The sequence below is a fragment of the Alicyclobacillus sp. TC genome, assembly GCF_016804365.1.
In the GTDB taxonomy this organism is placed as follows: domain Bacteria; phylum Bacillota; class Bacilli; order Alicyclobacillales; family Alicyclobacillaceae; genus Alicyclobacillus_I; species Alicyclobacillus_I tolerans.
Map to the genome: position 1 here is coordinate 230,687 of NZ_CP044434.1, position 57,671 is coordinate 288,357.

The window sequence follows — 57,671 nt, forward strand, 5'->3', positions numbered from 1 at the left end:
TGAGTAATTTCCAAGACAGTCAATGGACGTGTTCGATGAAAAGGCGAACCGAGAAAAGTTCTGTCGTTGACGTGGTAAACGTGATTGGAAGACTGGCTGTAGGGTGCACGCTCCAATAAGCCAAGCTGGTCGAGATAATTGCATAATTGGTTGGTTAGTTCACTCGATTCTTGCAGACAGATGCTGAAAAAATCCCGCACTTCTTGCGTGTAGGAAGAGGAGAGACTGCCTGCATAAGAAACGAGACCGATTCTAGCCATGGAGTACAAATAATAGGCAGGAAATGGATGGAGAAAGACTGGCTGGGCTAGACGGTTGATATCTGAGACCGGAAAACCAATGGGTATAGGATAGTCCGTATTTTGAAAAGATTGACGGATCCATTCCAGATGTCGATTGGCAAAGTTTTGCGCTTTTTGCAGTATAGGCTGAAAATCCTGTGGTAAGGAAGATGCCGCAAAATGAGCCATTAAGCAGAGAGACATGCTGTCGTTCATATAGGTACTCCAAAGGCTGGCCACTTCCGAAGAGACCAAGGTCCCAGCTTTGGCAACTCCAGGTGTAGGTGGAGTTGAATTGTTATTCTTATTTGGGTTGGTAGTCGGTTGAGGAGTGCCATCGGTTTGTTTGGTACTTGCTGAAGTTATTGTTGCTCCACTTGTTTCTGCCACACCATTCACCTCTTTGAATAGACACAAATCGGAAATTCTGCTTTCCACAGAACCCATGGCTAAGGAAGAACGCTATAGAGAGAAAATTTCTAAGTTTCGCTTGTTCTGTCACAAGATATCCAATTTATCTTTTTTTATGTGTGTATGGTTTATGGAGATGAGGAAAAAAAATATACGCCAATGATGAAGAAATTTTACCTTCAGTTTGTTCTTGATTGGGTCTGAATTTTTTGCTTGACGAACAGCGTAAAGGCACGCGCAGTCATGACCATCATAATATAAATAGGAAATGAATATATATATTTCCAATAAAATAGTTTATAAATTCCTATATTAACAAAAAAAGGTTCAAAAACAAAAGAAGACACCAAGGCAGCAAGTGTAGTGGTAAGCAAAAAGGGCCACCAACGTTCACATAATTGGTATATTATAACAAACAGAACAGGTATAGCTGTAATATCCACAGGAACAAGTGGGGGATCGAATGACCAATACAGTTGAATGGGGTAAAACCAAGCACCTTCGTTAATGCCAATCGTATCAAAAAGTAAAGAACATCCATCGAGAAAAGCAGCAAAAGTAAGCAATTCAAACAAGCGTCGTTTATCAGCAACCCACAAGTACCAAAAAATCCAGGGGAGAAAAGCGATTCCCAGAAGAAACCACCACTGCCAAGTTAGAAAGCTGTGCTGGAACCAAAACTGCTTAACGAGATCGGTGGAAATCCTTTTGGCTTGTAAAACGCTTTGAAAAGAGATAGATTTGTTCATCAGTTATCCCTTTCTTTCAGTTGGTTAAGTGCGGTTGTCTATCCGTCTGAACCATCCTGATAACGGGCAAGTCCAATGACATAATTGCTCTGTAAAATCTTCTCCACATGCTCTACTTGGTTGGGTTCGCATTGAATCACCAGAATGCATTCTCCCTGCCGAGCGGCTTGCTGTTTCCGATTATGTTTACGCATAACAAGCAATTTTATACAAAAACCCAGGGAAGCACCCAAAATCATGCCTACAATCCCAATTAAAATAGGTCCGCCTGGCAGGACAAATCCGTATATTGCGCCAAGCAGCATACCGACTGTTGAAAGCACAGCAGCCACATCAAAAACGCTTTGACCATCGGAATGATGAATATTATCTAAAATTTGGAAATTATTGTTTCGTATATCGAGAGGAACGGCTAAAATTTGTTTTTCATCAATTCCTTGTTTCTCAAGATTTTGAATGGCCAGTTCTACATACATGGAATGATCAAAGGTGGCAAATACAATCATTTTGGGAACCTCATTTCACAAATAGGCGGGACATTGAGAACGATATGCGTTGGTAATGCTCTTTAAGGAACCTGGCTTGTTCCAACTCGTAGAGCCGATTTTGCTCGACGGCTGTAAGGTAGGAGTCATAAAGAGAAAAACTGTAAATCGAAGGCATAAACAAATACCACTGAATATTCAGCGCTGCTGCCGAAGCAGACAAGTGTCCTGTGAAAGCAAGTTGAATGGCGGTTAGTAGATTACTTTTATAGGCAACAACAATCCACCAGACAAGAAATAAAATACCATTTGGGATTTTATGTAGATAAAAATGTCCTGCTCCCGGCATAAAGGCAGACCAGACAGGCGCTATCCATGGTGTTTTTTTGTCAAGATAGTTAATTTCCAGTGCATTCATTTTCATGGGCTGTAACGCTTTGGGACGGTGAATGGCAAGCATGTAGAGTTTATTCAAGTTAACCGCACCCTGATAAGAATCCCAAATACAATAAATATACGTACCTACGTAAAGTAACAGCCAACGTGTGTTCAGCACATTTGTCGCATCATTGAAATGACCAATGAGCGTTTCAAAAATAGCTAGATTGATATGAGATTGGGTGTTAACTATTAATTCCCACATAATAAAAAAATATCCAGTTAAATTACGATTTCGAGCTAGATGTCCAAGTCCTGGAAATGCGAAGGACCAAAAGGCACACATCCATGGTTTGCGTAAATGTAACTGAACGGTATCGATGGAACTGAGGGCGGCGCGAGTGTAACGAATATTTGGATCAATCATGCGGTTCCTCCCTGTGCAGACAATTCACGCCTATCCAGTCGCTTTTCTGATTGCGGCCATGTATTGGCTAGTGTGTTCAAAAAATAGCCAAACATGTTTACCCAAAGAGGTATTTGTACTTTTTAGCGCTGAGGTCGATCGCCTTCAAAATTAAAGGAGGGTGGTGGTTCTGTTTTTATGCGGCGAATCATGGCAATCAGCAAGGTGGTGAAAGGAATGATGAGAAGTAAAACAACACTGGCTGGAACCATAATCATGTTAATGATGTCAAAAATCATTTGTTCATTGGGAATCAAGCTGGCGATGATTACGCCTGAAGCACTCACTGGAATGACCCAGTATTTATAATGTTTTTCTGAGTTAGTAAAAATTTGACAAGCCAATGAGGAGATTCCCCAAATATGGATGGCTAAAAACAATATAGAGAAGGCTGTCGATACGACAATAATCAGAATGCCGAGTCGCTCTACAAAAAAACCTTGAATACGAATGAGCTGGAGGACAAACGGGATACTGAAGGAAAGCGTGCGAGTCCCTTCCCACCCTAAATTGAGAATAACCGCAAAAAATGCGACTAAAATAACAAAACCAGAGATAAAAACAGAAATCAATGGATACCATTTGGCGATGCGCTTGTTATGATTATAATAGGGCCCAATCAACAGAAAAAAACTAAAGCCAAGATATATGGGCAAAATATGTAGAGCCCCTTTTAATGTCAAAGGCAGAGAAACGATTTCGTGCGGCAACCAGAAGTGATTACTTTGCGTCATAATAAAGATAAAAATAAAAGTGACGGCAGCTAACGTCAGCGGGTGGACGATGGACGAAATGCGACCAAGCGTTTCCACTCCAATCCAGGCTCCCCGAGTCGCCACCAGAAAAATGACAATTTCTAAAACAACGCGCGGCGTGGACGGGAAGTAGGGTTTGATGGCCGTGATGAAAAGATATACGCAGATAGAAGTAAATGCAAGATAAACTGGCAAATAGCAAAAAGAGAAAAATTTACCTAACCATTTTCCATAAACTAAGTTGGTGTATTCGCAAGCGGTCAAAGTGGGAAAACGTTGATTGATGAGTGTGTGAATCCAGGCCATAAAGACACTTGTCAGAATAGCTACCAATACAGACCACTGAGCATCGCGATCGGCCTGTTCAATCGCTATACGCGGGAAAATCCAGAAAGTGAGCGGTAAGTAACTGGCGGAAATGAGTTCTGTCACTTGAAAACCGGACAAAAACCACTTTTGCTGGTGCACCGACTCCACCCTTTCTGTTCTACATGAGACTACCTTTGTAGTTGATAAGCATCCGCACTTTCACATCAATTTGAGCTTGTTTATAAGCTCGTCCCCAATCGTGCTCGATATATGATTTGAGTCGAGGATGCAAGACACTCACCTGTTGACCAAAGCCCAGAATATCTAAATCCTTGTTTTTCAATTTTTCAATGGTGGCGCGGATTTCTTCATCCATTTGTTGCGAAGCCCGCCATTCATCCTGGTACAATTCTTTTTGGGAAACATTTTCTAATCCCCAACTAGGATCTTGGGCTAATTGCGCGTGTACGGTGGCGCGAATGTGCAGAACAGGATGGCTGGAAGGGACGTTGGTGACAAAAAATCGCCCCGAGCCGCGCATAAAACTCAGTTCAAACGGCTGTCCACCATAATTCACCCAAAGTGATGCGTTTTTAATTTGGTTGTTGATAAGGTTGAACATCATAGTTTCCTCTGGTGTCAAATTCACGCTCTGTTTACCGCGGTTTACAGCATAAAGGCCGCTGAACATCAAGTTTCCGTCGGTGTCCACTTTGACAGTCGGCGCATGTGGATCAACACCAATGGAGACAAAATCTCGCCAGTATTCCCAGAGTCGTGTACGGGCTACATAGGCGATTTGTTTCAAATTTCCTGCCAGTGTGCGTTCCATCACATCAGCGGGAGGGGAAGATGCCTCTACTGCCAAAATGTCTTTTGCCGGTTCTCTACTGAATGCTACAAAGGCCATTTTGTCGATGTTGCCTGAGCGCATCAGCGCTGCCAATACTTTCTCAATGGTAGATGTTTTCAGTTTTTCAGATAAAATGACAGATTCCAAATTATTGAAATAAAAATTGCGGTCATAATGCATCTGGGCATGGGTAATCGCTTGCATGAGCGTGGGTGCAACTTCAGTAAAATTGCGAAACTTGTCGCTCGATGCGTTTGTTGCGCTTGGTTGCTTGCCGCCCTCGCCTGCTCGAATGCCCCCCACTTTGCCACGGCTTTCCGGGTCGGAGAAAAGCGGAACTTGAAAGGTGTATTGAATCAGCTGCGGCTGTTTGGGAACAGCGTCTACGGCAATGCCAATCACCTGCGCTCGGTCATTGATGCGGTGGTAATCCCAACATCCTGGAAGAAAAAGGGGTATGACTGTAGTGAAACTCAGAGTGAGGATTTTTTGCCAGCGTCTGTTCATGGTTGTCGCCTTCTTCGTTTCCAGTCATTGAATTGCCGATTGCTTTTCTCAACTTGTGGGTGCAGATTGGGCAACTCCTTCACGTCCACAGCACCTGTGCCATCTTGGGGATGAAGATGGGATGTGCGTTGGCGCATCAAGTGTACAGGCAAACGAATGATGAAGGAGTCAATAAAAACGTCCATGATGTGTTCACCGCCAAACGGATCGACATAAGAGACGCCAAACGATTTCATACCTCCTAACTCTATAATGCCCCACATAGCAGCAAGTACCACGCCATATAGGCCAAACAGGGTAGCGGCAATAATCATGATCCAACTCCCCAAGCGCAGAACGACACTAAATTCATAACTGGGCGTAACAAAGACAGACATGGCACACAGTGCGACCACAATAATCAAGATGTTTGAAACCAGTCCTGCCTGCACAGCCGCTTCACCAAGCACCAAACCGCCGACAATACCAATGGTTTGTCCCATCTGTTTGGGCATGCGCAAAGTAGCTTCGCGCAAAATTTCAATGACCACCTGCATCATCATGACTTCAATGGTAGCTGGGAAGGGCACACCTTCGCGTGATTTGGCTATAGCAATACCAAGGACTTTGGGCAACAGTTCTGGATTGAAATCGACAAATGAAATATAAAGCGCAGGCAGAAAGAGCGCGAAGAAGAATGAGATGACACGAAGATAGCGAATAAACATAGCTTCATAAAAAATGTGTCCGTAATCTTCCTCAGTTTGAAAAAAGTCCTGAAATGTGGCTGGCACCAACAGGGCGTTTGGGTCACCGTCAACTATAATCAGCACTTTACCTTGGTTCAATTCTTTGATGGTTGAATCGATACGCTGCGTGACGCGTGTCATGGGCAATAGCGACCAAGAGTGGTCGCTGATGCGCTGTTCAATCTCGGCGCTTTGTGTAACCACATCCACGTGTATCGATTCAATTCGTTTCAGAATGGTATCTACCACGACAGGATTCGCCACATCGTATAAATATAAAACTGCAACTTCCCGGCGGCTGCGGTAGCCAACTTTAAATTTTTTGATGGTCAAGGACTCTGTTGCCATCCAAACGCGTATGGCACCAATGTTAATGTCGATATTTTCCACAAAAGAAACCTGCGCACCGCGCACCGTGGATTCAATGTAGGGTTGGTCTGGCGTACGGTGTTCAATAAACTTGACGGTAATGACCAGTGCACTTTTTTCACCGTCAATCAAAAGGACGGCTGAGCCGTTGTTGATGTCTTCAGAAAGCTCAAAAAGATTGTCTTTATAGAGGATAGTACTATTCGAGATGACAGAATCTGTTAGGTAATGCAAAAGATTACGCGGTCGTTTGGATGGAAAGCGGTGTTGTAGAATGGAACGGAGCAACACCTCCAACTGTTGGTTATCTGTGATGGTACTTAAAAAAAGCAGTGCAGAAGAACGACCCATAATTTTGAAAGGACGCACAAAAAAATCGTCTGAATGACCGAGTCGTTTGTGGAAATATTCCAATGCTTGATTCAATTGTCCGTGATAGTGTGGAGCTTCAGCAGGGTGGGGCACCACAGCATCAAACGGATTTTGGTGTTTTTTTCGCAAAGGTTCCGATCCGACATTAATCTGATGGGAAAAAAATTTCTGCTTGCGTGAAGCGGTGTGCGGACGTTTACCAGGAAACCACACTGACGTTCACCATCCGATCTGTTTGGCTTGGACGAAGTCCGAACCAAGCCAAAGATTCGCTGTTAGCGTGTCACGGACGATTTCGTTTTATGCATGGTTTACCAGTTGTGGTTAAGACGCTCCAACTCCTCCAAATGTATCTGTGCGTGCTCCCAATCTTTCATGAGTTCTGCAAGATGAGTACGAATCTCATTTTCTTGACGCTGCCAATGTTCGAGTTCCGTCCATTGCTGTTCCAGCGTGACAGTCGTTTGTTGCTGCAAACAGCTTTCCAATTGAGTTTCAGCTTCTGCAATCAAGTTTTCCAATTTTTCCACACGCTCTCTGGCACGTCTGAGATCGGCGGAACGTACGCGCGTTTTTGGAATTTCTTTTAGCGAATTTTTCTCTGCGTTCTTTTGGCGCTCGTTGAACGCTATTTGTTGATTTTCTCTAGCACGTTCTTCGGCAGCTTCTTGAATCGCCTTTTCGCGCGCAAGCCAATCCGTATAATTCCCTTCGTGTAAGACGAGTCCATCTTTTGTAAGAACACCCACATGAGTAGCCATAGCATCAATAAAGTATCGATCGTGGGAGACAAACAGAATCGTGCCGGTAAAGTCCTCCATCGCTTCTTCCAACGCTTCTTTGGCTAACAAATCAAGGTGATTGGTGGGTTCGTCGAGTAAAAGCGTGTTACCTTGCAGGAGCATCAAGCGGCACAAATTGATTCGGCTCTTTTCTCCACCAGATAGACCCGCTATGAGTTTCTCTACCTCTTCACCACGAAAGAGAAAGCGCCCCAGCGCAGTTCGCACTGTGGTTTGGTCGAGATGGGGAAATTCATCCCATACTGCCGCCAGGACGGTCTGTTGGGGATTCAGATTTTCTTGTTCCTGGCTGTAGTAACCGAGATCGACATGAGTTCCATATTGAATTTGCCCCGCCAAAGGCAGCAGCTCGCCAGCCAATGTGCGCAACAATGTAGTTTTGCCCACACCATTCTCGCCAAGCAGAGCAACACGCTGCCCACGTCGAATGCTGAAATGGATAGGTGCTGTCAAAGGTGTTTGATTGTGGCCAATCTGTAAATCATGGACTTCCAACACATCTTTGCCAGATGGGCGGCGTTCTGAAAATTGCAGGGCGAGCTTTGGCGATTGGCTGTCAGGAGGTTGCAGCACCCCCATCCGTTCCAACAATTTGCGTCGACTTTGAGCCCGTTTGGTGGTCGATGCGCGGGCGATATTTTTCTGTACAAACGATTCAAGCCGCTGTCGTTCACTCAGTGCCGCTTCATATGCGTTTTTCTGCTGCTCCAGTTCCAAAGCCCGGGTTTCCACAAAATAATTGTAATTGCCAGGATAGCGTTTACCAGTGCCATGCTCTATATGGAAAATGGCGGTTGCCACCTCATCGAGAAAATAGCGATCGTGCGAAACGACAATGACGCTTCCTTCGTACTGCTGAAGATAGGTTTCAAGAAAACGGAGTGTGGTTGTATCCAGGTAGTTGCTGGGCTCGTCCAGCAGAAGCAGACTGGGTTGAGCGGCAAGCAGCCGGGCTAGAGCAAGGCGCGTCTTTTGGCCGCCGCTCAGACTGCTTACGGATAGCGTATGCGTTTCTGGTGGGAAGTTCATGCCGTGCAGAATTCGGCGAATTTGGGCGTCTATGCTGAAGCCACCAGCATCTGCAAATGATTTTTGTAGGTTAGCATAGCGTTCCATAAGCATGTTGTAGCTGTGAAGGTTCTCTTGCAGGGCAGGATCGGCCATCTGCGCTTCCATTTGGCGCAATTTCTGTTCCATCTGGCGGATCTCGCTGAAAGCTTTTTCCACAAACGAATATACGCTGTCCGACGCTTCGGCCTTGCCGGCGTATTGGGAAACGTAGCCGACGCTGGCTCCGTTGGCAATGGCGACAGAACCGCTATCGGGAGTAATTTCGCCCGCCAGAATGCGCAACAGCGTGGTTTTTCCCGCACCGTTGGCGCCAACAATGGCAAGACGTTCTTTTTCTTGCACCGTCAAAGAAATATTGCGCAAGATATCTATACCAGAGAAAGATTTAGCAATTCGGTTTGTTTGCAAAACTATCATGAACTGGCCTCCATGATGCATAGAATTCTCTTGTCCCATCCAGTGTGCTGTCCCGTTTGTGCGCTTTCTAGTGTACGCCTCCAGAAGCGCCTGGAAAAGTTGTTTCACATTGAATGTCCATCAATCGTTGTTTGACAAGGGGCGAGGAGAGGGTATTCTCATGGTGCAAACCAATTTTCCGCTGCCATACGGATTTGCCTGGCAGTATCGATGGATAGTAGCCATTCAATCGCACGCTTCGCCGCATCTTGATAGCCTGGCGCGCATGCTTTCTTGGCTTGGTCTAGAACCGTTTTACCTGCTTTTGTTGCCTGTTTTATATTGGTCTGTGAATCGCAAGTTTGGAATGCGAATGGCGTACGTGTTTGTTTTGGGCATGGCCGTCAACAGTTGGTTAAAAACGAGCTTCGGTTGGGTGCGTCCCATTGGCGTGCCCGGTATTCGCTCAGGGTATACAAGCTCCATAGGCGATGCCATCTATTCTATGCCAAGCGGGCATGCACAGGGTACGATGATGTTCTGGACGCTGCTTGGACGTTGGTTCAAACGCAAGGTACTCTGGGCAATAGGTATACTCTTGGTGGCACTGATTGGTTGGTCGCGCGTGTATTTAGGTTTGCACTGGCCCTTAGATGTAATCGTAGGCTGGGCGCTTGGATTTTTTCTTGCCTATGTGGGCTGGAGTATAGGAACGTGGTGGAGTTACCGTGAAGTGCCTTTTTCCTGGAAGTGGACGGCAGCAGTAGTTTTGCCACTGGTCTTGCTCAGTTTTCAACAGACAGCAAGTGGTCAACAGTATTGTGGTTTTCTACTCGGCATGGGCGTTGGGGCAGTCTTGGAAGAACGTTTTGTAGGCAGCGTCAGCGGAAAAAGTATCTGGCAGCGAGTAGCGGCCAGCATCATCGGCATGGCAGGATTAATTGGGGTACAATGGGGAATGAAAAGTGTAATTGCTCATGTCGCGTGGTCAACAGGCGTTGGACTGGTGGCACAAACGACTGCAATGGGACTGTTTGCCACATTTGTTGCACCACTACTCTTTCAGTTGGCTGGAATCTATGCTTCAAGAAATCAAACGACAGCATGAAAATATGTTTTTTGAGCTTGCTCAAAGGAGATTAAAGTGGCAGTGAATCCGAGGGAAGACAAACAGCGTTGGCGTAGTCAGATGCTTCGCCTTCGGCAGACACTCACTGTACCGGAAAGGCAGTACAAAGACGAGCAAATATGCGGGATATTAGAGTCTTTCTTGCTTTCCCGCTCTTGGCCTGTGCCGCATTCTATAGGATTATATCGGTCCATGCGCGGAGAAGTGAATCTATTTTCTCTGTTAGAACGTCCATCCCTTGCAAAATGGATTTTTGCCTTTCCGGCAGTGGAATCTGAAGAAAATCGGCAGATGCGTTTTTATCGTGCTGCAAAGGAAGAAGATTTTCAAACAGGACACTATGGGATTCGCGAGCCTTTGCGGAATGAACAGAACGCTGTAGAACCGCAAAATTTTGCTCTGCTTCTGGTGCCAGGCCTCGCTTTTACGGAAAGCGGAGTTCGTCTGGGTTATGGTGGCGGTTATTACGATCGCGTTTTGGCTGTTTTGCCGCCTAGCGTATTGAAAATAGGTGTACTCTATGCAGTGCAACGAGTAGCAGATTTGCCAGCAGAAGCGCATGATGTACGCATGGATATGCTGCTTGACGAAAACGGAGTGGTATCATGTTGCATGCCTTGATTCTGGCTGGTGGACAAAGCCTGCGCATGGGTGTGGACAAGCTGTCCCTGTTGCGTATTCCAGGCCAGGCAGATACGGTTTTAAGTCATGTCGTTCAAGAAGCGTATGCTGTGGCTCAGAGAGTTACAATCATTGGTGGAACCAGGGAAATGAAGCAGACGTGGCCTGCGGACATTGTCTACCAGCGCGATCGGGAAGCCTATCAGGGTCCATTACAGGCGCTAGCGAATGCTTGGCCGGAAAAGGATTTGCCTCATGTCAAAGGCTATTTAGTGCTTGCGGGGGATTTGCCGGGTTTGCAAGCGCTATACCTGAAGCAAATGTGGACCCTCTTTCAAAGCCTTCCATCCCATATAGAGGGTCTGATGGCAGTCTATGAAGGGCGTTGGCAACCGCTTGTAGCTATTTATCGGCCACATGTAGGAATGCTCTTACGCCAGGCGGCAGAACGCGGTGAGAAGCGGATTTTGCCAGTTCTGCAACAGATTCATGTACAGGAATGGCAGGATTGTGTCGATGACTGGGGATTGCGTCCTATTCATACACCAGAAGATTATCAAGCTTGGCTGCAGCATATCCAACTTCAAAGTATGGCGAGAAAGATTGAGTAGGTTCTCCGGGTCTATATGAACGGCTGGTATCGTTTGGCTTCTGAAAGCGAGGGAGAAGATTGAAGTTGCGGGAAGTCCCGGTTGAACAGGCGGTTGGCCTGGTTTTGGCTCATGATATGACGCAAATTGTACCTGGAAAATTTAAGGGAGCTGCTTTTCGCAAAGGGCATGTGATTCAAGAAGAAGATATATCCCGCCTTTATGATATGGGTAAGCGACATATTTATGTCATGGAGATAGATGCAGGAGAACTGCATGAAGACGAGGCGGCAGTTCGCATGGCTACTGCTTTGGCGGGCCAGGGAGTTCTTCTTGCACCTGTACATGAGGGAAAGGTCGTTTTAAAGGCAGCCACTTCCGGTATGCTTTGGGTGGATAAGCGTCGAGTCACGGAAATGAACGAGATCGACGAAATCTCTATTGCGACGAAGAAACCATATTCGCATGTGGATGCGGGAGAATCGGTTGCCGGACTCAGGCCAATCCCGCTCGTCATTGCTGAAGAGAAGATTGCCCATGTGGAACGTACGGCAAGAGAAGCGGTAGGCGGTATGGCGATGATAGATGTGCTTCCGTATAAGCCGCAATGTATTCATTTAGTCACCACAGGCAGTGAAATTGCCAGCGGACGTGTGCAGGATCAATCAGGTCCGATTCTCCGCGAAAAAATGGCCCGCTATGGTCTGGGTATAGCACAGCAGGTATTTGTGGGCGACGACACGTCAGATATTGAACAAGCGATTCGCAGTGCGCATGCTGCAGGAGCCACTCTGATTTGTGTGACAGGTGGCATGTCGGTTGATCCGGATGACAGAACACCTTTGGCCATTCGAAATAGTGCAAGTCAAGTGGTGAGCTATGGTACGCCTGTTTTGCCCGGATCTATGCTGATGCTCGCCTATCTGCGTGAAACGGTTATCTTTGGTCTGCCGGGTGCCGTGATTTTTGACAGTAAAACTTCGTTTGATTTGCTTCTGCCGCGCGTTTTGGCGGGTATTGCCATCACAAAGAAAGACATTGCGCAGTTGGGAGTAGGTGGCTGGCTGAATGCCTGATGAAATGCGTGTAGCGGGTATCGTTGGCTTTTCAGGGTATGGGAAAACTACTTTGATTTGCCGGCTTGTCCAATATCTTGCCAGTCAAGGTCAGCGAGTGGCTGTTTTCAAGCATGATGGACATTTAGAGCAGTCCTATTCAGAAGAAGTATGGCCAGACTGGCAGAAGCCGGGCAGTGATACGGATGTCTACGCGCGTGCAGGAGCGGCTTCCACTGTCCTCTTTGCTGCAGGTCACAGCCTTTACTATCAGCGCCTGGCGCAGCATGCTTCTTCCTCACCAGTATCGTCGGTTGAACAGGCTAACTATTGGCTGGAACGGCTTGCGATGCAGTGTCAACGGCCGCAATTTGTATTGGTCGAAGGCGTCAAAGATGCGCCTTGGCCAAAATTAGCTATAGCGCCTGATGAGCGACGTCTGCTGGAATTATTGCGTATTCCCATGAGCAATCTGCGCGCAGTTGTTTTATGGAATCACTCTGAAAGCCAGTTGGACAAGGAGTGTAGTTTTGGAGATATGAACCTGATATCCAGCCAAACGATTGCTGGTGGTGCTGCTTTTTTGGGCCTGCCTGTTCTGCCGGCAGACCAGCCACGACAATTGCTTGAGGCGCTGGGTTGGGAGTCAATGTGAGATGAGTATGGAATAGTAGAATTCTATGATTTTCAAAAAACCTAATTTTTTTTGTTGAGTGCCTTGCAAAGATGGGCTTAAGTCGCTATCATATTCACTGGTGTTAGCACTCAGGTTGATTGAGTGCTAACAAATGAAATGATGTTGACAATCAAGGAGGGTGTTCACATGCTGAAGCCACTCGCAGATCGCGTCGTGGTGCGTCCTGTAGAACGCGAGGAGAAAACCGCCAGCGGAATTTTCCTGCCGGACAATGCCAAGGAAAAGCCGCAAGAGGGTGAAATTATTTCTGTGGGTCCGGGCCGTTATGAAGACGGCAAACGCATTGCGCTTGACGTCAAAGTTGGGGACCGCGTCATTTACTCCAAGTACGCTGGGACAGAAGTGAAAGTGAACAACGAGGAAGTGCTGATTTTGCGCGAGAGCGACATTCTCGCGATTGTAGAAAAGTAATCTGCAACGAGACAGGGAGGGACTTTTGAATGGCAAAGGAAATCAAGTTTAGCGAAGAAGCTCGCCGCGCCATGCTCCGCGGTGTCGATGCTTTGGCTGACGCTGTAAAAGTTACGCTTGGACCTAAAGGCCGCAACGTGGTGCTTGAGAAGAAGTTTGGTTCGCCGCTCATCACCAATGACGGTGTCACCATTGCAAAAGAAATTGAACTGGAAGACGCTTTTGAAAATATGGGCGCACAGTTGGTCAAAGAAGTCGCTACCAAGACGAACGATGTAGCGGGTGACGGAACCACTACAGCGACTGTACTTGCTCAGGCCATGATTCGTGAAGGCTTGAAGAATGTAGCTGCTGGCGCAAACCCCATGGTGCTTCGCCGTGGTATTGAAAAAGCTGTAGCTGCTGCTGTAGAAGAAATCAAGCGCATTTCCAAACCTGTCGAAGGCCGCAAGAACATTGCCGAAGTGGCTGCAATTTCTGCCGGATCGGAAGAAGTTGGCGTATTGATTGCAGACGCTATGGAGAAAGTTGGCAAAGACGGCGTTATTACAGTGGAAGAGTCCAAAGGCTTTACCACGGAGCTTGAAGTCGTTGAAGGTATGCAGTTTGATCGCGGCTACATTTCTCCTTACATGGTTACTGACACGGACAAAATGGAAGCGGTTCTGGAAGAACCCTACATTCTGGTCACTGATAAGAAAATCGGCAATATCCAAGAAATCCTGCCCGTTTTGGAGCGCGTGGTTCAGTCTGGACGTCCGCTGCTCTTGATTGCGGAAGACGTAGAAGGCGAAGCACTGGCAACTTTGGTTGTCAACAAGCTGCGTGGAACCTTTACAGCTGTGGCTGTCAAAGCGCCTGGCTTTGGTGATCGCCGTAAGGCGATGTTGCAAGACATCGCTATCCTCTCCGGTGGCCAAGTTATCTCTGAAGAACTGGGTCTTGAACTGAAGAATACCACGATGGATATGCTGGGTCGCGCTCGTCAGGTGCGTGTTTCCAAAGAGAACACCATCATTGTGGACGGCAATGGCGACAAGACTGAAATTGAAGCTCGCATTAAGCAGATTAAAGCTCAGATTGAAGAAACCACCTCTGATTTCGATCGCGAGAAACTTCAAGAGCGTTTGGCTAAATTGGCCGGCGGCGTTGCAGTCATCAAGGTTGGTGCTGCTACAGAGACCGAGTTGAAAGAGAAAAAGTTGCGTATTGAAGATGCGCTCAACGCAACTCGCGCTGCTGTCGAAGAAGGTATTGTAGCGGGTGGCGGTACTGCGTTGGTCAATGCGATTGCTGCTTTGGACAAAGTGCAGGCTACTGGCGACGAACTGACGGGTCTCAACCTGGTTCGCAAAGCTCTGGAAGCTCCAGTTCGCCAGATTGCTGACAATGCTGGAGTCGAAGGTTCCATCATTGTTGACCGCCTCAAGAAAGAGGAAGTTGGCTTTGGTTACAATGCAGCTACAGGCGAATGGGTTGACATGATTAAGTCAGGTATTGTCGATCCGGCTAAAGTAACGCGTTCTGCTCTCCAAAACGCTGCTTCCGTGGCTGCAATGTTCCTTACCACCGAAGCTGTTGTGGCCGACAAGCCGGAGAAAGAAAAAGCTGCTGGCGGCGGCATGGGCGGCATGGGCGGTATGGACGGCATGATGTAATTTTGTGCAGACTGGTTTGGTTGTCTGCCAAAAAATCGGTGTCCCTGATGGGCGCCGATTTTTTTATGGAAAGAGTATCTGTGCTTGTTACCGCCAAATCGAATCTACTAGTCTGCGAAATCTTTCAGTCGGCAGGGATGTGAATTTGTGATAGATTGGAAGTGAATGATGAGGAAGGGGACGCGGCTGTGAAAGAAAAACGGATCGAAACAGAAGAGTGGAATCCACTGCTGCTTCCGCTTAAAGACGGATTGGCGAGTGTGGTTGTGGGCAAGGAAAAGGTTTTGAAATTGCTTTTAACGGCACTTTTGGCCAGCGGCCATTGCTTGATTGAGGATGTTCCTGGTGTGGGCAAGACGATGCTGGTCAAGTCATTGGCTAAATTGCTGGGTTGTGATTTTAAAAGAATTCAGTTTACACCAGATCTTTTACCTTCGGATGTCACGGGCGTATCTATTTATAATCAACGAACGCAAACTTTTGAATTTCGTATGGGGCCCATCTTTGGCCAGTTGGTTCTGGCAGATGAAATCAACCGTACATCCCCCAAAACGCAGTCCGCCCTGCTTGAAGCGCTTGAGGAAGAAGCGGTTACGGTGGACGGAGAAACGTATACGTTGCCTTCCCCTTTTTTGCTGCTAGCTACAGAAAATCCAATTGAATTTGAAGGGACGTTCCCGCTTCCCGAAGCGCAATTAGACCGTTTTATGATGAAAATTCACATGGGGTATCCATCGCCTGAAGAAGAACTCGTTATTTTACAGAAGCATGGTGCTGGTTCGCCATTAAAAAATCTTTCACCTGTGGCGAGTCCCACAGATGTACTCAACTGGCGGAATGAAGCCACGGCTGTGCATATGGAAAAAGAATTGCAGCAATACATTGTCACTCTTGTGCAAAATACGCGAAGGTTGGACAAATTGTTGCTTGGCGCTTCACCACGTGCGGCGATTGCACTGCAAAAAGCTGCCAAGGCACTGGCGTTTGTTTCAGGAAGAACGTATGTAGTGCCAGACGATATTCGCTATTTAGCTCCTTACGTGTTGAGTCACCGTCTCATTCTTGCTCCAGAAGCACGTTTGAATGGTGAAACAACGGAAGTGTTGATTGAGGAGGTGCTGGCCCGGGTTGCGATTCCTTTTCTACAGGGGGCCAGGGTTTAATGCGTCAAATCGTGGCTGTGGGTCTCAATTTGATTTTGCTGGCCGCACTTTATGTCTTTAGCCGCGTTCAGGGAGGATTTTTTTCTTGGTTTCTTTTTTATAGCGCTTCTTTTCTCTCGTTATACGAATGGGGAACAAGTGCATTCTCTTTGAATGGGGTAAACGTGGACTGTCGCATTTCAACGCACCGTTTGACTGCTGGACAATCGCTCCAACTGGAGTGTCAAATTGAACGCAAAAGTTTCTGGCCACTCCTCTGGGTGCGCCTCTCCGTAGAGACACAAAGCACGGTGGCTAACCTTCCATCGAAATGGATAGCGATACGGTTGCCACTTTTGTCTCGCCAATTTTCCTGTCGATTTACTCTTGACAATGCAGCCCGAGGCATTTACACATTTTCTGCAGTTTCCATAGAAACGAAGGATGTTTTTGGCTGGCAGAGCTTACGGTTTGAACAACCGTACATGGAGCGTGTGCTGGTGGTGCCGAAATCTATCACAGTGCGTGATTGGAAACCGCTTGCTACGGAACTGGGTGGTGCTGAACAGACTATCCGACAGCGGACCGAGGAAGCCAGTAGTGTGGTGGGGGTTCGCAGCTATCAGCCAGGTGACAGGCTCAGCCGAATTCACTGGCCCGCTACTGCCCGGCGTCATATGCTGCAAGCGAAAGAATTTGAAAGGCAGTTAACCATTCATCTCACATTTGTCATTGATGCCGCTGTTTTGTCGTACGCAACATTACCCGGGCAGACGTTTGAGCGAGCTTTGGAAATTTGCGCAAGTTTGATGCGCTATGCAAAGGAGCGGCAACAGCGTTTCACGCTGCTGTATCACTTGGGAGCACCTTGTTTATTACCAACCGGATCGAGCGACATTTTATTGATTCGGGCGATGGACAAGCTCGCAGAACTTCAACCGCGAGAATCAACGCCATTTGCTGTGTCGTTGCGCCGACTGGATAGTTTAGCTGCTGCTGGTAGCACGCTGGTGATTATTTCACCAGCGTTGACAGAAGAAGTCATGCAAGTGCTGACGTCCGTACGGCGACATCATCCTATAGAATGGATAATACCGATGGGTTATGCGGATGTAAGCCCAGCCACACAGCGCTGTGTTCAACAAGCAGCAAAACTTGGCGTACGTGTACGCCAGGTGCCAGCCACAACCATGCTCTCGCAGTCTATTCAAGCAGGAAGGGAGGGGCTAGGACGTGAGCGATACTAAAGTGGCTCATGTATCGCGGGGTGTCCGTTTGGCCATGGGTTGCCTGGCGGCTATTTGGCTCTATCTCTTTTTGCCGCCTATGGCTGCGCTTCAACTCTTACGCACTCCCGCTTCTTTCTGGATATTGTTGTTGCCCCTTGCCATCGTCACCCTCTTTCCGTCTCGACTTTTGCGTGCAGTTATCAGCCTGCTCGCTTCCTATGCCTACACTTTCTCTTACTATACCAACCATGCCGGGTTTACAGCGTTGCGCGAGCTTCTGAAACGTGAGCGAAAAGAAATGTTGTGGCTCCTTCAGCAGCATCATTTGGTCGATCCGCTTGCCACTCAGTTGTTTCTGTTTTTGCTGGCTGTTCTCTTTTGGTTAATTGTGTATGCCAGTCAGCATCGCCGTTTGTGGATTCTCTATAATTTGCTGGGTGTAATGGTGCTTGGAGTGATAGATGGCAATACCAAAGTCCATCCCAATATAGAACTTGTATGGATGCTCTTGCTTTTTGCAATCGTTCTCAGTTTGCATGGGCTGCGTCCAATATTCGCTGAAGGAAAGATGTTTGGATTGTGGGGACTGCGGTTGTTTACCCCCATGATTCTGCTCTTTGTTTGTTGTGCGGGTGTTGCTTTTGCCTTACCCAAACCGAAGGCGGCCTGGCCTAATCCATTGCAACATTGGATAACTTCCACACCGTCTGGGGTTGGACGCAGTCAGCAGACACCGGAACATTTTGTCGGTTATCAGTTAAACGACAGCCGGCTTGGAGGTCCTTTTGTCGAAAATGATACGCCTGTGCTTGACATTACGGAGTCCTTTCCGACTTATATCGAAGGTCAGGTTCTATCGACGTATACTGGACACGGTTGGATCAGTGCAGGCATCAATGGCAATGAGGCCAGCAACGTCAAGTTAAACCAGGTTGTCTACGGCGGGACATCTGATGCCTTGCAGCAGTTTCAGACACGCGAGAATATCCAAAATATACAATTGGTTGAATCTCTGCCTACCCATGTGCTGCCAGCTGGATATTTATTAAAAAAGGTCATACAGTTCCCTATGCAGGTCCCCGCTTTTGTTTTCGATCATTTACAAGGAAATCTTTATGCGCCACAACTTCCGGTAGATAGTAGCTATACTGTAGTCAGTGAGCAATTGGTTCATCCTTATCAAACTCTGGCTCAACATCCAATTTCATTAAATGGATTGAATATAGAACTTCCCGATTCGGTGGCAGAGCATGATTTGCAACTGCCTGCTGAATTGCCGCGTTCGGTATATCAATTAACCCAAAAAATTATTGCCGGATCGGCCAATGAATACAGTGCTGTGATGGATGTTATGCATTATTTGCAAACGCATTATAGCTACCATACGCAAAATATTCCCATACCGGGTCCGCATCAAGATTATGTAGCTCAATTTTTGTTTCAATCGCGGCGGGGGTATTGTAATAATTTTTCATCGTCCATGGCCGTCATGTTACGTACAGTAGGAATTCCAACGCGCTGGGTTACTGGATTTACAGCGGGTCAGGAAATTTCCTCTGGAGACAATGGTTCTATGCCCACCTATCAAATTAGTGAGAGCGATGCCCATTCTTGGGTCCAGGTTTATTTTCCAGGCTATGGATGGGTTCCCTTTGATCCTACGCCTTCCTACCATATGCCGTTTGCCCCGAATGTAACGGCGGGTTTGACTGGATTAGGATCGAGCTATGCGAAAACGCCTGCGAGTAGTCCTGCCATGAAACAACAGAATCCAACATCCACAAGAAGACGGGCTATTCCTATTCCTGGCGCACGCTTCCCATCAGTCAAGGCGTCTGTCTCATCTCAAGGCACTACTTTTCCCTGGTTGGCATTACTGATCTCGCTGGTAGGATTGGCAGCGCTCATGGTGGTTATCATCTTCTGGGGATTGCGCCGTCGTCGCCCGGAACGCACCTTGCGTGACTGGCAGACGTCTGATGGCAAACTATCTGCTCGGCCCATGGTCGTTTTAATTCGGCATTTGCAAAGAGTTGGGTGGTTGCCGAATCATCGCCAGTCTACTTTGCGCGATCTCGTTCAATTAGGAGAGCGTACACGCGCGGGTCGGGAAGGTATGCTGGAATTGGTGCGGACATTGGAGCTTCACTGGTACGGCAAACAACCGCTCGGACGTCGCAAGAGAGAGCGTCTGTTGGAATTGTGGCAGCTTTTTTATGCTGGCGTTGACAGGCGTACGAAAAAAGGTCGCCGCCGCAATGCGCGCACGCGTTGACCATTAGGCTTGCACTCTGTAGAATGAGGGGCGAATCAGCGCTTGTCCATACACAGTGGACATCGTGACACCAGGGGAGTGGAAATCACAAGTGTCCCAGCATGAAACGGTAGTGGTGATTGATTTTGGCGGTCAGTACAATCAATTGATTGCTCGCCGCATTCGCGATATGCAAGTGTACTCTGAACTTTTGACACCTACAGTCAGTGTGGAAGAGTTGCGAGCGCGCAACTTGAAGGGCATTGTCTTTAGTGGTGGTCCTAATAGTGTTTTTGCACCAGGTGCACCAACGGTAACACCGGAAGTTTATCAACTTGGCGTCCCCATTTTGGGTATTTGTTATGGTATGCAATTATTGGCTAAACATTTTGAAGCGCAGGTTCATCGTGGACTGGTTCGCGAATATGGACGCTCACAATTGCGACTAGAGCCAGAGCCGTCTGTACTTTTTAATGGATTGCCTCAACAACAGTCAGTCTGGATGAGCCATACGGATGCCGTTCAGGCTGTACCGCCGGGCTTCCAATGTGACGCTCGCACAGATAATGGAACGATTGCTGCCATGAGTCATAGAGAGCGGCAATTTTATGCTGTTCAGTACCATCCGGAAGTGCGCCATAGTGAATACGGCCTCGATTTGTTGCGAAATTTCCTCTTTGAAATCTGTGGTTGCAGCGGCGATTGGACAATGGACAATTTGATTTCCGAAAGTGTGTCTGCGATTCGTCAGCGTGTAGGTGGTGAACGAGCGCTCTGCGCCATCTCTGGAGGCGTGGATTCGGCAGTTGCGGCAGCGTTGGTACATCGCGCCATTGGTGAGCAACTGACGGCTGTTTTTGTCGATCACGGTCTTTTGCGAAAAGGCGAATCTCAACAGGTGATGGAATCACTTGCTGGCGATTTGGGAGTGCATGTGGAACGCATTGATGCTCGCCAGAGGTTCCTTGGTCAATTGACAGGAGTTAGCGATCCGGAGCAGAAACGAAAGTTGATTGGCACCGAGTTTATTCGTGTCTTTGAGGAAGCTTCAGAGCGCCTCGGACCATTTTCTTTTCTGGTTCAAGGAACCCTTTATACGGATATTGTGGAGTCAGGTACAGCGACTGCGGCTACGATTAAGTCGCATCACAATGTGGGTGGATTGCCGGAAGATATACGTTTTGAATTGGTTGAACCGTTGAAAGAATTGTTTAAAGATGAAGTGCGGGCGTTAGGAGAAAAACTTGGATTACCCGCAGCGCTTGTGCATCGTCAACCCTTTCCGGGTCCCGGTCTTGCTATTCGAATTATTGGCGACGTGGATGAAGAAAAGTTGTCTCTTGTTCGTGAATCAGATGCCATTCTTCGCGACGAGATTGCTAAAGCTGGACTGGATCGAGAGATTTGGCAGTACTTTACTGTTTTAACCGGAAATCGTTCTGTGGGTGTTATGGGTGATGAACGGACGTACGGATTTACAGTAGCTGTGCGTGGTGTAGTCTCGCAAGATGGAATGACGGCGGATTGGGCGCGTATTCCATATGACGTGCTAGAACGTATTTCAACTCGCATCGTTAACGAGGTACCGGGAATTAACCGTGTGGTTTATGATATCACTTCCAAACCTCCAGCAACGATTGAATGGGAGTAAAGTCAAGGAGAGGAGATTCTCGCATGATTCAACACATGGTGATGTTTCAATTTAGAGAAACGCTGAATGATGAAACATGGAGCATGGTCGAGCAAGGCGCAAGCAAACTCTCCAAAGAGATTCCCGGTATTCTTGGCATGCAGATGGGGAGAGACTTCAGTGGTCGTGGACGAGGTTTTAATGTTGGATTGACGGTACAATTTGTGAATCGAGAAGCGTTGGCTGCTTACGGTCCACATCCTGCACATCAAAGTTATGTGGAACATCTTCGTCAACTAGGAATGGAAGATTTAATAGTCATCGATTTTGAAACGGAAGGGAACGTCTGATACAGGCGCTCCCTTTCTTCATCATGATATTAAGACAATATAGTGGACACTCCAGAACGGAGAAATTAAGCCATGTCGAGCACAATTGGACAGTGATCGCTTCCGTATACATGAGCATCGATTTGAACGTCCATTATCCGATCTCGCAAGCGGTTGGATAGCAAAAAATAATCAATTCGCCAACCGATATTACGTTCGCGTACTTTAGGCATATACGACCACCATGTATAGGCTTCCGTCCGATCCGGATAGAGATAGCGAAAAGTATCGGTAAAGCCCGAGTCTAGTAGCAGAGTCATTTTGTTCCGTTCTTCGTCAGTAAAACCCGAGTTCCCCCGATTCGATTTGGCATTCTTAATATCTTTTTCCTCGTGTGCTACGTTCAAGTCACCACACGCAATGACGGGCTTGATGGCATCCAGATTCAGTAAATACGCACGAAACCTGTCCTCCCATTCCAATCGATAGGCCAAACGAGACAAATCGCGTTTGGCGTTAGGGGTGTAAACGTTGACAACATAACAAGATGGAAACTCCAATGTTATGATGCGCCCTTCAGGTTCTAGGTTTTGTTCAATTCCGTAGTAGACAGACAGAGGGGGGGTTTTTGTAAATATGGCGGTTCCAGAGTAGCCCTTTTTTTCAGCATAGTTCCAATATGTCTGATATGTATCGCCTATATCTAATATAATTTGTCCCTGCTGCAACTTCGTTTCCTGTATACAAAAGACATCAGCTTGGATGTGATGAAAGTAATCCAGAAAACCTTTATTTACGCATGCGCGCAAACCATTGACATTCCATGATACCAGTTTCAACCATGCCAGCCTCCTTGTGCGTCAAAAGCATCATACACCGATTTGTACGATCTCGGCTGCTTCTAAAAAAAGAAGATTTGGCTGATTGGTTGTAATTTTCTACCACAAACTACTTTCGTCGTGATTTTTTGGCCAATCGGTAAGCGCGACTGCGCCGTTGAATCAGTCTATACATAGAGAGGTCACTATGAAGGCGTGCGAACAGCGCATGACTAGGACCTGTGTTCTCCTCTATAATCCAAATTCGCCCTGATGAGTCTAAGGCTATATCCAATCCGAGTTCTCGGTAAGTTTGATAATTATCCAGATGCTTTGCAGCGAGTAGTGTAATTTGAATCATTTCTTTCTTGACGTTAGCAATCTTTTGGCTGTCCCAGTGAAAGCTGTGACGTAAAGCGGCATCGACTGTTATCACATAGCCGTGGCTGCGAGCAACGTTGGTGACGACGCTGTGTTTACCAGCCACTTTTGCCAGCATCCCAGAGAACAACCAGCGACCACCCGGCTTTGCTTTTTGTGCCATCGAACGAATATCAAAAGGAGAACCCAAATATTCGGCCAAATCTATAGCTTGTTGGATAATATAACGTTCCCGACGAAGGGCTGTTTTTTGCAAGTGAAGGTGAAGTTTTTCTATAGAAGTAAAAGCCATTGCCGGATGAGTCGTTTCTTTTAACCAAAACCTTCGCTTGGCTTGCCAAACTTTATAAATATCACGTCCGCGTGAGCCTGCTGATGGCTTGATATACACTGCCTGATAGCGGTTGAGAAAATGCTTTAGTGCGCCGAATGAATAGCGGCGTGTTTCTGGCAAATAAGATCGCAAAAATGGGTGTCGACGAAAGTATTGCCACAAAAGATACTTTCCCATCTCAGGTTTTCGGTTGTTATGCATCGGTCAGTTCCCCCAGACAATGGTCATCGTATGTTGCATTAGCGCATGAGGGAACGGCAAAAAGGCAAAATTGTGTAGACAAACCTATAGAGCCATGAATGGCGAACATTCTGTATCAATTTATAAAAAATGTTCGGGTTTAAGTTTTTTCGTGGTAACATAGAGAGGAACAGGGCCAACTGTAAAATGGCCATTATGAGGGGGAACAAGAGTGATCGATCGCTACTCGCAGCCGGAAATGGCAAACTTGTGGACGCTTCAAGCGCGTATGGAATGGTGGCTGGAGGTTGAGAAACTGGCAGTGGAAGCGTGGGCACGCCTTGGAGTGGTGCCTCGTGAAGATGCTCAGAAAATTCGTGACAACGCGCGTTTTGATGTCCATCGAGTGTTGGAGATTGAACAGGAAACACGACACGATGTGGTGGCATTTACACGTGCTGTTTCAGAATCACTGGGGCCTGAGCGAAAATGGGTGCATTATGGACTGACATCCACGGATGTGGTGGATACTGCTCTCTCAGCTCAATTACAAGGCGCCGTCAAGTTGATAACTCAAGATATAGAAACCCTGTTAGTCACTCTTCGCCAACTTGCGGACAAGCACCGCCATACCATCATGATGGGACGTACACATGGTGTTCACGCTGAACCTACCACATTTGGACTCAAAGTTGGTCTTTGGTACGCAGAGATGCTGCGCAATATGGAGCGTTTTCAAGCTGCTGCTGAACGGATGCGTTACGGAAAGATTTCAGGCGCAGTGGGGACTTACGCTAATGTCGATCCGTTTGTAGAGCAGTTTGTTTGTGAGCAGTTGGGTCTTAAACCTGCTCCAATCTCTACACAGACGTTGCAGCGCGATCGACATGCAGAATTTCTCTTTACCCTTTCTCTCATAGGAACTACGTTGGACAAAATAGCAACAGAAATTCGGGCTCTTCAAAAATCGGAAATTCGCGAGTTAGAAGAGCCATTTTATAAAGGTCAGAAAGGTTCTTCCGCCATGCCACATAAACGAAATCCTGTCTCTTGCGAACAGATTTCGGGATTGGCTCGGGTTTTGCGCGGCTATGTGGTACCGGCGCTGGAAGACGTTGTTTTGTGGCATGAACGAGATATCAGTCATTCCTCCGTTGAACGAATTGTTTTTCCGGACGCTACCATTTTGCTGGATTATATGTTGAACAGAATGAACCGGATTTTAGGAGATCTTACAGTTTTCCCAGAAAACATGCTGCGCAATATGGAACGTACGCATGGCTTGACGTTTTCGCAACGTGTTTTAACGATGCTGATTGATAAGGGGATGGCGCGCGAAGAGGCTTACGACATTGTCCAACCTCGCGCCATGCAAGCATGGGAAGAAGGGCGTTCTTTTAAAGACATCATTTCTTCAGTTCCCCAGGTTCGCGAGTTGTTGACGCCGGAAGAACTGGACGAGTGTTTCAACCCGGCTTGGCATACCAAACATGTGGATATGATTTTAGAGCGTCTAGGCATTTAAGATGTTGCCCACCACAGGGTTTTCACCAATTTGCGAAGGAGGTTTGCGCGTATATGGAAGTACTGGAGCAGATCTATGAGGGCAAGGCAAAAAAAGTATTTGCAACCGATCACCCAGACTACTATCTGGTTCGCTATAAAGACGACGCTACCGCTTTTAACGGAGAGAAGCGCGGAACAATTAAAGGAAAAGGCGAGATTAACAACCGTATGAGCAACTTGCTTTTTCAATATCTCGCAAAGAACGGGGTTCCCAATCATTTTGTCGAGGAAGTGTCGGCATGCGAAACCCTGGTGCGTCGAGTCGAGATTATTCCACTCGAAGTGGTGGTGCGCAACTTGGCTGCAGGTAGTATGGCCAAGCGACTGGGATTGGTTGAAGGAACACATTTGGATGAACCTATTGTGGAATTTTATTACAAAGATGATGCTTTGGGAGATCCGCTAGTGACAGAAGACCACATACGAGTTTTGCATATAGCAACACCGCAAGATGTGGAAGAACTTCGCAATCGGGCTCTGGAGGTAAACCGCTTGCTGCTTGCTCAATTTCTGCAATTGGGTGTACAGTTGGTGGATTTTAAGTTGGAATTTGGTTTTGCAGAGGATGGACAAATTCTTCTGGCAGATGAGATTTCTCCAGACACTTGCCGCTTTTGGGATATAGAGACAGGTGAAAAATTGGACAAGGATCGTTTTCGGCGCGATCTTGGCGGTGTGGAAGAAGCGTATCAAGAAATGTTGCGTCGATTGTTAACAGGAGGTGCTCAATCATGACAACGTATCGAGCGCAAGTGCGCGTTTGGTTGAAACCGAGCGTATTTGATCCGCAGGGTAATGCGGTGGAGAAGGCGCTTTTGACACTTGGATTTGCGGGTATTGAAGAAGTGCGTATAGGCAAATCCATGGAATTTTTAGTGACAGCAGACAATCAGGAATCGGCGGAAGCTATGGTTGATCGAGCTTGCCGCGATGTGCTCTGCAATCCTGTTATGGAGATGTACACGTTCACTTTGGAAGCGAGGCAGGAAGCATGAAATGGGCGGTTATTGTCTTCCCTGGTTCCAACTGTGATGAGGATGCGCAACAAGCCATTATTCGTGTAACAGGGGATGAAGCTACGCTGGTCTGGCATCAAGAGACGTCATTAGCAGATTACGATGCGATTGTTTTGCCAGGAGGGTTTTCTTACGGAGATTATTTGCGAAGTGGAGCTATTGCGCGTTTTGCGCCGATTATGAAAGCGGTGCGCGACAAGGCGGTACAAGGAACTCCGATTATTGGTATATGTAACGGATTTCAGGTGTTAACTGAAGCTCATCTGTTACCGGGAGCACTGCTGCGAAATCGCGACTTGCATTTTCATTGCAAAATGGTGGAACTTCGTGTGGAAACCAATCGTTCACCGTTTACGGCAGCTTATCAGCCAGGAGATATATTACGTATCCCCATTGCGCATGGCGAAGGGCGATATTTTGCTGACTCGGCTATTCTTCATGAACTGCAGGAAGACCATCGAGTCGCGTTTCGTTATGTCGACAATCCAAACGGATCGTCCGAAAGTATTGCGGGGATTCTTAGCAAAGAACGCAATGTGCTAGGTCTCATGCCGCATCCAGAGCGGGCGGTAGCCGATTTTATGCGTTCTACCGATGGAGCGGGCGTATTTCGCTCCATTCATCAATACGTGACAGAACGGGAGGGCGCACATGCACACTGAACCTACAGCAGAGCAGATAGAACGTGAAGGAATTTATCGTTCGCTTGGACTGACTGATGCGGAGTATGCGCAAGTTGTGGAAAAACTTGGACGCCTACCGAATTATCTCGAAACAGGATTGTTTGGTGTCCTTTGGTCGGAACATTGTTCATACAAAAGCTCGCGGATTCATCTCAAAAAATTTCCTACCGACGGACCGCAGGTTTTACAAGGACCGGGTGAAAATGCGGGTGTTGTGGATATTGGCGACGGTATTGGCATTGCCTTCAAAATGGAAAGCCACAATCATCCCTCGGCCGTAGAACCCTATCAAGGCGCCGCTACAGGTGTGGGTGGCATTTTGCGAGATATTTTTACTATGGGAGCGCGACCCATTGCTTTCTTGAATTCGCTGCGCTTTGGGCCGCTTGATGATGCACATACGCGCTACTTATTCGGGAATGTGGTTGCTGGAATTGGTGGATACGGCAATTGCGTCGGGATTCCAACCATTGGCGGGGAAGCCGTATTCGACCCGTCTTATCGACACAATCCACTCGTCAATGCCATGTGTGTGGGCCAGTTACCAGCAGACAGAATTGTCAAAGGCGCGGCGAGCGGGGTAGGAAATCCAGTTTTTGTTGTTGGTAGTCGTACGGGTCGAGATGGCATTCACGGTGCGACATTCGCATCTGCGGAAGATCCGCACGCCAAAGAGCGTTCCGCTGTGCAGGTGGGCGATCCTTTTTTGGGCAAGTTGCTCATGGAGGCTTGTCTGGAGCTAATGGCGACAGGCGCAGTAGTTGGTATTCAGGATATGGGGGCTGCTGGATTGACATCGTCTTCTGCTGAAATGGCGAGTCGAGCTGGCGGTGGTATAGAGATGATGCTCGATCGCGTTCCTTGTCGGGAAGCAGGGATGACACCTTATGAAATGATGCTTTCCGAGTCACAAGAGCGCATGTTGGTGGTCATGGAGAAAGGGAAAGAAGAACTGGCTTTCCAGATTCTTCGCAAGTGGGATTTGCAAGTGGCAGAAGTGGGCAGAGTCACAGATGACGGACGTCTTCGTCTGTATTTTCACGACGAAGTTGTGGCTGATGTGCCTGTGCGTTTGTTGGTGGATGAAGCGCCCGTTTATGACCGTGAAATTGCGGCTGTTTACGAGCCGCCAGGTGCTCATGTCGCTTTACCACCGGATCCGGTCAATTATCAGTTGGAACTGGAGAAGTTGCTCGCACATCCGTCAATCGCCAAGAAACAGTGGATTTATCATCAATACGACACAAGTGTGCGGGCTTCTACCGTCTTTGGACCTGGCTATGACGCAGCCCTGGTACTCGTGCCGGACAGCGAGAAACTTGTCGCTATGGCGTCTGATGGTAATGGCCGCTATGTATATTTGAATCCTCGCGTTGGTGGAGCCATTGCGGTAGCTGAAGCCTGCCGGAATGTCGTTGCAGCAGGCGGTGTGCCACTGGCTATCACCAATTGTCTCAACTTCGGCAATCCCGAGAAGCCTGAAGTGATGTACCAGTTTTCCCAGGCTATTGAAGGCATGAGTGAGGCTTGCCGAGCGCTTTCTGCACCCGTAGTTTCCGGCAATGTTTCTTTTTATAACGAAACTGGTGGAGAAGATATCTATCCCACTCCGGTCGTCGGCGTTGTTGGTGTGGTGGAGAACAGTCAGTTGGCGACACCTTCCGAATTTTCGGAAGCGGGTTTGGCCGTTTATCTGGTGGGGAATTTGTCGGATGGTTTGGATGGCTCTCTGTACTGGCAAATGAAAGCTCAGCAAGCCGCAGGAGATGCTCCCTCATTTGACTTGGCAACGGAAGTCAAGGTGCAGCGTTTTGTTCAACGTGCCATTCGCGAAGTAGGAATTACAGCGGCTCACGATATCAGTGAGGGTGGTTTAGCAGTAGCGCTTGTTGAAATGGTGGAAGAAACAGCTCCGATTGGTATGACAGTCAGCTTGCCAGCAGGATTTCAATTGCCCGGAGTACTGTTTGGAGAAGCTCAGAGTCGTTTCTTGATAGCTGTTCAGGCTTCCAAAGAAAACATGCTCCAAGATTTAGCTTTCACTCTCCACACGCCGCTTTTGCGTTTGGGAGAAACAAATAGCAGTGGTGAATTGGTCATTTCTATAGACGGTGAATCATCGCCAGCTATTCAGGCTAATTTGCATGAGTTAAAGAAAATTTACACATCAGCGCTGGAAAATAACATGAACCAATCTTGGAGGTGAGGCGCGGATGCTATCAAAAGATTGTCCAACAGCATGGGAGACATCTAGCAATCTAGAAGAAAAAGCGGATCGGCCTGTTGAAGAGTGTGGCGTGTTTGGTATTTTTCAGCATGAGAAAGCTCCAGAACTCACTTATTTTGCGCTGATTGCGCTTCAGCATCGTGGGCAGGAGGCGGCTGGCATGGCTGTCATGTCAGTCGACGGTATGCACAGTCACAAAGGCTTGGGACTGGTGTCAGATGTGTTTGCCAATGGGAAATTGTTAGAGTTGTCTGGTGTAAACGCCATTGGTCACGTACGGTACTCTACTGCGGGCGAAAATACGATACAAAACGCTCAGCCCATTACTGTTGCTACGCATCGTCATCATCTTGCTATTGCCCACAACGGGAATCTGGTCAACGCTCGTCAATTGCGAATTGGGTTGGAATTGGAGGGCAGTTTATTCCAATCCACCAGTGATACAGAAGTTATTGCGCACCTCATCGCCAGATCGGGAGAAGAAGAGATGGTTTCGGCTGTAGAGTCAGCGCTGCAAGACATATCAGGCGGTTTTGCGCTGGTCATGCTGACAGATGACCAATTGATTGCTGCGCGCGATCCGTTTGGCCTGCGCCCGCTGGTGCTTGGTGAGCTGGATGGAAGTTACTGTCTAGCGTCTGAAACCTGTGCTTTGGAGACGATTGGAGCCCGTTATTTGCGCGATATTGAACCAGGAGAATTGATTACCATTCAATCCGATGGGATCATCAGCAGACGTTTTGCCGAACCGCGGCAACGACGCATGTGTACGTTTGAATATATTTATTTTGCGCGTCCGGACAGCGATATAGACGGATACAATGTGCATGCAGTGCGAAAAAAACTTGGGAAAATTTTGGCAGAACGCCATCCTGCGGATGGTGACATTGTGATTGGTGTACCTGATTCTAGTATTTCTGCTGCTTCGGGATTTGCGGAAGCGAGCAAGATTCCTTTTGAAATGGGATTAATTAAAAACAAATATATTGCGCGTACATTTATTCAACCTTCTCAGGAATTGCGGGATATGGGTGTGCGCATGAAGCTGAACGCGGTGCGAGGCATCGTGGATGGCAAACGTGTTGTGTTAATTGACGACTCGATTGTACGTGGTACAACCATTCGCCGCATTGTACAACTTTTGCGAAACGCTGGTGCGACTGAAGTGCATCTGCGTATCTCTTCTCCACCATATAAGAATCCTTGCCATTATGGGATTGATACAGCCACTCGCCGGCAACTGATTGCCGCGACTCACAGTGTGGAGGAGATTTGTCGGGAAGTGGGAGCAGATTCGCTGGAATATATGACTGTTGAAGAGTTGATGGAGGCGTTTCAATTTTCTGGCCCTCACGAACATGCGCCTTTTTGTAATGCTTGCTTTACAGGACGTTATCCCACTGATTTGCCAGATCAAGAAAAGGACAAGGCTGGAACTGGCGAAACAGGTTCGTTCGTTGCTACAGCAACGAGGCCATCCTATATAGAGAAAGGCGGTCGGGGTGCGTGAGTGAAGATGTATACAAAGCGGCAGGTGTAGATATAGACGCTGGCAATGAAGCGGCCAAACGATATGCTCGTTTAGCTCGGACTACCCAGACTTCTGGAGTGCTGGGGCGAATTGGCGGTTTTGCAGGCGGGTTTCAACTCGATTTGCAGGCTTTTCCTAAACCTGTTCTTTTTTCAGGCACCGATGGTGTTGGAACAAAATTGAAAATCGCTTTTGAACTAAATCGACACCATACGATTGGAATTGACTGTGTTGCCATGTGTGTCAACGATATTCTCACTGCTGGCGCTACGCCGCTTTTCTTTTTGGACTACCTGGCGGTAGAACGCTTGTCTGTGGATGTGGCAGAAGCGGTTGTAGGAGGCGTGGCAGAGGGATGTCGGTTGGCTGGCTGTGCTCTGGTTGGCGGTGAGACGGCAGAAATGCCAGGTATGTATCATTCTGGTGAATACGACGTGGCTGGATTTGCGGTAGGGGTTGCCAACCGTGATCGGATTGTGGATGGAAGCCTTGTTCAGGAAGGCCATGTACTGCTTGGCTTAGCTAGTAGCGGTATGCATAGCAATGGTTATTCGCTCGTTCGTAAAATCGTTGCCGATCAGCGACTTTCTTATACGCAGACGTTCCCTGGCAGCATGATGAGTCTTGGCGAAGCCTTGCTGCAACCTACACGAATTTATGTCAAACCTGTGCTCGAAGCTCTCTCTTTGGGTCTGCCCATTCACGCCATGGCTCACATCACAGGAGGCGGGTTGATTGAAAATGTACCGCGTTGCTTGCCGGAAGGATTAACCGTCCAATTCGACTCCAGCGCATGGTCTTTGCCGCCTCTGATGACGTTCTTGCTGGAACAGTCCGGTCTATCTTTACGTGCTGTGCAGCGCGTCTGGAATCTTGGCATTGGTTATGTGCTGGTTGTTCCCAAAGAATCCGCAACTTCTTGTCTTGAATGGTTCAGGGCGGCGGGGGAAACGGCCTATCCCATCGGTCAAGTGATTGCTGGAGAGGAACCTGTCTGGAACTAAATTTGTTCGGGAGCATCTGTTGATTTTCAAAGCAGAAAGGTGATGTGTCATGGCGCGTTATGCACTTGTCAGCGTTTTTGATAAAACAGGTGTGGTGGAGCTTTGTCAGCGTTTGGTTGAACTGGGTTACGGCATTTTGTCTACGGGTGGGACAGCCACTCACTTACGCAATGCTGGTCTAGCTGTGAAGGATGTGGAAGAGCATACAGGTTTTCCGGAAATGCTGGATGGCCGCGTCAAAACCTTACATCCGCGTATTCATGCAGGGTTGCTTGCTTTGCGCAATCATCCGCAACATCAAGAAAGTCTGCGTCAACATCAAATCGATCCAATTGATTTGGTGGTTGTCAATCTATATCCCTTCACAGATACAGTATCCCGTCAGGACGCTACGTTTGAAGAATGTATTGAAATGATTGACATTGGTGGACCTTCCATGCTGCGGGCAGCAGCAAAAAATTTTCATGGTTGTATACCTTTGGTCGATCCGGCGGATTACAAATGGGTTTTGGACAAGCTGGCGGAGGACAGTTTAACCGCAACGGATCGACAAAAATTAGCTGCTAAAGTGTTTGCCGTGACAGCCGCTTATGATGGTTTTGTAGCAGATTATTTGCTGCGTGCAGAACATACAGCCGTAGTTTCAGATGATAAGTCAATTTCATCCGAGTTTCCGATGCAGTTTCATTATGTTGCTATCAGCAAACAGTCGTTAAGATATGGTGAAAATCCTCATCAGGCTGCACATTTTTATCGCGATCTGCAAGCTTCCCCGGCAAGTATCGCTGCTGCTCAGCAATTACAAGGCAAAGAATTGTCGTACAACAATATCCAGGACGCTGATGCAGCGATTCAAATTCTGCGCGGACTCGATGATTTGCAAACAGCAGCGGTTGTTGCTGTCAAGCATATGAATCCTTGCGGTATTGGCCTTGGTGAAACACTGGAAGAAGCTTATGCACGCGCGTATGAGGCCGATCCAGTATCTATTTTTGGCGGCATAGTTGCTTTGAATCGCGTGGTTAATCGCAGTGTGGCTGAAAAAATGGCAGAACTTTTTTTGGAAATTATTATTGCTCCTGACTTTACCAGTGAAGCGTTAGCCGTTTTGGCACGTAAGAAAAATGTTCGTTTATTGACCGTGGATATGCTCAAGCCTCTTCATCAGCCGGGTGATGTAACCTTTCGGCGTGTTAGCGGCGGCCTTTTGGTGCAAGAAGTAGATACGTTTGTCAGTTCCCCGAAAACATGGAGAGTCGTAACTCATCGTGCGCCTAGTGAGGAAGAATGGCGGGCATTGCAGTTTGCCTGGAGAACAGTGCGTTATGTGAAATCAAATGCCATCGTAGTGGCTAATGCTTTTCAGACTCTTGGCATTGGGCCTGGTCAAACCAATCGCGTAGGAGCAGCAGAGATTGCGTTACGCCAAGCTGGTAGCAGGGCGGTTGGCGCTGTACTGGCCTCTGACGCATTCTTCCCTATGCGAGATACGGTGGATGCCGCTGCCTCTGCAGGTATTGCGGCCATTGTTCAACCTGGCGGTTCCATTCGCGATGCGGAAAGTGTGGAGGCTGCCAACGAGAAGCAAATTGCCATGGTGTTTACAGGAGAACGGCATTTTCTTCACTAAACCATCCAAATTGCACTGCGATTTTTAAGGTGGAATGCTGCGAGAAGTGATACCATCAACCATTTTGCGTCAAGGACGGGTTAGGAGAAGGGAGACGCTTGGCATTGACTGAAACTTTGCGGGTGCTTGTTATTGGATCGGGCGCCAGAGAACACGCTTTAATCTGGAAGCTGGCGCAAAGCAATCTACAGCCGGAGCTATATGTAGCCCCGGGCAACCCGGGGATGGAAAAGTTAGCCACGCGAGTTCCTCTCCATGAGGAAGATGTGGCAGGTATCGTTCGTTTTGCCCAGGAGAAGTCTATCCGCTTGGTGGTGATTGGCCCGGAAGCTCCTCTCGCCCTCGGATTAGCGGATGAATTAGAAGCTGCGGGAATATTGGCGTTTGGTCCCAAAAGGGCGGCAGCTCGTCTGGAGTGGTCGAAGGCGTATGCCAAAGAAATGATGCAGCGAGCTCATGTACCCACAGCGGCATCAGCCACTTTTTCTGATTTGCAGTCCGCTCTTGATTATCTGGACAAGGCTGGAAAAGCTATGGTGGTAAAAGCGGATGGGCTGGCCAAAGGGAAAGGCGTCATTGTGGCCGAAAGCCTGGCGGAGACACGTGCGGCTGTTGAGCAAATCATGAATAGTGAAGCGGGAGCCCGTGTGGTATTAGAAGAGAGAATGACAGGTCGAGAAGTTTCGCTGATGTATTTTGTCGATGAACATTTCGTGCAGCCCATGTTACCTGCGCGTGATCATAAGCGTATTGGAGAAGGGGACACAGGCCCTAATACGGGAGGCATGGGTGTTTTTGCGCCTGTACCTAGTTTTACACCGACTGATGTGGAAGAAGTCACGAGGCGCATTGTTCAACCTATTTTGTCTGAATTGAAAAAAGACGGAATCGTATACTGCGGTGTATTGTATGTTGGTTTAATGGTCACAGCGAATGGGCCGAAGGTTGTAGAATTCAACGCGAGATTTGGTGATCCTGAAACGGAGGCAATTCTGCCCCTGCTAGAGACAGATCTTTTAGAAGTTTGTCTAGCCACAGCAAGACATCGTCTATCGGATGTGCAAGTGAGTTGGCGCTCTGAAGCTGCGGTAACTGTCATTCTGGCGGCAGAAGGTTATCCGGGTACGCCGCGCAAAGGGGATACCATTGTCCTGCCGCCTATAGAGGATTGGCCCAAACAAACTGTGATTTTTCAAGCCGGCACAGATCTTTCATCTACTGGAGAGCTTGTGAGTGCGGGTGGGCGAGTGTTGGCAGTTACCGCGACAGGAGCAGATGCACAAGCGGCAGCAGAACGAGCCTATGCATTGGCGAATGCGGTAGAAATGAAGGGAAAATATTTGCGTCGTGATTTGTTGCACGATCTCGATGCATAAGCCATTTGCATCTATTTTGAATAGAACGCGACATGTCGATGAGTAGATTCATTGGCATGTCGTTTTTTATTTTTTTGCAGATGGAGGAATCTTACTAAATTTCATTTATTTTAAGGCATGAATGTGTGGGGAGAGTACAAGATAGGTCAAAATAACGATGGCAAGGTGATCTGAATGCAAATTTTCGTTCCCGACAGAGCTTATGTTGAACCCGGAGCGCTTCAATATCCAATGGGCAAAGAAATATTAGAAAAGCTTCATGCCATGGGTGTGGAAATACTAGAAACAACCTCACATAACCAAATCCGAGGTTTGCCAGGCGATACAGAGTTACAAAAATACAGAAACGCCAAACGAACATTGGTCGTTGGGGTACGGAAAACATTAAAATTTGATACATCCAAACCTTCTGCAGAGTATGCAATTCCCATCGCAACAGGGTGCATAGGACACTGCCATTACTGTTATTTGCAGACGACGTTAGGCGCCAAGCCCTATATTCGCGTTTATGTGAATATAGAAGAAATTCTTCAACAGGCACAAATGTATATCCATCAACGCCAGCCTGAGATTACCCGTTTTGAAGCTGCGTGTACGTCCGATCCGCTGAGTATTGAACATTTGACAGGCAGTTTGCGACGGTTAATTGAATTTATGGGTAATCAGCCGTATGGGAGATTGCGATTTGTGACGAAATATCATTGGGTCGATAGTTTACTTGATGCGAAGCATGGAGGTCATACGCGTTTTCGATTTTCCGTCAATGCGCCCTACATGGTAAAACAATTTGAGGCGAACACGTCTCCGCTTTCAAAACGCATTGAAGCGGCATGTAAAGTGGTACGGGCGGGGTACCCATTAGGATTTATTATTGCCCCTGTCTATCTGTTTGACGGTTGGCAGGACGAATACACAGCGCTATTGGAGGAGCTTTCTAGAGCTATACCCAGCTCTTATCACGCGCAAATCACTTTTGAAATCATTCAGCATCGATTCACAAAACCGGCAAAACGAGTGATTGAAAAACATTATCCAAAGACTAAACTCCATATGGAGGAAACGGATCGGCAATATAAATGGGGGAGATACGGTATAGGGAAATATGTGTATCGTGATGAACAACAACAGCAAATCCGTGCGCTCTTTGAAGAAAAAATTGCCAATCTTTTTTCCGGATCGAACATTGAATACTTCACTTAAACGCAAGCGTTGTTGACTGCCAAAAAAATAGACACTTAAGAAAGTGTCCTCAAGGGATGATACTGGTTACAGGATTCCTTCCAATTGGGATGGTCTTAGATTATCATACAATTGAAGAAATGAACCTTACAGTTTGTTAAGGTTATCCCCTAATAAATTCAATTTAACCTTGAAATTATCTTCCGTCACGATTCATGTTTGGGATATAGTTGGGCGGTTCGGTACGTAAAAGATAGCCGTAGCCCCGTACCGTTAAAAGGTGGTCTGGTCGTGTTGGGTCAATCTCTAAAATTCGCTTAATACGGCTGATATAGACGTACAATTCGTCACGACTCACCCAAGTTTGGCCCCATACATATTCAATCAACGATTCGGTTGAGACGGGAGTATTGAGGTGCTGAGCTAAGAAGTGAAGCAGACGAAACTGCAGACGCGATAGATTGCGGACCATTCCATCACGTACCACAGCTTCCTGGCGCAAGTCCAAATAGACATTGGGGCCTAAATGAATTTTCCAGGGCTGCTCCACGATTGAATTGACACCCCTTTGCACCCACATCATCAAGCTTTCTCTATATCACATAGACTAGCATGACCTTGCGTCAGTTGTAATGGAATTTTGTGAAACAATAGGGTTATTTTGTGACGCAGTTTCATGTATCTTTAGAGTTAAATAATCAGGAGGGTGGTTTTTACATGCTCGACTTTCTTAAACAGCCATCGCTTAATCCGTTTGATGGTTACGCATATATGCGTGAACACCATCCAATTTATGAAGACGAACAGGGAGTTTGGCATGTGTTTTGCTACGAAGATGTAAAAGAAGTACTTTCTAATTACGCAATCTTTTCTTCAAAACGATCAGGAGATATAGAAGCATACGATCCGATTTCGGCCAGTTTAATCAGTCAAGATCCTCCTCGTCATCGATTACTTCGCTCACTTGTATCTCAAGCCTTTACGCCGAAAGCTATTGCAGCCCTTCAGCCTCGCATTCAAGAAATTACAAAAGAATTATTTCATCATCTTCATGAATCAGCTAGCCCCGACTTTGTAAAACAATTCAGCTATCCTCTTCCTGTGATTGTCATTGCCGAATTACTCGGTGTCCCATCTTCCGATCAAGAGCGTTTTAAAGAGTGGTCGGACGCCATTGTTACTGGCTCGCATGCTTTGGAAAACGGAGAAGAGATAACTTATGACAATGCTCAGCAGGAAATGATTGAGTATTTTTCGCAAATTATATCGAGCCGAAAAAAATCACCCAAGGACGATTTAATCAGCAGACTGCTGGAAGCACAGATAGATGGCGAAGCACTGTCGCATATGGACATATTAGGATTTTGTATTCTGCTTCTAGTGGCGGGTAATGAGACAACCACCAATCTATTGTCCAATGCCATTTATACATTTCACAATTACCCTGATGTCTGGCATCAACTGAAAGCGAATCCGGAGTTAATGGATCAGGCTGTTGAGGAAACTTTACGTTACCGTTCACCGGTGCAAAATATGTCTCGATTGACCATCAGTGAAACGGTATTATCGGGAAGAATATTGCCGCCAGGAAAATTCGTGGTAGCCTGGATAGGATCCGCGAATCGGGACGATCGCGTTTTTCCTCAAGCCAATGAATTTATTCTTACAAGAACTAATTTGCGCCATGTAGCTTTTGGACATGGAATCCATTTTTGCCTGGGTGCACCTTTGGCCCGATTGGAAGCTAGTATTGCGCTGCGCTATATGTTAGACGTGGATTTTCAGTTTGTGGTCGACGAAAAGCGTTCTGAACTGATTAACTCTAACTTTGTTTATGGTTTTTCCCGCATGCCATTGGAGCAATGCACAAGTTCTTTGTAAACCGATATATTAGATGGAAAAAAATACATGATTATTTTTTTGAAAAAGGGGTTGCAAAAAAGTTCGGAGGGAGGTAAGATAGTCGCTGTCGCTGCAAGAGGGGACGCGAAAGAGAGCCTTGGCAGTGAGAGAACCTTGAAAACTAAACACGCACAAGAATCACCAAACGCCAGAGAAGAAGTGCCCGAGCTCGAGAGAGCGAGGGAGAAGGAATAAGACATTGAGAGTTTGATCCTGGCTCAGGACGAACGCTGGCGGCGTGCCTAATACATGCAAGTCGAGCGGGTATCGAAAGATACCAGCGGCGGACGGGTGAGGAACACGTGGGGAATCTGCCTAACAGACCGGAATAACGCCTGGAAACGGGTGCTAAGGCCGGATAGGCGCATGGGGCGCATGCCTGATGCGGGAAAGGATGCTACGGCATCGCTGAGAGAGGACCCCGCGGCGCATTAGCTAGTTGGTAGGGTAAAGGCCTACCAAGGCGACGATGCGTAGCCGACCTGAGAGGGTGACCGGCCACACTGGGACTGAGACACGGCCCAGACTCCTACGGGAGGCAGCAGTAGGGAATCTTCCGCAATGGGCGCAAGCCTGACGGAGCAACGCCGCGTGAGCGAGGAAGGCCTTCGGGTTGTAAAGCTCAGTCAAGGGGGAAGAGCGGCAAGGAGAGGGAATGCTCTTTGCGAGACGGTACCCCGAGAGGAAGCCCCGGCAAACTACGTGCCAGCAGCCGCGGTAATACGTAGGGGGCAAGCGTTGTCCGGAATCACTGGGCGTAAAGGGTGCGTAGGCGGTTCTGCAAGTCTGGGGTGAAAGGCCAGGGCTCAACCTTGGGAATGCCTTGGAAACTGTAGGACTTGAGTACTGGAGAGGCAAGGGGAATTCCACGTGTAGCGGTGAAATGCGTAGAGATGTGGAGGAATACCAGTGGCGAAGGCGCCTTGCTGGACAGTGACTGACGCTGAGGCACGAAAGCGTGGGGAGCAAACAGGATTAGATACCCTGGTAGTCCACGCCGTAAACGATGAGTGCTAGGTGTTGGGGGTACCACCCTCAGTGCCGAAGGAAACCCAATAAGCACTCCGCCTGGGGAGTACGGTCGCAAGACTGAAACTCAAAGGAATTGACGGGGGCCCGCACAAGCAGTGGAGCATGTGGTTTAATTCGAAGCAACGCGAAGAACCTTACCAGGGCTTGACATCCCTCTGACGATACCAGAGATGGTAGGTCCCTTCGGGGCAGAGGAGACAGGTGGTGCATGGTTGTCGTCAGCTCGTGTCGTGAGATGTTGGGTTAAGTCCCGCAACGAGCGCAACCCTTGACCTGTGTTACCAGCACGTAGAGGTGGGGACTCACAGGTGACTGCCGGCGCAAGTCGGAGGAAGGCGGGGATGACGTCAAATCATCATGCCCCTGATGTCCTGGGCGACACACGTGCTACAATGGGCGGCACAACGGGAAGCGAGAGAGCGATCTGGAGCGAACCCCTGAAAACCGCTCGTAGTTCGGATTGCAGGCTGCAACTCGCCTGCATGAAGCCGGAATTGCTAGTAATCGCGGATCAGCATGCCGCGGTGAATCCGTTCCCGGGCCTTGTACACACCGCCCGTCACACCACGAGAGTTGGCAACACCCGAAGTCGGTGGGGTAACCCGAAAGGGAGCCAGCCGCCGAAGGTGGGGTCGATGATTGGGGTGAAGTCGTAACAAGGTAGCCGTATCGGAAGGTGCGGCTGGATCACCTCCTTTCTAGGGAAGAGAGAGGGGTTTGGTGGAGAGGCGTGCGTGTTTAGTTTTGAGGGTTCTCGGGAGAGAACTTAGCGAAAGCTACTTATGCCTTGAGAGAGGGATAAGCTCGAAGGACCTTGAGAACTGAATCAGCAAGAGGGAAGAAAGGTGAAGGTAGAAAGGGCGCACGGAGGATGCCTAGGTGCCAGGAGCCGAAGAAGGACGGGGCGAACACCGAAATGCCTTGGGGAGCTGTACGCGAGCGAAGATCCAGGGATGTCCGAATGGGGGAACCCACCGGTCGTGATGGGCCGGTACCGCTATCTGAATGTATAGGATAGACGGAGGGAACCTGGGGAACTGAAACATCTCAGTACCTGGAGGAGAAGAAAACAAGAGTGATTCCGCAAGTAGTGGCGAGCGAACGCGGAAGAGCCTAAACCATGATGGTGGAGAAGGGGACCCCGTTGCCATCATGGGGTAGAGGGGATGCGCAGCCAGGCAGGGTCTTGCCTGGGCCGAAGGAGACAAGGGAGCCAAACGACATGGGAAGGTCGGCCAGAGCGGGTGAGAGCCCCGTAGGCGAAGCTTGTCGAGGGAGGTAGCGCAGGCCCCAAGTACCGCGGGACACGAGGAACCCCGTGGGAATCAGGGAGGACCACCTCCTAAGGCTAAATACTCCCTGGCAACCGATAGCGGAGAGTACCGTGAGGGAAAGGTGAAAAGAACCGCGGGAGCGGAGTGAAAGAGAACCTGAAACCGTGTGCTTACAAGCAGTCGGAGTCCGAAAGGATGACGGCGTGCCTTTTGTAGAATGAACCGGCGAGTGATGGTGATGAGCGAGGTTAAGGCAGGGAAGCCGGAGCCGAAGCGAAAGCGAGTCTGAAGAGGGCGAGAAGTTGATTGCCATCGACCCGAAACCGGGTGAGCTACCCCTGGTCAGGGTGAAGTGCGGGTAACACCGCATGGAGGCCCGAACCCACCGGCGTTGAAAAGCCGGGGGATGAACTGGGGGTAGGGGAGAAATTCCAATCGAACCCGGAGATAGCTGGTTCTCCCCGAAATAGCTTTAGGGCTAGCGTCACGGATGAGGGACGGAGGTAGAGCACCGATGGGGTGCGGGGCCCGACCAGGGTTACCAAGCTCCGTCGAACTCCGAATGCCGTTTCATTGAACCGTGGCAGTCAGACTGCGAGTGCTAAGATCCGTAGTCAAGAGGGAAACAGCCCAGACCAACAGCTAAGGTCCCCAAGGGTGGTTAAGTGGGAAACGATGTGGCGGTGCATAGACAACCAGGATGTTGGCTTAGAAGCAGCCATCATTGAAAGAGTGCGTAATAGCTCACTGGTCGAGTGACGCTGCGCGGAAAATGTAACGGGGCTAAACCACACACCGAAGCTATGGCTGTGGGAAGACCACAGGGTAGGGGAGCGTTCCATAAGCGGAGAAGCCTTCTTGAGAGGGAAGGTGGAGGTTATGGAAGTGAGAATGCCGGTATGAGTAGCGAAAAGAGGGGTGAGAATCCCCTCCGCCGAAAGCCCAAGGTTTCCTGGGGAAGGATCGTCCACCCAGGGTTAGTCGGGACCTAAGGCGAGGCCGAGAGGCGTAGTCGAAGGAGAACGGGTTGAGAATCCCGTACCAGATGGATTTGCATGACTGAAGGGGTGACGCAGGAGGCTAGAGCGAGCGGCCGGATGGAAGAGGCCGTCCAATCCGCAAGGGGGTCGCGCAGGGAAAACCGCGCGGCGAGAACTCTGAGCGGTGATGGGGAGGGAAGAAGAGTACCGAAGCGCTCGAGGTCACACTGCCAAGAAAAGCCTCTAGGGAGAATGCATCTGCCCGTACCGGAAACCGACACAGGTGGGCGCGTGGAGAACACGGAGGCGCGCGGGAGCACTCTCGTTAAGGAACTCGGCAAAATGGCCCCGTAACTTCGGGAGAAGGGGCGCTCTGAAGAAGAGCCGCAGTGAAAAGGCCCAAGCGACTGTTTAGCAAAAACACAGGTCTCTGCGAAGCCGAAAGGCGAAGTATAGGGGCTGACGCCTGCCCGGTGCTGGAAGGTTAAGAGGAGGGGTGAGGGCGAGAGCCCGAAGCTCTGAATTGAAGCCCCAGTAAACGGCGGCCGTAACTATAACGGTCCTAAGGTAGCGAAATTCCTTGTCAGGTAAGTTCTGACCCGCACGAAAGGCGTAACGACTTGGGCGCTGTCTCAACGAGAGACCCGGTGAAATTGTAATACCTGTGAAGATGCAGGTTACCCGCGGCTAGACGGAAAGACCCCGTGGAGCTTGACTGTAGCTTGATATGGGAGACGGGCATGTCATGTACAGGATAGGTGGGAGACACAGAAGCATGGGCGCCAGCCTGTGTGGAGTCGATGTTGGGATACCACCCTTGAGATGCTAGTCTTCTAACCTGGCACCCTGAATCGGGTGTGGGGACAGTGTCAGGCGGACAGTTTGACTGGGCGGTCGCCTCCTAAAAGGTAACGGAGGCGCCCAAAGGTTCCCTCAGCGCGGATGGAAACCGCGCGGGGCGTGTAAAGGCACAAGGGAGCTTGACTGCGAGACGGACAGGTCGAGCAGGGACGAAAGTCGGGCTTAGTGACCCGGTGGCACTGCGTGGAAGGGCCATCGCTCAACGGATAAAAGCTACCCCGGGGATAACAGGCTGATCTCCCCCAAGAGTCCACATCGACGGGGAGGTTTGGCACCTCGATGTCGGCTCATCGCATCCTGGGGCTGAAGTCGGTCCCAAGGGTTGGGCTGTTCGCCCATGAAAGCGGTACGCGAGCTGGGTTCAGAACGTCGTGAGACAGTTCGGTCCCTATCTGCCGTGGGCGGAGGATACGTGAGAGGGTTCGTCCTTAGTACGAGAGGACCGGGATGAACCGACCGCTGGTGGACCAGTTGTTCTGCCAAGGGCACAGCTGGGTAGCCAAGTCGGGGAGGGATAAGCGCTGAAAGCATCTAAGCGCGAAGCCTGCCTCAAGATAACGTATCCCATTCCGTCAAGGAAGGAAGACCCCTTATAGACGATAAGGTAGATCGGTCCGGCGTGGAAGCGTCGTGAGGCGTGGAGCGGACGGATACGAATCGGTCGAGGCCTTCACCAAGGAAAATCCCTCTTGCTGAGACAGTTGGAAAGGAAAGAAGAGTCTGGTGACCATAGCGGAGGGGATACACGCGTACCCATCCCGAACACGACCGTGAAGACCTCCAGCGCCGAGCATACTTGGGGTGAAGACCCCTGGGAACCTAGGTCGTTGCCAGGCAACAGGAGTACAGGTGGCTGTCAAGTGTGGAGTTTCCCTCCTTGGGGACTCTGCCTTACAGCCACTTTTTCTTTGCTTGGATGTAAGAACTAAATGTAAACAATAAAAAACCTCCTATTTTAGGATTGCCGTAATGGGGCATCTCGGTAGGAGGTTTTTTATATCACGATATTTAAATTTAGTCGCTGAGCAGTCCATTTAAAAAGAGATCAGCAAAAATCTGCGAAATTTGTTGAACCGTAAGAGAACCATCAGTTTGATACCAACGATATAGCCAATTGCAGGCTCCCAGTATGGCAAGTGCAGAAATTTTAGGGTGTTTCACAGAAAACTCGCCTTTTTGTTGCCCTTCTTGGAGTATGGACGTAACGAGATCAGTATATTTATCGGTTAATTCAATGATTGTACGGTGTTGAGTTTCTTCTAGCGCAAACGCGTCTCGCAAGAGTACAGTAATGGCTTCTCGGTTGACGGCGGAAATAGTGAGGTGATTTTCAATCATCTTTGCTAATTTTTTTTGAGGAGAAATATTTTCGTGGTTAATTTTTTCTAATGTTCGGTTGAACTCGCTGATGGCCTGATGAGCAATCTGCATCAATAGGTCTTCTTTGCTGTGAATATAGTGATATAAGCTGCCTTTTTGCAATCCTACGGCATCGGCAATATCTTGGACGGATGTAGCTCTGTAACCCTTTTGTTCAAACAACCTGACGGCTGCTTGGGCAATTTCAGTATGTTTGCTGGAGGACATCGACGAATTCAACCTTTCCTTATTCATTGAATACACCTAATCATGGAGTGTTCAATGTTCGAACTTTCTTTTCGACAAAGTTTGCATGTATCGAAAAGTTTACTGCCAATATGATTAACTTGCAATGATCTGCAATTCCTTCCACAGCTAAACATGTATGCGATTCAGTATAGCAAAAAACGGTATGGGGAATTCTAAAAGGTATTGGATTATATCTTTTTTAACCACCCTTGCATATCAAACTCGACGTGATATAATAAAGTCAAGGAAAGTCAAAGTCAAAAAGAGTTCCCATTACACGTTTACCAAACAGCATACGCGTTTCTTATTCAATGGCTTGTTCCCTTCTGATGTTGTTTGATGAACCGTTGCTAAGCAAACATCTTGCAACAGTGGGCAGGGAGGTCTGCATGGCTAGAAATATTACAGATATCATTGAAAGTCACTTAAAATCCATTATGAATCAAAGTTGCAATGGCGTTATTGAATTGCAACGCAGCGAGTTGGCCGATCTCTTTAAATGTGTTCCGTCGCAAATCAATTATGTCATCAGTACCCGATTTACACTTGAGAAAGGGTACATTGTGGAATCCAAGCGAGGTGGAGGAGGATATATTCGAATTCGCCAAATTGAATCTCTTGACGATCCGCTTATGCAGGTTTTACAAGATTGGCCGAGCGAGATAAGTCAAAGAGAAGCAGAAGATATGATTGAGCGCTTGGAAAGGGAACAAGTCATGACGGAGAGAGAGGCAAACTTGCTGCGTATGATGGTGAAAAGGGAAGTTCTGGCTGTCGATCTTCCCATACGCGACAGGCTTCGATCCAGATTGCTGAAATTTGTCTTGCAGGTTTTTTTGATGGAAAACGGCAATGAGGAAGAAAAGCGTCAAACGGATTAATGCTCTCAGTCTCACTCCGTTTAGGAGGGATATTCGTGCTATGTCAAAAATGTCATGAACGACAAGCGAATGTTCATGTCAATCAAATTATCAACGGAAAATTAAGTGCCCTACATCTTTGTGAACAATGCGCAAAAGAGAGTGGCGATTTTTTGACCCAGTTTACAGGGGGACAAAATCCATTTGATTTTCATCAGTTGCTCAGTGGACTGCTGAATATGGAGTCACCGACAGGGGTGAGTTCACCAAGTGTTTCCACACAAGTGCAATGCCAAAACTGCGGTATGACATACGCCCAGTTTAGCAAAGTAGGACGATTTGGTTGTCCGGAATGCTATGACAACTTTGAACAGCGTCTGGAGCCGTTGCTCCGACGTATCCAAAGTAACACCATGCATACAGGAAAAGTTCCCAATAAATCGGGAGAGCGTGTGAAAATGCGCAAGACGCTGGAAACTTTGCGCAGAGAACTACAACAAGCAGTAGCTGCAGAACAGTTTGAACAAGCTGCGCAGTTGCGTGACAAAATTCGCGCTCTCGAATCGCAGATGGGAGAATGAACGCGGTCAATGCTCTTATGAAAGGCTGAAAAGACTGCGAAGCAAGGAGATGAAGCAGCATGTCACTCGGTGATTTTTTGCAAAGAGCAACCAGCCGCTGGATGAAAGAAGGCGGTCCGGAAGACGATATTATTTTAACGAGTCGTATCCGTGTGGCACGCAATTTGCAAGGGATGCCTTTTCCTATACTCCAGACAGACTCTCATGCGCATCAGGTGTTGGAGTCTATTCATACTGCTGTACAGCATCCTAGTATGCAAAAACTGGGTAACTTTGAGTGGATTAACTGCAAGGATCTAAGTGCCATTGATCGCCAAGTATTTGTAGAAAAACACCTCATCAGTCCAGATTTAGCTGAGTCGTACAAGCATGGAGCCGTCGTTCTACGTGAAGATGAAGTCATCTCCATAATGATTAATGAGGAAGATCATCTGCGGATTCAGGTAATTATGCCGGGATTCCGATTGCAAGACGCCTGGCAATTAGCAAGTTCCGTAGACGATGCGCTTGAACAAAATGTAATGTACGCGTTTCATGATCGATTTGGCTATTTAACCGCTTGTCCAACCAATGTAGGAACAGGCATACGGGCTTCGGTCATGATGCACTTGCCAGGTTTGGTTTTATCAGGGAATATTCAGCGATTGTTAAATGCCGTCTCGCATGTCGGGCTCGCGGTCAGAGGAATTTATGGCGAAGGAACCGAGTCCTACGGCAATCTATTTCAAGTTTCCAATCAAATTACATTAGGCGAGACGGAAGAAGAAATCATTGGAAACTTGTCAAGTGTTGTACAACAACTGATTGATCATGAGCGTGCAGCTCGCAAAATGCTGCTTCAGCAAAACCGGGAAGCTCTTGAAGATCGTATTTGTCGGTCTTTTGGAATTCTCGCCTATGCGCGCAGAATGGATTCCAAAGAGACGCTGGAACGTCTGTCGGACGTTCGGTTAGGTATCGATCTCGGTATTTTGAAAGGAGTGTCGGCGGGCATTTTAAAGGAATTGATGGTGATGACCCAGCCAGCCTTTTTACAAAAATATTTTCATGAAGATTTATCTCCCGGAGAACGGGATGTACGTCGCGCGGCGCTTATCCGCGAACGTTTGAGACTTGATGATTCGGAGGTGCGTTAACTATGTATGCACGATTTACTGAACGAGCTCAAAAAGTATTGGCACTTGCTCAAGAAGAGGCAACCCGTCTTCACCATCCTGGTGTAGGGACGGAACATATTTTGCTAGGATTGGTGCGCGAAGGTGAAGGTATAGCAGCCAAAGCTTTAGCTGCGCTTGGAGTCAGTACGGAGAAAGTGCAGACAGAAGTTGAAAAAATGATTGGCCAAGGTCAAGGGGCAATTTCTGGACTTACCTATACACCGCGAGCCAAAAAAGTCATTGAACTCTCTATTGATGAAGCTCGCAAATTGAATCATAGCTTTGTTGGGACAGAGCATCTTTTACTCGGACTGATCCGAGAAGGAGAAGGTGTGGCTGCTAGAGTTTTAAACAATATGGGTGTTGGCCTGAACAAGGCTCGCCAACAGGTACTGCAATTGCTCGGTGGGGATGCAGCAGATTTGAGTTCGGAAAAAGAAAATTCTGCTGGAACTCCGACCCTGGACAATTTAGCACGCGATTTGACGCAAATGGCAAGAGATGGGAAACTCGATCCGGTGATTGGCAGGGCTGAAGAAATTGAACGTGTGATTCAAGTTTTGTCGCGTCGAACCAAGAATAATCCAGTCCTCATTGGCGAACCAGGTGTGGGTAAAACTGCTATTGCAGAAGGCTTGGCACAGCGCATAGTGTTGGGGGATATTCCAGAGACACTGCGTAACAAGCGTGTCATGGTACTCGATATGGGGACTGTCGTAGCAGGAACCAAGTATCGCGGTGAGTTTGAAGATCGTTTGAAAAAGATTATGGAAGAGATTCGTCAGGCGGGTAATGTCATCCTTTTCATTGATGAATTGCATACATTGATTGGTGCAGGTGGCGCAGAAGGTGCGATTGACGCTTCCAATATTCTTAAACCGGCGTTAGCTCGCGGTGAATTGCAGTGCATTGGCGCGACAACATTGGATGAGTACCGGAAGCATATTGAAAAAGACGCAGCACTGGAACGCCGCTTTCAGCCCATCACTGTGGATCAGCCTACACCTGAGGAAGCCATTCAAATTTTACACGGACTACGTGACCGATACGAAGCCCATCATCGTGTGAAAATTACAGATGAGGCGTTAGAAGCAGCTGTACGACTGTCAGATCGATATATTACAGATAGATTCCTTCCAGATAAGGCGATTGACTTGATTGATGAAGCAGGTTCGCGTGTGCGCTTGCGTACGCATACGGCCCCACCGAATCTTAAGGAATTAGAGAAAAAATTAGAAAAAATACGCGGTGAAAAAGATGCTGCAGTGCAGGCTCAAGAGTTTGAAAAAGCTGCTGCATTGCGCGATCAGGAACAAAAGCTGAAACAAGAATTGGAGTCTCTGAAGAATGAATGGCAGAAAAACCAAGATCATCATGATGTCAAAGTGACGGCTGACGATATTGCGCACATTGTTGCTTCGTGGACGGGAATCCCGGTGAAACAGTTGGCACAAGAAGAATCGGATCGGCTGATGAATATGGAGAATGTTTTGCATAACCGTGTTGTTGGTCAAGAAGAAGCGGTGACAGCGGTTGCTCGTGCAATTCGTCGTGCGCGGGCTGGATTAAAAGATCCGAAGCGGCCGATTGGTTCATTTATCTTTCTTGGGCCGACCGGGGTTGGTAAGACAGAACTTGCACGGGCGCTTGCCGAGTCCATGTTTGGCGATGAGGACGCCATGATTCGAATTGACATGTCGGAATTCATGGAACGTCACTCGACGGCGCGTCTTGTCGGTGCACCTCCAGGTTATGTCGGATTTGACGAGGGTGGTCAACTGACGGAAAAAGTTCGGCGTAAACCTTATTCTGTGGTTTTACTTGACGAAATTGAAAAAGCACATCCTGAAGTTTTCAATATTTTGCTCCAAGTACTGGATGATGGTCGCTTGACTGACGGTAAAGGAAGGACAGTAGATTTTCGGAACACGGTGATCATCATGACTTCAAACGTTGGAGCCGAGTCAGTACGCAAAGGTGGCACACTTGGATTCAAGCCAGATCGAAGCAGTGAATATGAAGGTATGAAAAATAAAGTAATGGATGATTTGAAAAGGTCGTTCCGTCCAGAGTTTCTTAACCGGATCGACGAAATCATTGTCTTTCATCCACTTGATGAGAACCAGATTGGCCATATTGTGGATCTGATGGTTATTGACCTGCAGAAACGTCTACGCGAGCAAGATATAGAATTTACGCTAACAGACGAAGCTAAGGCGTTCCTGGCAAAAGAGGGATTTGATCCACAATACGGAGCTCGACCGTTAAAACGCGCTATCCAACGCCATATTGAAGATAAATTGTCTGAGGCGCTTTTGTCAGGCATGCTCAAGAAGGGACAACGCGTAAAAATTGGTGTGGGCCCGGATGGTTTGCAATTACAGCCAGCTGACGAAACCAGTTTAGTATAAGTTGAGTTCCATATGAAAAGTCCGGCAGGAAAACCTGTCGGATTATTTTGTGCGCCCGGCATGGGCGTTGTCTCTACGGTGAGAGTCCGGAATGGTGAAGGTAGCAGTAGCCATTAGCTTAAGCCAAGGGTGTCCACCGTGAGGTGGAATCTGAAGGAAGGCGGCGGCAAACCTCCGACCCGAGGTTCACGAACTCCAATCGAGGCTAGCGACAGTTGGGTGAGTCTGCAAAACAAGACAAAGCCCTTGCTACCGAAGGCTGTCGAGAGTAAATGGAGCGGGTAGATGGAGGGAAAGACAACGTTCTTACCCGGGGAGGTCTGTCCGGCACGCCAGCGATGCTGGTAAGCGTTTCTGAAAGGAAACGTTGAACGGACAGAAGTCAGCAGAGGTCATACTACCTGCAAGGGGACGCCCAAGCAGGGAAGGACTGAACATGATTGTGAGGGTTGTTCATGGCAAGTTCGAGAGAGAAGCAAAGACAGCCGAATATCCCACGAGGGAGCTATCCTCAGGAGGAAGTGGTGAATCCACGGGGGACTGAGGAAGCGCCGAGTTTCTCTCCGGCACGACCCAATGAACCAGTCCGCGAGGAAAGTTGTATTGACCTGATGGAACAGGTAGTAGAGCGGGAAAACCTACTCTCAGCGCTACGCCGTGTGGAGAAGAATAAGGGAGCTGCCGGTGTCGATGGAATGGAGATAAAATCCCTTCGTCCATTCCTGATGGAAAACTGGGGGCGTATCCGAAGCGAACTCCTTCATGGAACCTACCAACCATTGCCCGTACGTCGAGTCGAAATCCCGAAGCCAGACGGTGGCGGCAAAAGGATGTTGGGAATACCAGCGGTGCTAGATCGCCTGATCCAACAGGCACTTCTGCAAGTATTGACACCCATCTTTGACCCAGAATTCTCATGGTACAGTTATGGTTTCCGCCAGGGGCGCAATGCCCACCAAGCGGTCAATCAGGCACAGATGTACATTGCCCAAGGCTACCGCTATGTTGTGGACATGGACTTAGCTCAGTTCTTTGACCGGGTGAACCACGACATGCTTATGGCACGAGTGGCTCGCAAGGCAAGAGACAAGCGAGTTCTGAAACTGATTCGTGGATACCTAAACGCAGGTGTCATGGAACACGGCGTATGTGTCTCTACCGAAGAGGGCGTTCCACAAGGCGGTCCACTCAGTCCATTACTCGCCAACATTATGTTGGATGACTTGGACAAAGAACTGACGCGACGCGGACACCGCTTCGTCAGATATGCCGATGACTGCAACGTGTACGTGAAGAGTCGCCATGCAGGAGAAAGGGTCATGGAAAGTGTGCGCAGATTTGTGGAAGAGCGACTCAAGCTTAAAGTCAATGTGGATAAGAGTGCAGTAGACCGACCGTGGAAACGCAAGTTTCTTGGGTTCTCATTCACACCTAACAAAGTGCCGCGAATTCGAATAGCACCAAAGTCACTGAAGCGATTCAAGGACAAGGTCAGACAACTTACCTCGCGAAGTCGGGGACAGTGCATGGAACAAAGACTCGATTGGCTCAACGCATATCTAAGAGGGTGGGCAGGCTACTACCGCCACGCTCAGACCCGTAGTGTGTTCGAGGACTTAGACAAGTGGATACGTCACCGATTGAGAATGTGCTTCCTTAAGCAATGGAAGAAACCTAAGACAAAGCGACGAAACCTCGTCGTCCTTGGGATTCCCGAGGAATGGGCAGTCCTGATAAGCGGTTCACGCAAGGGCTACTGGAGACTCTCAAATACCCCACAAATGAATAAAGCCCTCGGTCTTGCCTATTGGCGTGACCGAGGACTGGTTAGCTTAGTTGAGCGATACGATGTGATTCGTTCCACAACATGAACCGCCGTATACCGAACGGTACGTACGGTGGTGTGAGAGGACGGGGGTTAGTCACCCCCTCCTACTCGATTTGAGACATACTTTGACAACCTTTTATCGACAATTTGTCTAGATACGTTATGATGAAGGATAGCAATAGGTAGGGTAACGGTTGGAGTGAGGTTGGTTGGTCAAAGTCAAAACAAAGTTTGTCTGTCGCGAATGTGGCACCGAGTCGGTCAAGTGGTTGGGGCGATGTCCGGGTTGCGGTGAATGGAACACATTCGATGAAGAGCGAATGTCGCTTCCAGATAAGCGTCGGCCGCAATTTGCAGCGGCAAACATTGGTGTTGTCCGGACATCGATTGTGGATATTGAAGGTCATACGGAAGAACGCTCATCCTGCGGACTGCGCGAATTGGATTTTGTACTCGGTGGAGGTATCGTACCAGGTTCGTTGCTGCTCTTCGGAGGAGATCCTGGTATAGGTAAATCAACGCTTCTTTTACAAATTGCCTATCATATCTCACAGCAGGGGAAGCGAGTGCTTTATGTATCTGGGGAAGAATCTGCGGCACAAATTAAGATGCGGGCTGAGCGGCTGGGAGCGTTGGCTCAAAGTCTCTATGTATTGGCTGAAACCGATCTCGATATCATTTTGCAGCAGGTAGAGGAGATGCGACCAGAGTTCATGATTGTGGACTCTATTCAGACAGTCTATCTACCTTCTCTATCATCAGCAGCTGGGAGCGTTTCACAAGTCAGGGAGTGTACAGGACTGCTCATGCGAGTAGCCAAACAAAATCGAATAGCAACTTGTATTGTTGGTCATGTCACTAAGGATGGAATGTTGGCAGGTCCGCGCGTGCTTGAACATATGGTTGACACGGTACTATACTTTGAGGGTGATCGGCATCATGATCAACGTGTCGTGCGTGCTGTCAAGAATCGTTTTGGTTCCACGAATGAACTGGCAGTATTTGAGATGCGGGAAAATGGTTTGCAAGAAGTCGTCAATCCGTCTGAGCTTTTTCTAGCAGAAAGGCCAACCAAGACGCCAGGCTCTGCCGTGGTTGTTGCATTGGAAGGTAGTCGTCCACTGATGCTGGAAATACAGGCGCTTGTTGCAACGTCCAGTTTTGGGACACCGCGTCGTTTGGCGACTGGTGCTGACGGATTGCGAATGAATATGTTACTTGCAGTGTTGGAAAGACGACTGGACATGCATTTACAGACATCGGATGCATATGTCAATATAGCTGGCGGTGTTCGGTGTGATGAACCCGCTTTGGATTTGGGAATGGCGATGGCTTTGGTTTCAAGTCACCGCAATCGTCCATTGCCTACAGGGGATGTTTTTTTAGGGGAAATTGGTCTGACGGGTGAAGTACGGCGGGTTTCCAAACTTGAACAGCGCATCAAGGAAGCGGAGCGGCTTGGATTTGAACGCTGCATAGTACCTCGTCAGAATGGACAGAGCGTATCACGCAGGCATGGAAGCATTGAAGTAGTAGGTGTTCAGTCGGTTGTAGATGCGTTGAATTTAGCCTTTTTGGGGTGAAAATATGCGGGAAGACGCAAAGCGCGAGGCCATGGTTACTAAAATTTTGCGCATGGTCGCGCCAGGGACAGTGCTTCGGGAAGGGATAGAAAACATCCTGCGTGCAAAAACGGGCGGTCTGATTGTGGTGGGTGCCTCCGATACCGTTCTGTCCATTATGGATGGAGGTTTTTCTATACAATGCGAACTCACGCCAGCCAGCCTTTACGAACTGGCTAAAATGGACGGCGCCATTATAGTCAGCGACGATTTGAAACGTGTGCTTTATGCTAACACGAATCTCAATCCAGATCATACGATTCAGACGTCGGAGACAGGCACGCGCCATCGTACAGCCGAGCGAGTCGCCAAGCAAACCAATCAATTGGTTGTCTGTATCTCGCAACGGCGCAATGTAATTACGCTTTATCACGGATCTTTCAAGTATAGCCTGAAAGATATTGGTGTCATTTTGACAAAGGCAAATCAGGCCATTCAGACACTTGAAAAATATAAAGCAGTGCTCGATCAGGCATTAACCAATCTCAGTGCTCTCGAATTCGAAGAATTGGTAACTTTGCATGAGGTGACCAATGTTTTACAACGTTTTGAAATGGTTTTAAGGGTGCGAGCAGAAATTCGCCGTTATATTACAGAGCTTGGCAGTGAGGGTCGCCTCATTTCCATGCAGCTAGATGAATTGGTTTCGCGGGTGGATGAAGAAGCATACTTGCTGGTTAAAGATTTTGCTGTTACAGATGCTGAAGTTACACCGCATCAAATTCTTTCAAAAGTTCACGATCTCGGCACAGAGGAACTGCATGATGATCTTACCTTATCTCGTCTCTTGGGATACAGTGCAAATGTAGATCTTGCCGACGAGATAGTTCCTTCGCGGGGATATCGCATACTGAATAAGATTTCCCGTTTGCCACAGCCTGTTATTGAGAATCTGGTCGAGTATTTTGAAACCTTGAGCAATGTTCTTGCGGCTTCGGTAGAGGAACTGGATGAAGTTGAAGGCATTGGCTCTGTTCGCGCACGCATGATTCAAGATGGATTAAAACGCATTCAGGAGCAAGTATTTATCGATCGCCACATATAAAAAATCTATGCGTAGAGACGCTTTTTTCATATGGGTTTGATGGACGTTTGACGGGGATAGAATTTGCTATTTGGAGAGAGGGTGTCAGCATGAGCAGGTGGGTTCCTAGTCTATTGACCCTGACCAACCTCTTTTTTGGACTGATTGCCATAGCTTTGTCCGAAAATGGGCGTGTGGGGGCTGCCTCTATCCTTATACTTTCGGGAATGCTCATTGATGCGTTTGATGGTCGTGTTGCGCGTTTTCTAAAAGCGGAAAGCGAATTTGGTCGACAGTTGGATTCTTTGGCTGATGTTGTGACGTTTGGAGTTGCGCCCATGGCAGTACTCTATTCTCTATGTTTACGCAATCTTGGAATTTTTGGGGCGCTCGTCGGTTTAATTTTTCCTGCTTGCGGTATTTTGCGTTTGGCGCGCTTTCATGTAGAAAACGGTCCGCGACGATATTTTATTGGACTTCCAATTACAGCAGCCGGAGGCGTTTCTGCAGCATTGGCACTTTGTTACAACCTGCTTCCAGAGCCATCTGTCTTTCTTCCTGTTTGTGTCCTTTTGCTTTCCTTTTTAATGGTAAGCCATGTGCGCTATCCAAATTTTAAACGAATCTCTTTCCCTCAGTCTGCCTTGATTGGCATTCCTCTTTTGGCTTTGGGGGTTTACCTGGTTGTTCGCTATGGCCATTCGTTTGCCGGAAGCCTTGTTGTTCTGGCCTTTCTAATCTATCTTGTGTTTGGAGCAGCACGTGCTCTTCGCAAGCAACGTTTTGACAAAGAAGAGAGTTTAGACGAAAAATCACTGCCACCATCGAATGTAAAGCCGTAGGGGCGGATCAAAAAGTCGCAGTTGAACAGTAACCTTTGACGCTTATAGTTAGGCGTGATAGACTAAAATTGGTTGACCATAATATTCAAAATACTTTTCCATAGGCTCCAGCAAGCTCATGTAAAATACAGTGAGTTTTTATGGAGCTTATCATGTCTATATCCATAGTTTAATTTTACGGGTATGAAGATTAGAAGGGTAGGGTGTTTGACTATACTGATGGATAAGCTTGGTTAGCTGCAGGAGGTGACAGGAACGTGTTGAAAAAAGTCGTTCATCTGTTTTTTGCCATCATAGGTTTTGCTTTGGGCTATGCATTAATTCCGCACTTATTCCGCTCAATATTTCATATTGTGAAAAACCCGGTCCTGGACTCCCATCTTTTTGGAGCGGCACTGGGTGCGGCGATTTTTATTCTCGCTACCATGTGGCTGGTCAACTATGTAACAGCGCTCATTCGTTGGGTAGAAGAGCGACTGAAATTAACTCCTTTGGCCGATGTGCTGGGCGGTACGGTAGGTGTTGTTCTGGGGCTTTTGGTCGCCTATCTCTTTTCTGCAGAAATTCGAGTGATTCCGATTGTTGGAATACCTTTGCAATTCTTTTTCTCCTTGCTATTAGCTTACCTTGGTTTGCGAATTGGGTTTACGAAAAGAGAAGATTTTATCAATCTTTTTTCCGGCAGGCTTGGTAATCGAGATCGGGATAAAGAAAAAGAGAGAGACAAAGATGCGAAAGAACGTGCAAAGAATCAAGGCTTTCGCGTTGGAGAAGCGAAGTTGCTTGACACTTCTGTCATTATTGATGGCCGTATAGCTGATTTGGTGCAAACAGGGTTTTTGGATGGCGTGCTCGTGATACCGTCGTTTGTGCTCAATGAATTGCAGCATATTGCCGACTCCTCTGATGTCCTCAAGCGCAATCGAGGTCGACGGGGATTGGATGTGCTTAATCGAATTCAGAAAGAATTGAAAGTGAAAGTTCAGGTTATGGAAATCGATTTTGAAGATATTCCAGAGGTGGATAGTAAACTTGTCAAATTAGCTAAACAGTTGAACGGCAAGGTTGTTACAAATGATTTCAATCTCAACAAGGTGTGTGAATTGCAAGGTGTTGCTGTTTTAAATATTAATGATTTAGCCAATGCGCTTAAGCCTGTGGTGCTGCCTGGAGAGGAGATGTGCGTGCAGGTGATAAAAGACGGCAAGGAACAGAATCAAGGTGTTGCTTATCTGGATGACGGAACCATGATTGTGATTGAAGGCGGTCGCGATTATATTGGTGGGAAGCTGGACGTTTTGGTGACGAGTGTCCTGCAAACTTCGGCGGGTCGAATGATTTTTGCTAAACCCAAACTTTTGGAACGCGCGTTGTAATTCCGTTTTGCAATGGCTGGCCGCAGGAATCTGACAAAGGTTCCTGCGGCCATCTGTATGATGGAATATGTGCAGAACTTGCATCTTTGTACAAAGAAGTGTAGAAACGAGGATAGGTCTGTGAGGCTATCGGTATCCACGAGACAAATGCTGGAGAGGCGGGGGCAACAGCATGAGTTCGCGGCTGAGTGTATTGTTGGCTGCTGGCAGCGGTCGAAGAATGGGGTTTGTAAAACAGTTTCAAAAGCTTGGCAATCGTCCGGTTTGGAAGTGGTCGCTGGAAACGCTGTTTGCCGCTGGTGTGAGTCGCGTTGCCTTCATTGTGCCTGATGATGATGTGCCTCTGATGGAAGAGGCTCTGCGAGATGATCCGAACAGTGATCGGGTACTGGTTGCGGCGGGTGGCAACACGCGAGGGCAATCCAGCCAACGCGGTATTTTACGATTGTTAGCAGATATCGCCATCGAGAATTGGCAGAGCACGTATATTTGTGTTCATGATGCTGCGCGCCCCTTTTTAACCGTACACGATACGGTGCGGGTTTTTGAACGAGCAGAAGTAACAGGGGCTGCTATACTTGCGCAGCGTTGCAAAGACACTGTCAAAGAAGAACAAAACGGCGTAATTGTCCGGACGATGCCGAGAGAAGCGCTCTGGTTAGCACAGACTCCGCAATGCGCTCGTGCAGATTGGTTTGTGGATGCTTATAAAAAGTGTGATGTGGACTGTGTTACAGATGAAGCGATGCTTCTTGAGGCTTGCGGGCGCAAGGTGGAACTTGTGGAAGTTCAATCATTTAACGGCAAGTTAACCGTTCCTGAAGATTGGAAATACGCGGAATGGCTTGTTACGGAAAAGGGGCAGAGCGAATGAGAATCGGATATGGTTTTGATGTTCATTCTTTTGCTGAAGAACGTCCCTTGTTACTAGGCGGGGTAAGAATAGCTGAACATGGTGGTTTGTTGGGGCATTCCGATGCGGATGTACTTTTACACGCCATCATGGATGCTTTGCTCGGAGCCTTGGCGTTGGGAGATATCGGAAAGCATTTCCCAAACACAGATCCGCAATATCGAGATGCTGACAGTTTACTACTCTTGCGCCACGTATATGCTATGATTCGCAACGAGGGCTATAAACTTGGCAATTTGGATACGATGGTACTTGCAGAACAGCCTAAAATTGCACCGCATATTTCTGCCATGCAAAGACAAATTGCCCATGCTCTAGAGTCACACGAAGGCCAAATATCTATCAAGGCTACAACAATGGAAAAGATGGGGTTTGTAGGTCGTGGAGAAGGAATCGCTGCTCAAGCGGTTGTGCTCTTGTTGGCAGATACGGATTGACGTAAATGACTATGAGTCATGAGTCACTCTCAGTAGGGTAAAGTATGAAAGGGGAAACATGATTGATGACAGTAAGAGTTCGTTACGCCCCCAGTCCCACGGGTCATTTACATATTGGTGGAGTGCGTACAGCCCTTTTTAACTATTTATTTGCTAAGCGGCACGGTGGAGACTTTATACTGCGCGTCGAAGATACGGATTTAGATCGCAATGTGCCTGGTGCTGAACATGAGACATTAGAAGGCTTTCGTTGGTTAGGTCTTTCATGGCAGGAAGGTCCGGATATAGGTGGGCCGCATGCGCCGTATCGCTGCACAGAACGTCTTTCGCTCTATGAAGAAGCGTTGCAAAAACTTTTACATACAGGCGCAGCTTATCCGTGTTTCTGCACAGAAGAAGAATTGGCAGCCGAGCGTGAACAAGCCGCCGCCGTTGGACAGATGCCCCGATATAGTGGAAAATGTCGGGGGTTGAGTGCTGAAAGGCAACAGGAGTTGATAGCACAAGGTAGAAAGCCAAGCTACCGACTGGCCGTGCCTCAAGGTATACAACTTTCTTTCGACGACCATATTCGTGGCCACGTAGAATTTTTAAGTGACGATCTCGGTGATTTTGTCATTTATAAATCGAATGGCATGCCTACGTATAATTTTCAAGTTGTCATTGACGATGCGGCCATGCAAATTACCCATGTGATTCGTGGTGAGGAACATTTATCCAATACTCCTCGCCAATTGCTTGTCTATCGAGCGTTGCAATTAACACCGCCTGTTTTTGCTCATTTACCCCAGGTATTAAATACGGATCGAAAGAAATTGAGCAAGCGCGATCCGAATGTACAGCCTGTAGATGCTTATCGGTATGAAGGGTACCTTCCTGCGGCGATTGTCAATTTTCTCGCTCTTCTTGGTTGGTCGCCGGGTGGAGAAGAAGAAATTCTCAGTTTACAGTCTCTAGAAGAAAAGTTTAGTTTAGAACGAGTCAATCGCAGCGGTGCTGTATTTGATGTGGACAAGCTGCGCTGGATGGCAGCGCAGTACATCAAAGCTTCAAGCCGTGAAGAACTTTTGCCCTTGGTAGAAAAACAATTGCATGAAAAGCGCTGGCCGCTTCCGCAAGGCAAGGATTTGGACTGGTTGTGGGCAGTGGTGGAGCTTGTGCGTGAGGGGGCGGCTTCAGCTCGTCAAGTTATTGAAGCGGCTGCAGGTTTCTTCCAGACATCTGTCGATTATCCGGAAAGTATACGAATGGCGTTGCAAGAGACTACAGCGAAACAAGTGGTAGAACGATTTGCCGAGAAGTTTGCAGAAATTCCCTGTTGGACGCCTGAAGTGGGAAAAGAAGCTTTGAAAACTTTATC

Annotated in this window: 47 protein-coding genes and 3 rRNA genes (2 of these 50 running past the window's edge); 38 read left to right on the forward strand and 12 right to left on the reverse strand. The window is 48.0% G+C overall.

What is annotated here, in order from left to right; translation table 11 throughout:
• From FY534_RS01165 to FY534_RS01200, 8 genes are all read right to left on the reverse strand, one after another.
• Positions 1-671, reverse strand: the 5' portion of a protein-coding gene (locus tag FY534_RS01165; protein WP_072873990.1) for a DUF3231 family protein. It extends 433 nt beyond the left edge of the window; the window shows 671 of its 1,104 coding nt (coding positions 1-671); its start codon is at positions 669-671; the stop codon falls past the left edge of the window.
• 200 nt (positions 672-871) lie between these two features.
• Positions 872-1,441: a CBO0543 family protein gene (locus FY534_RS01170; protein WP_072873989.1), complete on the reverse strand. Its 570-nt coding sequence runs from the start codon at positions 1,439-1,441 to the stop codon at positions 872-874.
• Positions 1,442-1,479: 38 nt separating this feature from the next.
• On the reverse strand, positions 1,480-1,947 hold the full coding sequence (locus FY534_RS01175; RefSeq protein WP_072873988.1) for a hypothetical protein: 468 nt from the start codon (positions 1,945-1,947) through the stop codon (positions 1,480-1,482).
• Between the two features lie 10 nt (positions 1,948-1,957).
• Complete coding sequence (locus FY534_RS01180) at positions 1,958-2,731, reverse strand: hypothetical protein (RefSeq protein ID WP_072873987.1); 774 nt, start codon at positions 2,729-2,731, stop codon at positions 1,958-1,960.
• A gap of 122 nt (positions 2,732-2,853) precedes the next feature.
• Positions 2,854-3,993 carry a GerAB/ArcD/ProY family transporter gene (locus FY534_RS01185; protein ID WP_072873986.1) on the reverse strand — a complete coding sequence of 380 codons (1,140 nt, stop codon included), beginning with the start codon at positions 3,991-3,993 and terminating at the stop codon, positions 2,854-2,856.
• Positions 3,994-4,012: 19 nt separating this feature from the next.
• On the reverse strand, positions 4,013-5,194 hold the full coding sequence (locus tag FY534_RS01190) for a Ger(x)C family spore germination protein (protein ID WP_072873985.1): 1,182 nt from the start codon (positions 5,192-5,194) through the stop codon (positions 4,013-4,015).
• Positions 5,191-6,876, reverse strand: a complete 1,686-nt coding sequence (locus FY534_RS01195; protein ID WP_203114941.1) for a spore germination protein — start codon at positions 6,874-6,876, stop codon at positions 5,191-5,193. The genes FY534_RS01190 and FY534_RS01195 overlap by 4 nt, the downstream gene beginning before the upstream one ends.
• Positions 6,877-6,974: 98 nt before the next feature.
• Positions 6,975-8,954, reverse strand: a complete 1,980-nt coding sequence (locus FY534_RS01200) for an ABC-F family ATP-binding cassette domain-containing protein (protein ID WP_165611974.1) — start codon at positions 8,952-8,954, stop codon at positions 6,975-6,977.
• Between the two features lie 160 nt (positions 8,955-9,114).
• Here FY534_RS01200 and FY534_RS01205 point away from each other — a divergent pair, with 160 nt between their 5' ends.
• The 12 genes from FY534_RS01205 to FY534_RS01260 all read left to right on the forward strand — a co-directional run bounded on the left by FY534_RS01205 (position 9,115) and on the right by FY534_RS01260 (position 21,699).
• On the forward strand, positions 9,115-10,041 hold the full coding sequence (locus FY534_RS01205) for a phosphatase PAP2 family protein (RefSeq protein ID WP_072873984.1): 927 nt from the start codon (positions 9,115-9,117) through the stop codon (positions 10,039-10,041).
• Between the two features lie 36 nt (positions 10,042-10,077).
• Positions 10,078-10,683, forward strand: coding sequence for a 5-formyltetrahydrofolate cyclo-ligase (locus tag FY534_RS01210; protein WP_072873983.1), 606 nt, complete (start codon positions 10,078-10,080; stop codon positions 10,681-10,683).
• Complete coding sequence (locus FY534_RS01215) at positions 10,668-11,294, forward strand: molybdenum cofactor guanylyltransferase (RefSeq protein WP_072873982.1); 627 nt, start codon at positions 10,668-10,670, stop codon at positions 11,292-11,294. The genes FY534_RS01210 and FY534_RS01215 overlap by 16 nt, the downstream gene beginning before the upstream one ends.
• A 116-nt stretch (positions 11,295-11,410) precedes the next feature.
• Complete coding sequence (locus FY534_RS01220; RefSeq protein WP_203115496.1) at positions 11,411-12,349, forward strand: molybdopterin-binding protein; 939 nt, start codon at positions 11,411-11,413, stop codon at positions 12,347-12,349.
• Positions 12,342-12,983 (forward strand): molybdopterin-guanine dinucleotide biosynthesis protein B, encoded by a 642-nt coding sequence (locus FY534_RS01225; protein ID WP_072873980.1) that lies wholly within the window; start codon positions 12,342-12,344, stop codon positions 12,981-12,983. The genes FY534_RS01220 and FY534_RS01225 overlap by 8 nt, the downstream gene beginning before the upstream one ends.
• 168 nt (positions 12,984-13,151) lie before the next feature.
• On the forward strand, positions 13,152-13,436 hold the full coding sequence (gene groES / locus FY534_RS01230; protein WP_072873979.1) for a co-chaperone GroES: 285 nt from the start codon (positions 13,152-13,154) through the stop codon (positions 13,434-13,436).
• Between the two features lie 29 nt (positions 13,437-13,465).
• Positions 13,466-15,094 carry a chaperonin GroEL gene (gene groL / locus FY534_RS01235; RefSeq protein ID WP_072873978.1) on the forward strand — a complete coding sequence of 543 codons (1,629 nt, stop codon included), beginning with the start codon at positions 13,466-13,468 and terminating at the stop codon, positions 15,092-15,094.
• Positions 15,095-15,282: 188 nt separating this feature from the next.
• Positions 15,283-16,257, forward strand: coding sequence for an AAA family ATPase (locus tag FY534_RS01240; RefSeq protein ID WP_238413606.1), 975 nt, complete (start codon positions 15,283-15,285; stop codon positions 16,255-16,257).
• Positions 16,257-17,483 (forward strand): DUF58 domain-containing protein, encoded by a 1,227-nt coding sequence (locus FY534_RS01245; RefSeq protein WP_072873977.1) that lies wholly within the window; start codon positions 16,257-16,259, stop codon positions 17,481-17,483. Before FY534_RS01240 ends, FY534_RS01245 begins: the two co-directional genes overlap by 1 nt.
• A complete protein-coding gene (locus FY534_RS01250; protein ID WP_072873976.1) occupies positions 17,470-19,740 on the forward strand; it encodes a DUF4129 domain-containing transglutaminase family protein in 2,271 nt (756 codons plus the stop codon). Before FY534_RS01245 ends, FY534_RS01250 begins: the two co-directional genes overlap by 14 nt.
• 91 nt (positions 19,741-19,831) lie before the next feature.
• Positions 19,832-21,370 (forward strand): glutamine-hydrolyzing GMP synthase, encoded by a 1,539-nt coding sequence (gene guaA / locus FY534_RS01255; protein WP_072873975.1) that lies wholly within the window; start codon positions 19,832-19,834, stop codon positions 21,368-21,370.
• Positions 21,371-21,393: 23 nt separating this feature from the next.
• The gene (locus tag FY534_RS01260) at positions 21,394-21,699 is read left to right on the forward strand and encodes a Dabb family protein (protein ID WP_072873974.1); all 306 of its coding nucleotides are present in this window, start codon (positions 21,394-21,396) and stop codon (positions 21,697-21,699) included.
• A gap of 65 nt (positions 21,700-21,764) precedes the next feature.
• Here FY534_RS01260 and FY534_RS01265 read toward each other — a convergent pair whose 3' ends face one another.
• A complete protein-coding gene (locus FY534_RS01265) occupies positions 21,765-22,517 on the reverse strand; it encodes an exodeoxyribonuclease III (RefSeq protein ID WP_072873973.1) in 753 nt (250 codons plus the stop codon).
• A gap of 109 nt (positions 22,518-22,626) precedes the next feature.
• Positions 22,627-23,412, reverse strand: coding sequence for a YheC/YheD family protein (locus FY534_RS01270; protein ID WP_072873972.1), 786 nt, complete (start codon positions 23,410-23,412; stop codon positions 22,627-22,629).
• Between the two features lie 211 nt (positions 23,413-23,623).
• Between FY534_RS01270 and purB the strand changes: the two genes are divergently transcribed.
• The 10 genes from purB to splB all read left to right on the forward strand — a co-directional run bounded on the left by purB (position 23,624) and on the right by splB (position 35,624).
• Entirely contained in the window at positions 23,624-24,916 is a 1,293-nt protein-coding gene (purB, locus tag FY534_RS01275; protein WP_072873971.1) for an adenylosuccinate lyase, read from the forward strand.
• A gap of 53 nt (positions 24,917-24,969) precedes the next feature.
• Positions 24,970-25,692 carry a phosphoribosylaminoimidazolesuccinocarboxamide synthase gene (gene purC, locus FY534_RS01280; protein WP_072873970.1) on the forward strand — a complete coding sequence of 241 codons (723 nt, stop codon included), beginning with the start codon at positions 24,970-24,972 and terminating at the stop codon, positions 25,690-25,692.
• Positions 25,689-25,952 carry a phosphoribosylformylglycinamidine synthase subunit PurS gene (gene purS, locus FY534_RS01285; protein ID WP_072873969.1) on the forward strand — a complete coding sequence of 88 codons (264 nt, stop codon included), beginning with the start codon at positions 25,689-25,691 and terminating at the stop codon, positions 25,950-25,952. The genes purC and purS overlap by 4 nt, the downstream gene beginning before the upstream one ends.
• Positions 25,949-26,635 carry a phosphoribosylformylglycinamidine synthase subunit PurQ gene (gene purQ, locus FY534_RS01290; protein ID WP_072873968.1) on the forward strand — a complete coding sequence of 229 codons (687 nt, stop codon included), beginning with the start codon at positions 25,949-25,951 and terminating at the stop codon, positions 26,633-26,635. The genes purS and purQ overlap by 4 nt, the downstream gene beginning before the upstream one ends.
• A complete protein-coding gene (gene purL / locus FY534_RS01295; RefSeq protein ID WP_203114943.1) occupies positions 26,625-28,862 on the forward strand; it encodes a phosphoribosylformylglycinamidine synthase subunit PurL in 2,238 nt (745 codons plus the stop codon). The genes purQ and purL overlap by 11 nt, the downstream gene beginning before the upstream one ends.
• A 7-nt stretch (positions 28,863-28,869) precedes the next feature.
• A complete protein-coding gene (purF, locus tag FY534_RS01300; protein ID WP_203114944.1) occupies positions 28,870-30,393 on the forward strand; it encodes an amidophosphoribosyltransferase in 1,524 nt (507 codons plus the stop codon).
• A complete protein-coding gene (gene purM / locus FY534_RS01305; protein WP_203114945.1) occupies positions 30,390-31,418 on the forward strand; it encodes a phosphoribosylformylglycinamidine cyclo-ligase in 1,029 nt (342 codons plus the stop codon). Before purF ends, purM begins: the two co-directional genes overlap by 4 nt.
• A 49-nt stretch (positions 31,419-31,467) precedes the next feature.
• Positions 31,468-33,048 (forward strand): bifunctional phosphoribosylaminoimidazolecarboxamide formyltransferase/IMP cyclohydrolase, encoded by a 1,581-nt coding sequence (gene purH, locus FY534_RS01310; protein ID WP_203114946.1) that lies wholly within the window; start codon positions 31,468-31,470, stop codon positions 33,046-33,048.
• Between the two features lie 98 nt (positions 33,049-33,146).
• Positions 33,147-34,424, forward strand: coding sequence for a phosphoribosylamine--glycine ligase (gene purD, locus FY534_RS01315; protein ID WP_238413607.1), 1,278 nt, complete (start codon positions 33,147-33,149; stop codon positions 34,422-34,424).
• A 174-nt stretch (positions 34,425-34,598) separates the two neighbouring features.
• A complete protein-coding gene (splB, locus tag FY534_RS01320) occupies positions 34,599-35,624 on the forward strand; it encodes a spore photoproduct lyase (RefSeq protein WP_203114947.1) in 1,026 nt (341 codons plus the stop codon).
• A 175-nt stretch (positions 35,625-35,799) separates the two neighbouring features.
• On the opposite strand, the gene FY534_RS01325 is transcribed toward splB, so the two are convergent.
• Positions 35,800-36,153 (reverse strand): winged helix-turn-helix domain-containing protein, encoded by a 354-nt coding sequence (locus tag FY534_RS01325; RefSeq protein ID WP_238413608.1) that lies wholly within the window; start codon positions 36,151-36,153, stop codon positions 35,800-35,802.
• A 167-nt stretch (positions 36,154-36,320) separates the two neighbouring features.
• Between FY534_RS01325 and FY534_RS01330 the strand changes: the two genes are divergently transcribed.
• From FY534_RS01330 to rrf, 4 genes are all read left to right on the forward strand, one after another.
• The gene (locus FY534_RS01330; RefSeq protein WP_203114949.1) at positions 36,321-37,484 is read left to right on the forward strand and encodes a cytochrome P450; all 1,164 of its coding nucleotides are present in this window, start codon (positions 36,321-36,323) and stop codon (positions 37,482-37,484) included.
• 216 nt (positions 37,485-37,700) lie between these two features.
• A 16S ribosomal RNA gene (locus tag FY534_RS01335) occupies positions 37,701-39,235 on the forward strand.
• 146 nt (positions 39,236-39,381) lie between these two features.
• Positions 39,382-42,329, forward strand: a 23S ribosomal RNA gene (locus FY534_RS01340).
• A gap of 42 nt (positions 42,330-42,371) precedes the next feature.
• Positions 42,372-42,488: ribosomal RNA gene (gene rrf, locus FY534_RS01345) — 5S ribosomal RNA — on the forward strand.
• The 16S, 23S and 5S rRNA genes sit together here, the layout of an rRNA operon.
• A gap of 178 nt (positions 42,489-42,666) precedes the next feature.
• On the opposite strand, the gene FY534_RS01350 is transcribed toward rrf, so the two are convergent.
• On the reverse strand, positions 42,667-43,239 hold the full coding sequence (locus tag FY534_RS01350) for a TetR/AcrR family transcriptional regulator (RefSeq protein WP_203114950.1): 573 nt from the start codon (positions 43,237-43,239) through the stop codon (positions 42,667-42,669).
• 410 nt (positions 43,240-43,649) lie between these two features.
• On the opposite strand from FY534_RS01350, the gene FY534_RS01355 reads away from it, so the two are divergent.
• From FY534_RS01355 to gltX, 12 genes are all read left to right on the forward strand, one after another.
• Positions 43,650-44,141: a CtsR family transcriptional regulator gene (locus FY534_RS01355; RefSeq protein ID WP_203114951.1), complete on the forward strand. Its 492-nt coding sequence runs from the start codon at positions 43,650-43,652 to the stop codon at positions 44,139-44,141.
• A gap of 35 nt (positions 44,142-44,176) precedes the next feature.
• Positions 44,177-44,701: a UvrB/UvrC motif-containing protein gene (locus tag FY534_RS01360; RefSeq protein ID WP_203114952.1), complete on the forward strand. Its 525-nt coding sequence runs from the start codon at positions 44,177-44,179 to the stop codon at positions 44,699-44,701.
• Positions 44,702-44,760: 59 nt separating this feature from the next.
• Positions 44,761-45,837 (forward strand): protein arginine kinase, encoded by a 1,077-nt coding sequence (locus FY534_RS01365; RefSeq protein WP_072874923.1) that lies wholly within the window; start codon positions 44,761-44,763, stop codon positions 45,835-45,837.
• A gap of 2 nt (positions 45,838-45,839) precedes the next feature.
• Positions 45,840-48,269: an ATP-dependent Clp protease ATP-binding subunit gene (locus tag FY534_RS01370; RefSeq protein ID WP_203114953.1), complete on the forward strand. Its 2,430-nt coding sequence runs from the start codon at positions 45,840-45,842 to the stop codon at positions 48,267-48,269.
• Positions 48,270-48,724: 455 nt separating this feature from the next.
• Positions 48,725-50,140, forward strand: a complete 1,416-nt coding sequence (gene ltrA, locus FY534_RS01375; protein WP_203114930.1) for a group II intron reverse transcriptase/maturase — start codon at positions 48,725-48,727, stop codon at positions 50,138-50,140.
• Positions 50,141-50,306: 166 nt separating this feature from the next.
• Positions 50,307-51,680 carry a DNA repair protein RadA gene (gene radA / locus FY534_RS01380; RefSeq protein ID WP_203114954.1) on the forward strand — a complete coding sequence of 458 codons (1,374 nt, stop codon included), beginning with the start codon at positions 50,307-50,309 and terminating at the stop codon, positions 51,678-51,680.
• Between the two features lie 4 nt (positions 51,681-51,684).
• Entirely contained in the window at positions 51,685-52,764 is a 1,080-nt protein-coding gene (gene disA / locus FY534_RS01385; RefSeq protein ID WP_203114955.1) for a DNA integrity scanning diadenylate cyclase DisA, read from the forward strand.
• An 89-nt stretch (positions 52,765-52,853) separates the two neighbouring features.
• Positions 52,854-53,585, forward strand: a complete 732-nt coding sequence (pssA, locus tag FY534_RS01390) for a CDP-diacylglycerol--serine O-phosphatidyltransferase (RefSeq protein WP_203114956.1) — start codon at positions 52,854-52,856, stop codon at positions 53,583-53,585.
• A gap of 257 nt (positions 53,586-53,842) precedes the next feature.
• Positions 53,843-54,961: a PIN/TRAM domain-containing protein gene (locus FY534_RS01395; RefSeq protein ID WP_203114957.1), complete on the forward strand. Its 1,119-nt coding sequence runs from the start codon at positions 53,843-53,845 to the stop codon at positions 54,959-54,961.
• Between the two features lie 172 nt (positions 54,962-55,133).
• Positions 55,134-55,835 carry an IspD/TarI family cytidylyltransferase gene (locus tag FY534_RS01400; protein ID WP_203114958.1) on the forward strand — a complete coding sequence of 234 codons (702 nt, stop codon included), beginning with the start codon at positions 55,134-55,136 and terminating at the stop codon, positions 55,833-55,835.
• Positions 55,832-56,311 (forward strand): 2-C-methyl-D-erythritol 2,4-cyclodiphosphate synthase, encoded by a 480-nt coding sequence (gene ispF / locus FY534_RS01405; RefSeq protein WP_072874916.1) that lies wholly within the window; start codon positions 55,832-55,834, stop codon positions 56,309-56,311. Before FY534_RS01400 ends, ispF begins: the two co-directional genes overlap by 4 nt.
• 65 nt (positions 56,312-56,376) lie before the next feature.
• On the forward strand, positions 56,377-57,671 hold the 5' portion of the coding sequence (gene gltX, locus FY534_RS01410) for a glutamate--tRNA ligase (protein WP_203114959.1). 151 nt of this gene lie beyond the right edge of the window; 1,295 of the gene's 1,446 nt are visible here — the first part of the coding sequence; it begins with the start codon at positions 56,377-56,379; its stop codon lies off the right edge, out of view.

What these genes read in the sequence shown, in the direction of transcription:
- FY534_RS01170 (WP_072873989.1), bottom strand. Translation starts at nt 1,441, where the DNA reads ATGAACAAATCTATCTCTTTTCAAAGCGTTTTACAAGCCAAAAGGATT.
- FY534_RS01175 (WP_072873988.1), bottom strand. Translation starts at nt 1,947, where the DNA reads ATGATTGTATTTGCCACCTTTGATCATTCCATGTATGTAGAACTGGCC.
- FY534_RS01180 (WP_072873987.1), bottom strand. Translation starts at nt 2,731, where the DNA reads ATGATTGATCCAAATATTCGTTACACTCGCGCCGCCCTCAGTTCCATC.
- FY534_RS01190 (WP_072873985.1), bottom strand. Translation starts at nt 5,194, where the DNA reads ATGAACAGACGCTGGCAAAAAATCCTCACTCTGAGTTTCACTACAGTC.
- FY534_RS01200 (WP_165611974.1), bottom strand. Translation starts at nt 8,954, where the DNA reads ATGATAGTTTTGCAAACAAACCGAATTGCTAAATCTTTCTCTGGTATA.
- FY534_RS01205 (WP_072873984.1), top strand. Translation starts at nt 9,115, where the DNA reads ATGGTGCAAACCAATTTTCCGCTGCCATACGGATTTGCCTGGCAGTAT.
- FY534_RS01215 (WP_072873982.1), top strand. Translation starts at nt 10,668, where the DNA reads ATGTTGCATGCCTTGATTCTGGCTGGTGGACAAAGCCTGCGCATGGGT.
- FY534_RS01220 (WP_203115496.1), top strand. Translation starts at nt 11,411, where the DNA reads ATGACGCAAATTGTACCTGGAAAATTTAAGGGAGCTGCTTTTCGCAAA.
- FY534_RS01225 (WP_072873980.1), top strand. Translation starts at nt 12,342, where the DNA reads ATGCCTGATGAAATGCGTGTAGCGGGTATCGTTGGCTTTTCAGGGTAT.
- groES (WP_072873979.1), top strand. Translation starts at nt 13,152, where the DNA reads ATGCTGAAGCCACTCGCAGATCGCGTCGTGGTGCGTCCTGTAGAACGC.
- groL (WP_072873978.1), top strand. Translation starts at nt 13,466, where the DNA reads ATGGCAAAGGAAATCAAGTTTAGCGAAGAAGCTCGCCGCGCCATGCTC.
- FY534_RS01245 (WP_072873977.1), top strand. Translation starts at nt 16,257, where the DNA reads ATGCGTCAAATCGTGGCTGTGGGTCTCAATTTGATTTTGCTGGCCGCA.
- FY534_RS01260 (WP_072873974.1), top strand. Translation starts at nt 21,394, where the DNA reads ATGATTCAACACATGGTGATGTTTCAATTTAGAGAAACGCTGAATGAT.
- FY534_RS01270 (WP_072873972.1), bottom strand. Translation starts at nt 23,412, where the DNA reads ATGCATAACAACCGAAAACCTGAGATGGGAAAGTATCTTTTGTGGCAA.
- purC (WP_072873970.1), top strand. Translation starts at nt 24,970, where the DNA reads ATGGAAGTACTGGAGCAGATCTATGAGGGCAAGGCAAAAAAAGTATTT.
- purS (WP_072873969.1), top strand. Translation starts at nt 25,689, where the DNA reads ATGACAACGTATCGAGCGCAAGTGCGCGTTTGGTTGAAACCGAGCGTA.
- purQ (WP_072873968.1), top strand. Translation starts at nt 25,949, where the DNA reads ATGAAATGGGCGGTTATTGTCTTCCCTGGTTCCAACTGTGATGAGGAT.
- purL (WP_203114943.1), top strand. Translation starts at nt 26,625, where the DNA reads ATGCACACTGAACCTACAGCAGAGCAGATAGAACGTGAAGGAATTTAT.
- purF (WP_203114944.1), top strand. Translation starts at nt 28,870, where the DNA reads ATGCTATCAAAAGATTGTCCAACAGCATGGGAGACATCTAGCAATCTA.
- purH (WP_203114946.1), top strand. Translation starts at nt 31,468, where the DNA reads ATGGCGCGTTATGCACTTGTCAGCGTTTTTGATAAAACAGGTGTGGTG.
- splB (WP_203114947.1), top strand. Translation starts at nt 34,599, where the DNA reads ATGCAAATTTTCGTTCCCGACAGAGCTTATGTTGAACCCGGAGCGCTT.
- FY534_RS01330 (WP_203114949.1), top strand. Translation starts at nt 36,321, where the DNA reads ATGCTCGACTTTCTTAAACAGCCATCGCTTAATCCGTTTGATGGTTAC.
- FY534_RS01350 (WP_203114950.1), bottom strand. Translation starts at nt 43,239, where the DNA reads ATGTCCTCCAGCAAACATACTGAAATTGCCCAAGCAGCCGTCAGGTTG.
- FY534_RS01355 (WP_203114951.1), top strand. Translation starts at nt 43,650, where the DNA reads ATGGCTAGAAATATTACAGATATCATTGAAAGTCACTTAAAATCCATT.
- FY534_RS01365 (WP_072874923.1), top strand. Translation starts at nt 44,761, where the DNA reads ATGTCACTCGGTGATTTTTTGCAAAGAGCAACCAGCCGCTGGATGAAA.
- FY534_RS01370 (WP_203114953.1), top strand. Translation starts at nt 45,840, where the DNA reads ATGTATGCACGATTTACTGAACGAGCTCAAAAAGTATTGGCACTTGCT.
- ltrA (WP_203114930.1), top strand. Translation starts at nt 48,725, where the DNA reads ATGGCAAGTTCGAGAGAGAAGCAAAGACAGCCGAATATCCCACGAGGG.
- disA (WP_203114955.1), top strand. Translation starts at nt 51,685, where the DNA reads ATGCGGGAAGACGCAAAGCGCGAGGCCATGGTTACTAAAATTTTGCGC.
- pssA (WP_203114956.1), top strand. Translation starts at nt 52,854, where the DNA reads ATGAGCAGGTGGGTTCCTAGTCTATTGACCCTGACCAACCTCTTTTTT.
- FY534_RS01400 (WP_203114958.1), top strand. Translation starts at nt 55,134, where the DNA reads ATGAGTTCGCGGCTGAGTGTATTGTTGGCTGCTGGCAGCGGTCGAAGA.
- ispF (WP_072874916.1), top strand. Translation starts at nt 55,832, where the DNA reads ATGAGAATCGGATATGGTTTTGATGTTCATTCTTTTGCTGAAGAACGT.